The sequence below is a fragment of the Pandoraea anhela genome (assembly GCF_902459655.1).
Classification (GTDB): Bacteria; Pseudomonadota; Gammaproteobacteria; order Burkholderiales; family Burkholderiaceae; genus Pandoraea; species Pandoraea anhela.
In genome coordinates, this window is record NZ_CABPSB010000009.1 from 1 (window position 1) to 57671 (window position 57671).

Sequence of the window (57671 nt, forward strand, 5' to 3'; positions counted from 1 at the left end):
GGCTGCCACGCCCACCGTCTAGATATTCACGAACTGCACGGCGCTTGAACGCCTCGTCGTACTTCGTCATGCAAAAAACCCCAAGGGTTGGATTTATGTCCAACTCTTGGGGGTCAGTTCATTCATGTGCGGCCTTTCGAAAATCGCTTAGCGAAAGGGCTGGGGGGCGCGGCGGATTGACGGTACGACGCCGCACGTATGCAGGCAGGAGCGGATTGGGGATTGTCATCGTCTCAGGGGGCAGGGGCAGGGGCAGGCGCTGACGACTCGCCGAGGCAAGACGCTGATGTCGCCAGGGCGCGCGCCCTCGACGCGCGGGTCAACTGGTGGGCGATAGCAGTGCCCGCCGGATCGCACTCGCCGCGCGGCCGGTTTCGGGAATCGGCGCCGTCGGGACATCGGGCAGGGTCGGCAGCAAGGCGTCGTATGCGGCGGCGACGACCTCGGTTCGAGTCGCCGCTCGTGCGCCCTGCGAGGTCGACGGCTGACTGAGCGCAGCGCGCAGCAATGCGCCCTGACGCCTCGCGGCGTCCTCCCTTGCCTGCCGTTCCCTCTCGGCGCTTCTGGATGCATCCAGCGCGTTCGACGCCCGCGCTTCCGCTTCACGTTGCGCGCGCTCCCGGCTCTCCTGAAGCGAGCGTTGCATGGCCGATTCCCGGGCGACGCGAGCCAACGACTCGTTGAACTCCTGAAGCTTCAGCTTGGCGGTGAGGAGCGCCTGATTGGCCGCTTCCCTGGCTTTGGACGCGGTGGCCTGCGCGTGCTGCGTCGAACGCTCCACGGCATGTTTCGCGACGGCCTGTACGGCTACCGACGCCGTGGCCGCCGTCGCACTTTGCTGTGCAATGCGCGCCGCCGCACTGGTGGACGCCAGCTCGCGACTCGACGTCGCCGCCGCCTGCGCCGCCGATGAGGTCTTGTCGCCGTGCGCGGCAATCAATGTGCGGTAAGCGCTTATCGCCGATTGCTTTGCGCGACTGCGGGCGTCGAGCCGCTCGGTCGTGGAGGCATCCGGGTGTGTCTGAAGGTACGTCGTGTACGCGTCAACGGCTTCGGCGACGATTCGGTCTCTGGCCGGCTTGCGTGCCTGCGCCACGCGATGTCCGAGCTTCGGCCCTTCGCTGGCAATGACCGACGTCGTGAGACTGGAGGGGAGCGTGTCTTTCGGCAAGGTTTTGCACCACTCGGTCTCCACGGCCGAGCGCATCATTTCACGCAATCCATGCTGCTCGTTCAGCGGCAGCGTTGGCATCTGCGTGCGCAGTTCCTCGGCCAGGGTGAACGCTTCGATGCGCTCGAACGCGTCATGGCTGAGGTCCGCGTGCAACGCATCGAGAACTTTGTTCGCGGGCTCGGGACTGTCCGTTTGATTTTGGCGTTGTTCGCGCGCCTCGGGGTTGAGCACCTGAAATTGACGGGCATGGATGGCGTCGAGATTTTTTCGGCTGATTCTGATGGCAGCGGATACGCCCACGTAGCCCTTGTTGACGAGTTCGTCGCGGATCGCCATGGCTTCGGCCGCGCCCACCGTATTGGCCTTCGACGCGGCGAAAATCGTGCGATAGAAGCCCTCGCATTTCGCGGCTTTGCCGGCGATCAGCACGCTGGTGATGCGCGACAGGTAAAGGGCCTGTGCGAAGAATTGATCCAGCAGTCGAACGAAGGCACGGGCAGGGCGCGCCTCCACATGCGCGCGCTCGCCGAGCCGACTGGTGAAGCGTTGCCCGGGGATTGTCTTCAACGTATTCCAGACGGCCCGCGGCGCCAGCACGCCGTCGGCCATCAGCGAGGTCAGCAATTTGAGGTATCCCACGATCGCCTTGGTGTAGAGATCGGCGGTGACGGCGGGGTCGCCCGATGCGTGTTTCAGGCCGTGCGAGAGATTGGCGACGACACTCTTTTCCAGTAATCGCAATGCCGATAGCCGCATCGCGTATTCATGTCCGACGATCCAGTGATCACGCAGATCGTTGACGACTTGGGCCAACGCCTGAAGGCCTTTGATCGATGTGAGGTGACTATTGGCCCGGCGCACGCCCGCGTCCCGGAGATACAGGTAGTCGATCGCATGGTGTGTGATCCCGCGCAGCGACGCCAGCATGTCGGCACTCGACGTTTCGACGTCGGCCAGACGGTTGACCAGAACCCGCGTGACAATCGCCGTATGCACTCGATCGAGCTTCATGGCCTCGGCGATGGCCTGCTCCGCGCGCATCGGCGCCGACGCAATTGTCGGCGATGCGCCTCGATAACTGGCGAATGCCGAGTGCCGGGCGAGGTGAGCGGTCGCATGCTGGAGGCGGCACCGGGCGTCGACGAGGGTCAGCCGCTCGCCGCAGAGCTTGTCCGCGCCGTTCATGAGCCACTGTATCGGGAGAATGGGGGCGGTGCTCGCGTGGGGATCGATGTCCTGAGCGAAGTAGACGAACGTCGTCGACGCGGTGCCGAACATCACAAACATGAGATTGCCGATTCTCGTCCGGCGTTGCATCTCGATCACGCCGGAGGCCGTCGCGATATTCCATTTCCCGTCGGTCTGGAAGACGGCGGTGTGCCCCAGTATCTGCCGATAGACCTTCGGAATGATTTCACGTGCTGCCGGGTCGGTGCTCGGCGCATCGGCCGGCGGGTGCGCCGGCGGCTGAATATCGAATGCCTCCAACCCGAGGTCGCTCATGTCGACCGCCACCGTCTCCACGGGGCGAAGATCGACGGCGGCCAGATCCAGCGCCTTGCGGCTGGTCAGTATCACGGGATACTGCGCGGGCGGCATGCGCTTCGCCGCGATGTCGCACGGATGGGCGTAGAGGTCGGGGGGCAAGGTGTCCTCCCCCGTGAGCACGTGTGCACCAATGCCGCCGATGCGACCGGCATGCAGGAAACGCTGAATGTCGGGTTCGAGCCTGAGCATCTCGGTAAAACTCACGCCGTCGATGCGCTGTCGCCGCAAGTCGGACACATCGTGCAAATCGAGCAAATCGAGCAAATCGAGCGAATCGTGCGAATCGTCACGAACGGGCTCGGCGCTCGGCGGTGCAACGGAGCATCCGGTACGCTCGGCGTCGTCTGGCTCGTAATGCAACGTGAGCGTTTCGTACGCCGGCCAGGAACTCAGTCGACCGATGCGCCTGACCCCGCCGGCGTCGACGACGACCGCAGGGGAGGCCGTCGGGACGACGAGGGGTACATCACTCCCCGAGCCCGCATGCCGGCTCGGGAGTACCAGATCGTCCAGTGAGGGAGAACGTACGCGCATCGTCATGGCCAGTAGGCGATGGGGGACGCACGCGGATGCATGTTCCGACAGAAACTCCGTACTCCTGTGAATCCTGGCCCACGTGCGCTTCGGATTCGGGTAGATGCTGACGTTTCGGACCGGGGGCGGTGTGACGGACTTGAGCGTCGGGCTTGTCATCATGATGAGGGATACGGCGTACCCACCTGTGAGCCGAACGTCATTCCGAACGTCATTCATATGCAGGCCAAAGCAGGGACGGCACGTCGAAAAGAGTGAATGTGACGCGAGTTTTGCGGCCGCTGCCGGTGCGGCCTTTCGTGAATCGCTCAGCGCGGGCGAGTCGCGCGCACGCCTTCGACGCAGGGGCTCGCAACGCCCGGAAGGTGGCTGCCGTTTAGGGAATGTCATGACCGCATGCCAGGGCCCCCAGGAGGGGGCACGTCGTGCCGCTCGCAAGACGCCGACACGATGCAGCCCGACCCCGGCACAAATCTTGGCGGTTAACTTCGCGACGCCTTGTGGGCTTTCACCGGACTGTCGCGATGCTCGGGAATCGGCGAGCCGGACGATGCCGGTGAGGCGTATCCGCCGCCGGGATTCGAGTGCGGGATCTTCGGCACGGTGAGCCAGCTTCGCATGAAGTCTCTCACTTCGGCCTCACCGCCGGCGTAGGCGGCGACCGACTGGCGCGATGGGGCGCGTTGCGGCGGTTCGTCGCGGTACACGCTTGTCGGCGACGCCTCGGCGTTGACCGCACTCGCCGCGCCTGCTTCTACCTGTTGTGCGCCCTGTCGTGGTGATTGATGTACGACCGGTGTCGACGCTCTCATCGATTTCGTCACTTTTGTCGCGGCCGCCGCCTGGTCGGCCACCTCCGCCAGCCATTCGAGGCGGGATTGCGCGACCGCCCGCGCATTCGCCCTAGCGGTCTGCTCGGCCTGTCGCATCAGACGATCTTGCCGCGCCTGCTCGGCGATGGCGCGTTTCTCGGCGTCGAGCGCGGCGCCGGCAGACCCGGCCGCAGCGCTCGGGGTGGTCGCGCGACGCGCTTTCAACGTGGCGGCGTTGACGCAGGCCGCTTGTCCGCAGAGGGCAAGCGCTGTCTCGGGCGAGGGGCAAGGCGGGGCACCCACGCCCTCGATCAGCGCCCTGTACTGGGCTCGCGTCGTTTCCAGATGTCCCGTGTATATGTCGAGCACACGGCGCGCAGACGCATCGGGATGCTGCGTGAGGAATGTTTCGTAGGCGTCCAGCGCCGTTTCCCGGATGCGGTCGGTTGCGGCTTTACGCGCGTTCGCCAACGCCAACCCATACTCCGGTCCAACGTCCTTGATGACCGCCTCGACATACCGGCGCGGCGCGCATTCGTCCGGCAGTTCCTTGCGCCAGCCGTTGTCCACGGTGTCTTTCACTGCGGCCCGGAAAGCGTGTTGCTCATCGATGGTGATGGTCGGGGAATTGACCCGGATGTTCTGTTCCAGGATGGCTCTCGATATCTGGGCGATGGCCGCAGGACTGAGGGCCCGGCAGAGCCGGTCGAGCGTCTTGTGGACGGCGGGGCACTGCGTTTCGCGCCGCACCCCTTGCAGTCTCGAGCCGGAGTTCAGTCGCCGGAAGCCGCGACTGTAGATTTGTTCGATACAGGCCGGCGATCGTCCCAGCGTGGTTCTTGCGGCAAAGCGCCTGATTTCCAGCGCCTGAACGAATTGCTTCACGCGCGGTGTGAGGGTTTGCCAGTGCGCACTGAGTTCTTTCAGAAAGCTCTTGTGTTCCAACCGCTTCGGACGCACGAGAAGGCTCGCGATGCTGGTGCGCAGCACGCGCGCCTCGACGAAGGCGTCCAGCAGCCCGAAGATCGCGGCATCCAGGTCAGGCGTGATGCGCGCCCGAAAACCCAGCATGGCGAGCAAATGCGCGCCTTCGGTCGTCTTCAGCATCGTCCAGACGGATTCCGGCGACAGCACGTTATCGTCGATAAACCGGGCGAGCAACTCCAGATAGCGGATCGCGCATTGCATCGATAGCGCAGCCATCGCTTTCGAATCGCTGTCGGCGAATTGCAGACCCTTGGCGATGGAGGTGACGATCGCCTTGTCGAGCAGCGCCAATGCCTCCTGCATGATCACGACGGCATTGCCGACGATTCTCAGGTCACGTAATCGATTCGCGAGAACGGCTAGACGCTGATATTCCCTGACGGTCGGGACGTTGCTGTTGACCTGCCGCACGGCGGTGTCGCGCAGGAATACGTAATGGATGGAGCGGCGGGCCAACGCGCGCAAGGGCCAAAACATGGCGACGCTCGCACTCTCGAGCTCGACCAGGCGGCTCACGTGCAGTCGACTGCGCACGGGAATCTCGCGCGCGTCGAAACGCATTGCCTCGGCGATCGCGGCGTCGGCAGGCGTGATGCGCGCCGGCGCGTTGGGGCAGGAATCCGACGCGCGTGCAAACGCCGATGAGGCCGCAGGCGCGCGGAGGGCGCGTTGCTCGCGGCGCCTGGCGTCGATGATCGTGATGGGGCCGTCCACGATGGCGTCAAGTCCCCCCATGCGCCGTTGAATGGCCAGAATCGGCGCGGCAGCGGTATGCGCGTCGATATCCTGCGCAAAGTAGATGGCGAGTCCGTGATGTGTGCGAAACACCACGAACGTGAGGTTGGCGATGCCGACCTTCGCTTGCAGGTCGCGGACCCCCGACGGGCTGGCGATATTCCACCGGTCTTCCTGCCGATAGACGGCGTCGCACCCCAGAAGTCCCTGATAAATGCGTGCGATGGCGTCGTGTGTTTCGGGGTCGAAAGCGTCCCGGCTTGCGAGTATCGGCCGATAAATCTGCGCAGGATGCCGCTCGTTCGTCGGATCGCTCAGGTCTGGTCGTGTCGCCAGTAATTGCCGCAGCGTGGCGTCGGCGGTCGATGTGTCGAGGGGTGGGGGCGCTTCAGATGATATGGGGGGCACGGGGGGCACGGGTGGCACGGGTGGCATCGGTGCGCGAGAGCACGCCGAACCACGATCGATCAGCGCGTCGATGGCGGGAGCAAGGTCGTGCATGCCCGAGGGATGCCGCTCGGCAGGGGACGCCCACGAATGAGGCCGTTGCGCACGCGGCGCTTGCATCGTGCGACATCGCAGGGCGGCATCGGGCGTCGGCGGGTCGGCGGGGACGCGATGAACCGGGCGAAGGAGATCGTCGAGCAACGGTGAGTGCTCGCTGAGTTGCAGCGTCGGCAGCGATCGTCGCACCTCGGACTGTCGTGACGCCGCCATCAGGTCTTCGCGGTGGCTTGCTTCCCATCGACTCTTCAATCGAATCGGCGCGCCGGCCGCTTTGGCCGATTCGTCCGACGAAGGGGAGGGCGGCGGCGTGCCGGCGCGAGGCGAGATGGCAGGCATCATGATGGACTGAGGCGCGTCAGTGCCCGTTGGCTTTGGCAAGCCGAAACGAGTGCGGCGCGCGGGCAGGAGTCGATGTGGCGGGAGTGTTGCCGGCGCCCGAAGGCGATCCTTTCGGGAATCGCTCATCGGGTGCGCGGCGTCGAACCCGACCTGTCGCGACATAGATCGGTGTGTGCGCCGTCATCGCGCTTTGGGCCTTGTCAGCTTCGTCAATCTCGTCAGTCTCGTCAGCTTCGTCAGCCGTGAGTCATTCGTTCCGCAACCGTGGCTGCAACGGTGTCGATCGATCGCGACCTTCCCGCGATCTGAGCGCGCGCAGTCTCACTTCGATCTCGTCCGGCGAGGGCGATTTCGCCGGGACCCGCGGCCACGCGATATGCTCCAAGCCGGTCGATGCCTCGCCGGCCGGTTGGTCCGATGCCTGGCTGGCCGGGGCGCTCGGCTCGGCCTGCGGCGCAGGCGCATGTGCAGGCGCATGTGCATGAGAGGCCTGCTTCACACGGTCCGCCACCGCTACCCGGGCTTGCGTCGTGGCCTCTTGCTTCGCTGTCTTGCAGGCATCGGCGTGCGCCTGTAACGCCGCCGTTTTCGACACGGCCTGCGCCTTCTGTCGAGCAAGTGTCTGCGCCTCGTGCGTCGCGGCAGTGTGCGCCGCGCTGCCGACCGACACGAGCGCGTGTGCGGCGGCGATCTTCTGCGCCTCGATCCTGGCGGAACTGGCCGTCGCTTCGGCTTGCTGACGTACCGTTTCCTTCCGTGCGTTTTCCGACGCCTGCGCCGCCGCCTCACTGGCGTCTTGTCTGGCGGATCTCACGGCGCGCTTGCTGCGCTCACGCATTTTCTCTTTGCTGACGGCATGCTTCGCGCCGGTGGCCGATTGCAAGGCCGTGGCCGACACAATGGACGATGCAACGCACGATTGGGCATCGTCGGCAATCGTGGCCATATAGGTCGCCCTGGCCGAGCGCAAACAGGCCTCGAACTGGGCTTCGAGCACTTCCTGACTCGCACCGGGGTGGCGTCTCTGGAACTCGGCATAGGCGGCGACTTCCTGTTCGATGATCGCCTCTCTGGCGGCTTTGCGGGCGCTCGATAGCGCTGCACCGTAATCCGGGCCGTATTGCTCGATGATGTCCTTCGCGATGTAGGACGGCGCGGTGCTCTCCGGCAGCACGTCTTTCCATGCGGCTTGCACCTGTTGCTCGACCATTTCGCGGAACGCCCGCTGTTCGGCGATCCTGATGGTCGGCATGGACTCGCGCATTCGTTGCGCCAGACGCGCGTTGTCCGCCGTGTCGAGCGCGGTGAGCGACAGCGACTCGCGTGCTTCCCGAAGCAAAGCGTCGAGCGTGACGTGCTCGAAGCTGAGCGCTGAAACCGAATCGGCTTGCAGCAGCAGGCGCAGGCTCAACTTGCACGTGCGCATCAAACTCACGTAGGCCGGCAGCTCTCGCGGCCTGGGCACCAGTCCTGCGGATTTCAGCCATGCGAGGAGCGCGTTGCGCGCGTCGCCCGGTGCATGAGGCGCACGCAGAAGTTCGACGTAAAAGCATCGGCCGCTGCCGTCGGGCTTGCTCAGCAACACGCGGAGGAGCGCCGCACGCTGCGCCCCGGCGGCTTTGAGTTCGTGCAGCAGGCTTGCCCATGCGCGCGCGAGCAGCGGATGCGTTGCAACGCGCGTGGCAAGCAGCGACACATAAGCCCGTCCTTGCGCAGACAGCAGCATGTCGACGACGGCGGTCGTCTCGATCACTTCGTTACGGGCGAGGACACCGAGCAGGCGCAAGTAGCAGGCGTTGCTGATGAGGCCGAGATAGGCCGCGTCCGTGAAGCTGCCGTCGAAGCGAAGCAGGGCGTTCGAGAGCGAGGCGACGAGAGGGGGGACTGGCAGCTTGCGTGCCACCGCGACCATCTCCGCAACGTTCCCGGTCATGCGCCCGGCGTGAAGGTCGTTGATCGCCTTGGCGACTTGCTGAATGGCAAGAATGGTGCGATCCCGGCTATTGGCCGTGGTCACGCCGTAATCGCGATGGTAGATGACGCTCACCGGGCGTTGCGTTTGCGTCTGTAGCAACGCCAGCGTGCTGGCGCAGGAGTCGCAGGTATCGAGCAGGGTGTTGAAGTGGATGCCGCCGATCAGCGGGACGGTGCGTGCGTCGCGGGCGACGACCGTCGCGATAATCTGCTCGGCGTCGTTGACATGGTCGACGTTCGACGAACACGCCGGATCGAGCACGGGCAGATTCACTTGCAACGCCGTCTTGCTGGGGGAGTCCGGAGACTCGTGCCTGAAGCGCGCCAGGCGGCGCTTGGCGTCGATGAAGGCCACGGGCCCGATCGTGACCTCTTCGGCCTCGCCCATCTTGTCGTGGATAGCGAGCGAGAGGCCTGCGGCGCGCGCACCGCCCGACAGGGAAAAATACACTTTTCGGCCGTACGGTGTGAGCACGCTGGCAAATGCGAAATTGCATTCCCGCAGTCGCGACTTGAGATCCGCAACGCCGGCGGTATTGCCGATATTCCATTCGCCGTCCGTCTCGAACACCATGTCGGGGCCGAGCAGCGTTCGGTAGACCGCCAGGTCGAATTCGTCGCGCTTCGCATCGAAGCGCGACCGGCTCGCCATGCTCGCTTTGTTCGCCGCGACAAAGGCGCGTTGCGCCTTCTCCGACGTGAAGATCTTCATGGCCTCGTCGGCCGTCCACGATGCGGGGCGAGGCCGACGTGTCGGGGGCTGGCTGGCGTCGAGCTGTCTCTCGACGTTGCGGAAGTTCGCGGTGCGCCGGAGTTGCGGGCTATGGGTCTTGAGGTGCTGCTTGAGTTCGAGGAAGCGATCGATCAACAGCTTGTCGTCCGGAACGTCGGGGTCGAGCCTGTCGAACGCGTGCGTGCCCGACCGTTGCGCGAAGCCTCGCGAGGCGTAGAACCAGTGCTTCTCCAGTTGCACGACGACGGTCGAGGGCTGCTCGGGCATACGTACGCCGAAAAGCGATTTGGTAAATCCGATGTCGGGCACCAGATGACTCAGCCGCAGCGGCACCAGCCACGCGGCGTCGCCCTGAGACAGTAACGGCGTTTCGGGCGCGGATGTCGGTGGTTGCGCGGCGGGCGAGAGTAATTCCTGCGCAATGTCGCCCCGGATCCTCTGGTGAAGACGGGGCGTTGGCGGGAGGCCGAGCTGTTGCGCTTCGTGCGGGGGGAAGACGCTGAGTCGGTTGCCGGTGTTGTTGACCCGGATGTACTTGCCGCCGTGGACGAAAAGACCTAACGGCACATCGCGCCTCGATTCCCGGGCGGCGTCGGCGGCGGGTACAGACACAGGCGTAGACACAGGCAACGGCGCCAGCGTGGGCGCCGCAGGTTGAACGCGAACGCGAGACAGTAACGCGCGCCTTTCCGACCCTGCCTGATCGCTGTCGGGCCGGCCCTCGGTGGCCGGGCAGGCGGATGGTTTCAGAAATTTCTGCGCGGGCGCAAAGTCGCTGTACTTGCGCGGCGATTTATCGGTAGCAAGCGTCGGCCATTGGGTGGCGCAGGACCGGGGTGGGGCGAGACTGCCGGCCCTGACGAATTCCCATGGCTGGCGATGGGTGGGCGACAATCGGATGTTCTGTCCCGTCGCTGAACTGGACGGTACGGGCGCGGCGGGCGATGCCGGCGACGCGTGCGCCGCGCGTGAGGGGGGCGACGGCGCATGGCGCTGAATCGAAGGAATCATGGCTGGGCGTCCGATCGCAGACGGCGAGCGTCGGGACATGCCTGACGCCGTCAACTCGCCGTAAGCGCTCGCAGAACGAAGTCAACGTGCTGCGAAGTCTTGCGTCTGCCCAGTCTGCGTACTTTCAGAATTCGCTCTGCGCCCGCCGTGGGGGGGCAATTACCCGGCCGCGCGCGCCGCGTCGATCAGCCCTTCGAGCTTGACGGCATCGGCGGCAAACGCGCGAATGCCCTCGGCGAGTTTCTCGGTGGCCATCGCGTCGTCGTTGAGCGCGAAGCGGAACGACGGTTCGTCTGTCTTCACGCGTTCGATGTCGGCGTTGCGTGCCTCTTTTACATCGAGCTGACGCTTGACTTCGCCTTCGGTCGTGCGCAGTTGCTCCAGCAGTGCAGGGCTGATCGTCAGCAGGTCGCAGCCGGCGAGGGCCAGAATCTGGCCGGTCGAGCGGAAGCTCGCGCCCATGACTTCGGTGTCGTGACCGAAGTGCTTGTAATAACGGTAGATGCTTGCCACCGAACGGACGCCCGGGTCGTTCTCGCCGGCATTGGCCGCCTCGTCCCAGTTCGCGCCCGCCGACTTCTTGTACCAGTCGTAGATACGGCCAACGAACGGCGAAATCAGTCGCGCCCCCGCTTCGGCGCAGGCGGCCGCCTGAACCAGCGAAAACAGCAGCGTCATATTGCAGCGGATGTTGTCGCGCTCGAGAATCTCGGCGGCGCGAATGCCTTCCCACGTCGACGCGATTTTGATCAGCACGCGCTTGCGCTCGATGCCCTCGGCTTCGTACATCGCGATGAGCTTGCGGGCGCGGGCCACCGTGCCGGCCGTGTCGAACGACAGGCGCGCATCGACTTCCGTCGACACGCGGCCCGGCACAATATCGAGAATCTCGCGGCCGAAGGCGATCAGCAGACGATCGATGATGTCGTCCGTCGATGCCGCGCGATGTTCGCCGACCACGCGTGTGAGGATCGGACGATAGGCGTCCTTCTGGACGGCGCCGAGAATCAGCGAGGGGTTGGTGGTGGCGTCTTGCGGCTGGTAGGCGTCCATTGCCTGGAAGTCGCCGGTGTCGGCGACCACGATGGTGTGGCGCTTGAGCTGATCGAGCAGATTCATGAGAGCGGCCTTGCGAGAAATGCACTGCGTGACATGATGCCTGCCGCGTCCTGGAGTCGCGGACGTGACCGGCGCGAGACACCCCGCCAGCGCGGGGAGGGCAGGACGGGCGGTGCAGGGGGCGTGCTTGCCGTGCGAGGCCCGTTTGCCGCATTGCGAGCGGGCGGGGCGACGAAAAACGGCGCGCCACGCCCGACTCCGGTAAACTTCCGACTTTACCAAACTTTGCCGGAAATCCCCATGACCCAGGACGAACTCAAACGCTTGGTTGGCCAGGCAGCGGCCGACTATGTGAACCAGCACGTGCCCGAGGGCAGCGTGATCGGCGTGGGCACCGGGTCCACCGCCAACTGCTTCATCGACGCGCTCGCCGCCCACAAGGGCCGTTATCGCGGCGCCGTCTCCAGTTCGGAAGCGAGCACCGAGCGTCTGCGCAAGCATGGCATCGAAGTGTTCGACCTCAATCAGATCGACAGCCTGCCCGTCTACGTGGACGGCGCCGACGAGATCAACTCGCTCGGCCATATGGTCAAGGGCGGCGGTGGCGCGCTCACGCGTGAGAAGATCGTCGCGTCGGTGGCCCGTGAGTTCGTGTGCGTGGTCGACGCATCCAAGGAAGTCGCGGTGTTGGGGGTCTTCCCGCTGCCCGTCGAAGTCATTCCGATGGCGCAGGCAAGCGTTGCGCGTGCGCTTGAAGCCCTCGGCGGCAAGCCGCAAGCCCGTGTGCGCGCCGACGGCAGCCCGTATGTGACCGATAACGGCTGTGCGATTCTCGATGTGCATGGTTTGCAGATCATCGACCCGGTTGCGTTCGAGACGAAGGTCAACCAGATTCCCGGTGTCGTGACGGTCGGCCTCTTTGCACAACGCGGCGCAGACATTACCCTCATGGGTACGCCGTCGGGTGTTCGGACCATCAACTACCAAGACTGATCTCAGGAGGGCAGGATGGCTGGATCGCGTCGTCTTCCCGAAACCTGGTTCCGCCGTGGCCTCTGGCTGATCGCCGTGTTGTTCGCGGCGTTTCTCATTGGCCTTGGTGGACTTGTCGTCGATAAATTACCGGGCGTGGCGCCCGCGCCGACGCTCGATTCCTTCGTCGACAAGGCGCAGGCGCAACGTGCCGACGCCGCGATCAAACAGGCGCAGACACAACTGGAAGACATCGAGAGCCAGTTGGAGACGGCGCGCCTGCAACTCAAAGCGCGCAGTACCGCCTACCGCAATGCCCGCGAGTCGTTCAACGACTGGGTGGCGACACGTACGGCCACGGCGCAGGCCAGTCAGGACGCCGAACTCGTCTCCCGCACCCGTGCCCTCGATACGCTCAAAGCCGCCGAGCGCGACGCGCAGACGCAGGTGGACGGCCTCGAATCGAAACATCTGGCGGCGCAGCGCGCCGTGCAATCGACGCAGGCCGAGCGCTTTGCGCTGAACGAGGCGGCAAGCGAACAACTCGCGGCGATCCAGCGCTCGCAGGAACTCAGGGTCTTCGGTATTCGGCTGGCGCTGACGCTGCCATTGCTCGCCATTGCGGGCTGGCTGTTCGTGCGTCAACGCAAGAGCACGTGGTGGCCGTTCGTGTGGGGCTTCATCTTCTTCGCGCTGTTTGCGTTCTTCGTGGAACTGGTGCCGTACCTGCCGGACTATGGCGGCTACGTCCGGTACCTCGTCGGCATCGTGTTGACGGTGCTGATCGGGCGATACGCCATCGTGTCGTTACAGCGTTACCTCGCGCGGCAGAAGGCGGAAGAGCAGTTGCCCGACGAGGAGCGCCGCAAGACGTTGTCCTACGATCTGGCTCAGGCGCGTCTGGCGAAATCGGTGTGTCCGGGGTGCGAGCGGCCGGTGAAACTCGACGACCCGGCGCGCGACTTCTGCGTGCATTGCGGTATTTGCCTGTTCGACCATTGCGGCACATGCAAGACGCGCAAGAATGCGTTCGCGCATTTCTGCCATCACTGCGGCGCACGCTCGACCGGCTCGAACGCGACTGCCGACGCGACTGCCGATCCGCCATCCCATGCAGCGCCCGCGACCTGACGTATTGCGAGGCGCGGGTGTGAAGCTCCCCGTATCAAGGCCCCCTCACAAAGATCCTTCATAAAGCGTCTTCACAAAGCTGCGGCACCCAAAGAAAAAGGCACACGATATGCGAAATCGTGTGCCTTTTTTTCTGTGCGGCGAGCCGTGTTACTCGGCGGCAGCCGGCGGCGGCACGTAGCCTTGTGCGACATCTGCGCCGTCGCCGAAGAAATACTTTTCGGTTTGCTTGACGAGATACTGGCGCGCGCGCGGATCGGCCATGTTCAGGCGGTTCTCGTTAATGAGCATCGTCTGCTGCTTGAGCCAGCCGGCCCAGGCTTCTTTCGAGACGCTTTCCCAGAGGCGTTTGCCGAGCTCACCGGGCATCGGGGGGAAATCGAGACCTTCGGCTTCTTTGCCGAGCTTGATGCATTGAACCATGCGGGCCATGAGGGAACTCCTTCGTGATCGTGGTATGTCGCGTGAATGGGTGGCTCGCGCGTCGTCACCGGATTGCCGTCGTGGCAAGGGTGGCCGGTGAGTCGAAGCGATGGCCGATATCCGGATATGGGGGCAGGGGCGCGGGATGCAAGGCTGGCTGGCGAATCGGTGCCAAAGCCTTGCTGCGCCGGGCTCGCCCCGTCCTGCGTTACAGCTTCTTGATCAGCACCAGCGAGCGGCGCTGCCAGTTGTACAGCCGTCGGCGGTCGGCAGGCAGGTCGTCCACCCCGGCTTTGACGAAACCGCGCTTGAGGAACCAGTGCTCCGTGCGCGTCGTCAGCACGAACAGGCGCTCCAGACCGCGAGCGCGTGCGCGTTGCTCGATGTGCTTGAGCAGGCGTTCGCCGTCGCCCGAACCCTGGGCTTCCGGATCGACGGTGAGGCATGCCATTTCGCCGATGCGCTCGGTCGTATACGGATAGAGCGCAGCGCAACCGAACAGGCGTCCGTCGTGCTCGATGACCGAGAAGTGATCGATGTCGCGTTCGAGCTGGTGGCGCCCGCGTCGCACCAGCGTGCCGTCGGCCTCCAGCGGCTCGATGAGTTGCAGGATACCGCCGACGTCGTCGATCGTGGCTTCGCGCAGGCTTTCCAGATTCTCGTACGAGATCATCGTGCCTACGCCATCGTGCGAGAAGAGTTCGAGCAGCATGCTGCCGTCGAGCGAGAACGGCACGATGTGTGCACGGCCCACGCCCGCGCGGCAGGCGCGCGTCGCGTATTTCAGATAGAACGCCGAGTCGCGGTCGATCGTGCCCTGCGACTGCATGCGCTGGGCGTCTTCGAGCGTCAGTTCGCGCTGCAATTCGTTGTATTCGTTGAGAACGCCGGGCGTCTCGGTGATGAAGATCAGCTTGTCGGCCCGCAACGCGATCGCTGCCGACGACGCCACGTCTTCCATCGTCAGATTGAAGGACTGACCCGTTGGCGAGAAGCCCAGGGGCGAGAGCAGCACGATCTTGCCGTTCGCGAGCGACAGGCGGATCGATTCCGCGTCGACCTTGCGGACTACGCCCGTATGCTGAAAGTCCACGCCGTCGACGATGCCCACCGGACGTCCGGTCACGAAGTTGCCTGACACCACACTGATACGTGCGTTGCCCATCGGCGTGTTCGGCAGGCCCTGACTGATCGACGCTTCGATATCCAGACGCAATTCGCCCGCCGCTTCCTTCACGGCTTCGAGTGCGGCGGCGTCCGTAATGCGCAACTGCTGCGCGAAGTGCGATTCGATATGTCGCAGACGCATCTGCTCTTCGACCTGCGGTCGCGAGCCGTGCACCAGCACGATGTGCATGCCCATGGCGCAAAGCAATGCGACGTCCTGAATCAGGGAGTCGAGCCCGCCTGCCGCGACCAACTCGCCGCCGAAGGCGACGACGAAGGTTTTGTCACGGAATGCATGAATGTAAGGGGCGACCGAACGCAGCCAGTCCACGAACTGGGCTTGATGGGCGGTCTCTTCGTCTTGAAGGGCGGGGTCGGGTTCGGTCAGCATGGGTGTACGTGCGCAAACATGCGCAGATTATATAATGCGCGCCCATGGCAAGTGATGAACGAAATCGACAATCGAAGCCCCCGAAGCCGAAAGTGACGGCGCCGGGGCATACGCATGCCCAAACCGCGGGCACAACGCAACCCCCCAATCCCCGGCATCCCGCGCAGCAAAAGCGCGCGCGCCCGGCCGGCGGGCAGGAGGCGGGCGCACGCCGGGCGTCGCCCGCCGAGCGCGAAGCCGAACGCGTCAGGCGCGACGCCGAGCGCCTTGCGGCCCGGCAGGCCGCCGCCAACCGCGTGCCCGAGATCGCTTTCCCCGAAGCGTTGCCGGTATCCGGCCGGCGCGAGGAGATCGCGCGCGCAATCGCCGGCCATCAGGTCGTGATCGTGAGCGGGGAGACCGGCTCGGGCAAGACGACGCAGTTGCCCAAGATCTGCCTGGCCCTCGGGCGCGGCCTCGGCGCGGGCGGCACGGGCCTCATCGGCCACACGCAGCCGCGCCGGATCGCCGCTTCGGCCACGGCGCGCCGCATCGCCGACGAACTGAATACCCCCCTGGGCGATATCGTCGGCTTCAAGGTGCGCTTCAACGACACGCTCTCGGGCGGTGCGTCCGTCAAATTGATGACGGACGGGATTTTGCTCGCCGAGACGCAGACCGATCCGCTGTTGCGTGCGTACGACACCATCATCATCGACGAGGCGCACGAGCGCAGTCTGAACATCGACTTTCTGCTCGGCTACCTCAAGCAGTTGCTGCCGCGCCGTCCCGATCTGAAGGTCATCATCACCTCGGCGACCATCGACGCCGATCGCTTCGCCCGCCATTTCGGCACGGGCGAAGGTGACGACTTGCGCCCCGCACCGGTCATCGAAGTGAGTGGTCGACTGTATCCCGTCGAGGTGCGCTATCGGCCGATTCAGGACGACGCCCGCATCGCCGGCGCCGAGGGGCGCGAAGGCAGCCGCGCCAGCGCGCGCGACCGCGAGCGCGATCTGATGGACGGCATTGTCGACGCCGTCGACGAACTCTGCCGCGAAGGCTCGGGCGACGTGCTGGTCTTCCTGCCCGGCGAGCGTGAAATCCGCGAGGCGGCCGAGGCGCTGCGCAAGCACCATCCGCCGCACACCGAAATTCTGCCGCTGTTCGCGCGGTTGTCCGCGACCGATCAGGAGCGCGTGTTCAAGCCATCGAACGCGCGACGCATCGTGCTCGCGACCAACGTCGCGGAAACCTCGCTGACGGTGCCGGGCATCCGCTATGTCGTCGATGCGGGCACCGCCCGTGTGAAGCGCTACTCCTACCGCAACAAGGTCGAGCAGTTGCAGATCGAATCGATCTCGCAGGCGGCGGCCAACCAGCGGGCAGGGCGTTGCGGCCGTGTGGCCGACGGCGTGTGTATCCGTCTCTACGACGAGGCCGACTTCCAGTCGCGGGCGCGCTTCACCGATCCGGAAATCCTGCGCTCGTCGCTGGCGGCCGTCATTTTGCGGATGCAGTCGCTGCGACTCGCGAAGGTCGAGGAGTTTCCGTTCATCGAGCCGCCGCCGGGACGCGCCATCGCCGACGGCTACCAGTTGCTGAACGAACTGGGCGCGGTGGACGACACGAACCAGCTCACGCCGCTCGGTCGCGAACTGGCGCGTTTGCCGCTCGACCCGCGCGTGGGACGCATGATCCTCGCCGCGCGCGACCAGCAGTCGCTGCGCGAAGTGCTGATCATCGCGAGCGGTCTGGCCGTGCAGGATCCGCGCGACCGGCCTATCGAGGCGCAGGACGCCGCCGACAACGCGCACAAGAAGTTCGCCGACGAGAAGTCCGAATTCCTCTCGTGGCTCAAGATCTGGAAATGGTTCGAAGACGCCATCGCCCACAAGAAGTCCAACCGCCTGCTGGCGCAAGCGTGTCGCGAGAACTTCCTGTCGCAACTGCGTCTGCGGGAATGGCGCGACGTGCACAGTCAGTTGCTGAGTGTGGTGCGTGAGCAGGGCTGGCGCATCAACGAATCCGAGGCGACCTACGAGCAGGTGCATCTGGCATTGCTCGCGGGCCTGCTCGGCAACATCGGCTGCAAGGCCGACGACGACCCGCATTTCCTCGGCGCGCACGGCATCAAGTTCCATATCTGGCCGGGCTCGTCGCTGGTGAAGAAAGCCGGGCGCTGGGTGATGGCCGGCGAACTCGTCGAGACGAGTCGTCTTTATGCCCGATGCATTGCCCGCATCGAGCCGGAATGGGTCGAGCGCGTGGGCAAGCATCTGGTGAAGACGTCGCTGTCCGACGCGCACTGGGAAAAGAAGGCGGCGCAGGTCACCGCTTACGAGCGCGGTACGCTCTACGGTCTGACGATCTACGCGCGCCGTCGCATGAATTTCGGCCCGCGCGATCCGCGTCGTGCGCGTGAGATTTTCCTGCGCAGCGCCCTCGTCGAAGGCGAATGGGAGACGAAGCTCCCGTTCTATGCCCATAACCGCAAGCTGATCGCGGATATCGAACAGCTCGAACACAAGTCGCGCCGTCAGGACGTGCTTGTCGACGACGAGCTGATCTACGCGTTCTACGACGCTCACGTGCCCGCCGGCTTGTACGACGGCACGAGCTTCGAACACTGGTATCGCGAGACGTCGAAGGGTTCGCCCAAGCTGCTCTACCTCGTGCGCGACGACCTGATGCGCCACGAGGCGGCGGGCGTCACGACCGATCTGTTCCCGAAGAAGACGGCGATCGCCGGCATCGAAATGGCGCTCACGTACCACTTCGAGCCGGGCTCGCCGCGTGACGGGGTGACACTCGCCGTGCCGCTCTACGCCCTCAATCAGGTCGATGCGCGCCGCTGCGAATGGCTGGTGCCCGGCATGCTCAAGGAGAAGGCGCATTTGCTGATGAAGTCGTTGCCGCAGAAGCTGCGCCGCCACTTCGTGCCGCTGCCGGAGTTCGCCGCGGGCTTCGTGGACCGGGCGACGTTCGGGCAGGGGGCATTGCTCGATGCCCTGATGGCCGACGCGCGGGAGCTGACCGGTGTCATGCTCAAGTCGAGCGACTTCAAGCTGGAGATGCTGCCGGCGCACTTGTCGATGAATTTCAAGGTGATCGACGAGCACGGGCGTCAGCTCGGCATGGGCCGCAATCTCGCGCAACTGCGCGCCGAACTGGGGCAGCAGGCGCAGCGAACGTTCCAGCAACTCGCGGCCAGGAGCGGCGCGACGCCAACCGGGGTCGCGTCTGCCGACGCGGTGGCGCCGCAAAGCGCCCGGGACGGCGTGAAGGGCGCTCAGCCCGGCAAAGGCAGTGCCGGGGCGACGCCGGCGGGCGCCACGTCGGGCGCCGCCGTCGAGCCGGGCCGGTACGACAATCTCACAACGTGGAGCTTCGGTGAACTGCCGGAAATGCTGGAGATCCGCCGGGGCGGGCAGACGCTGTTCGGCTACCCGGCGCTGGTCGACCGCAGCGACCATTGCGACCTCGAAGTGTTCGACGATCCGGACGAAGCGCAGCGCCAGCACCGCGCCGGTCTGCGGCGTCTGTTCGCGATCCAGTTGCGCGAACAGGTGAAGTATCTCGAGAAGAACATTCCCGGCTTGCAGCAAATGGCGATGCAGTACATGAGTCTGGGCACGCAGGAGGCGTTGCGTGACCAGATCGTGGATCTGGCGCTGGAGCGAGCCTGTTTGCAGACGCCGTGGCCGAGCGATAACGCGTCGTTCGTGGCGCGCAAGGACGAAGGGCGCGGGCGTTTGACGTTGCTCGCGCAGGAAATCGCGCGACTCGCCGGACAGATCCTGACCGAGTACGCAGCGCTGCAGAAGAAGCTGGCGCAGGCCAGGCCGTTTGCACAGGCTCACGCCGATCTGACGGCGCAATTGCAACGGTTGATCGGCAAGCGCTTCCTGATAGACACGCCGTACGCGCAACTGGCACATTTTCCGCGCTACCTGAAGGCGATGGCCGGGCGGATCGACAAGCTCAAGGCGGATCCGTCGCGCGACGCCCGGGCCATGAGCGAACTCGGACCGTTGCTGCAAAACTGGCAGCGGGCGACATCGCAACGGCGCGATCACGGCGACGCGCGGCTCGACGAGTTCCGCTGGCTGCTCGAGGAGTTGCGCGTCTCGCTCTTCGCGCAGGAACTGCGCACGCCCATGCCCGTGTCGGTCAAGCGCTTGCACAAGGTTTGGGAGGCGTTGCAGCGCTGAGGCGACGACGCCGGGGGGCGGGGCTAGTGAGCGTTTGCGCTGGATCATGAAGTGTCGGGATAGTGTTTCGCCTGATCAAAAAATGTCCGTGGGACGCGCGTGAGCGACGGGTTCCCGGCCTACAATAGCGAGACTTTTCCGAGAGACTTCGTAATGCGCAAACTTCTGATCGCTGCTGCCCTGGCAACTTCCTTCGGTCTTGCGGCGCTGGCCGGTCCTGTCCGGGCGGCGGCGCCGTCGCCGGACAGCGTCGTGGTCGTGCTCAACTCGGCCGACGCCAGCGTCAGCCTGATCGACAAGGCTACCCAGAAGGTGATTCAGACGTTCCCGGTGGGCAAGGAGCCGCATCACCTGATGGCCACGCCTGACAATCAGTCGCTCATCGTCGCCAATTCGGTCGGCAACAACCTTGTCTTCCTTGACCCGAAGACCGGGCAGATCCAGCGCAAGATCGAAAACATCGAAGATCCTTACCAGATCGGCTTCTCGCCCGACAAGAAATGGTTCGTCGCCAACGCCTTGCGTCTGGACCGCGTGGATGTGTACCACTTCGACGGCAAGAACCTGAGCGTGGCGCAGCGTATTCCCATCAAGAAGATGCCGAGCCATCTGGTGTTCACGCAGGACAGCAAGCTCGTTTTCATCTCGTTGCAGGAATCGAACGAGGTCGCGGCCATCGATCTGGCGACACAGAAGGTGATCTGGAAGCTGAAGGTCGGCGACAGTCCGGCCGGCGTGTGGCTCACGCCGAACGACAAGTATCTGCTCGTGGGGATGACCGGTGCGGACCACGCGGTGGTCGTCGACTGGCGTAACCAGAAGATCGTCAAGACGATTCCGACCGGCAAGGGCGCGCACAACTTCCGCTCGCTGGCCGACGGCAAGCACGTGCTGATCTCGAACCGGGTGTCGAGCACCATCAGCATCATCGATCAGGAATCGCTCACGAACGTCGGCAACATCACCGGTCTGCTGCCGGGACCCGACGACATGGAACTGAGCGCCGACAGGAAAACGCTGTGGGTCACGTTCCGCTGGGCGCGCAAGGTCGGCATCATCGATATGGCTTCGCGCAAGCTGATCAATACCATTCCGGTCGGGCGCTCGCCGCACGGGATCTATTTCTACGACCGCGCGCCGGTGCTGTAACATCAAGGCCTTATCCCTAAGGCTCTGCCGGCCGGGCGTCCGTGCGACGCCCGATCCGGTCCGTATCGCACCTGCATGAACGATATTCTTCGCGCGCTTGGCCGCGCGCTCGTGAGTCTGCTGCATCCCCGCATGCTGTGGCTCACCGCAATGCCCTTCATCGTCTCCGGTCTTCTCTGGGGCGCCGTGATCTGGTTCGGATGGGAACCGTTCACCGATTTCCTTCGCGTCTGGCTCGAACAGTGGGAATTCACGCAGTGGATTTACCGCTTCTTCGGCTATTTCGGCGTGGATAGCGTGCGCATGGCGCTCGCGCCGTTCATTCTGGTGGCGCTGCTCGTTCCGCTGATCGTCGTGACCGCGCTGCTGCTGATTGCCGGATGGTCGATGCCGGCGGTGCTGCGGCATCTCTCGCGCCGCCACTTCATTCATCTCGAAGCCCGGCAGGGCGGCTCGTTCTGGGGCAGCCTGGGCCAGTCGCTCGGTGCGACGTTCGTCTTCCTGATCGCCGCGCTCGTGACGCTGCCGCTGTGGCTGGTGCCGCCGTTTTTCGCCATCGTGCCGCCGCTGCTGTGGGGCTGGCTGACGTATCGCGTGATGACGTACGACGCGCTGGCGTATCACGCGAGTGCGGAAGAGCGGCGTCGGCTGGTGCGCGAAAAGCGTCTGCCGCTGCTCGTGATCGGCGTGGCGACCGGCCTGCTCGGTTCGTTGCCGACGCTGTTGTGGGTCTCGTCCGTCGTCATGATCGTGTTGTTCCCGGTCATTGCGCTGCTGGCGATCTGGCTGTATGTGGTGATTTTCGTGTTCTCGGCGCTGTGGTTCGCCCACTATTGCCTGCGGGCGCTGTCTCGCATGCGCGCTGAAGACGCACACCGCGAGCCGACGCTCGCCGCGACGGTGTTGCCCGTGGCCGGCACGCCGGCGTCCGAGAGCGAGGATTTGCCGCCGGGGCCGCCGGGGCCAGCGACTTCGGGACGGTCATCGTTCGCGCCGCCCGAATCCGCTGGATCCCCCGAATTGCCTGACTCGTCTGAATCGTCTGACTCGCCGCGATTGCCGGGACCACGCTCCCCCAACGGTTCGCCGTGAAAGTGGCACAATCGTCAAACTGCGCGCCGCCATACGGCGCCGCGCAATCTTTCAGGCACTGACGACAAGACAAAGGAAGCATCATGGCGGTCGGCATCATCATCATCGGCGACGAAATTCTCTCGGGACGCCGTCACGACAAGCATCTGCCCAAGTTCATCGAATTGCTCGCCGAGCGCGGGATGCAACTCGGCTGGGCCGAGTACGTGGGCGACGATCCGGAACGCATCACGGCCACGCTGCGCCGTACGTTCGCCAGCGACGACATCGTGTTCGTGACGGGAGGGATCGGCGCGACCCCGGACGACCACACGCGTCAGTGCGCGGCGGCGGCGCTCAACGTGCCGCTGGCGCTCACGCCGGAAGCCGAAGCGCTCATCATGGAGCGTATCGCCGACACGAGCCCCGATGGCGTGGCCGACATGACGCAGCCGGACAACCGCCATCGCCTGAAGATGGGCGAGTTCCCGGTGGGCGCGCGCGTGTTGCCGAATCCGTACAACAAGATTCCCGGGTTCTCCGTCGAGCACCATCATTTCATGCCGGGCTTTCCGGTAATGGCGTGGCCGATGATGGCCTGGGCGCTCGATACCTATTACGCGGACCTGCATCACCTGACGAAGCACACCGAGCGCTCGGTGCTCGTGTTCGGACTGGCCGAATCGACGCTCACGCCGCTCATGGAAGCGATCGAAGCCGAGTACGACGGGATCAAGGTGTTCAGTCTGCCGAGCGTGGGCGACGCCGAGCGTGGAGCGATTTACGCGCGTCGTCACATCGACCTCGGCGTGAAGGGCGACCCCACACGGGTCGGCGCGGCGTTCGAGCGTCTGATCGCCGGTGTGAGCGCGCTTGGCGGCGAGATCGTGCATCCGGCCGAGGCGGTCGCGTTGCCTGAGGGGACGACACCGGCGACGAAGTGACGAGGTGATCGTGCGAACGTCGCAGCGCGTTGCCGGTGTCATGTCGCGTGCCCGACGGGGACGAGTGACGGACCGGTCAAATGGCGCTATCACGGTAGCGTGGCGGCACAATGGTCAAACGGCGCTTGCCTGGATGAGGCAAGCGCCGTTTCGTTTTTTGCTGCGTCGCGCGAGCGGCGGCTTGGGTGGCCGCCCGACGCCACGGCGGCGCCGGCGCGGGAAGCGCACGTGTTGACGTGTGCCGATGTGCGTTGATGCGTGGTGACAGGTGTCGCTCAGAACCCGGCGAGAACGAGCTTGCCGATCGTGCGGCCGCCTTCGAGTTGCGCGTGAGCGCGTCGCAGGTTCGCCGAATTGATCGGGCCGAGCACTTCGCCCACGGTCGTGCGCAGCGTGCCGGCATCGACCAGTCGCGCGACTTCGGTCAGCAGCTTGTGCTGCGCGATCATGTCCGGCGTCTCGTACATGGCGCGCGTGAACATGAATTCCCAGACGAACGTGGCGCTCTTGCTCTTGAGCAGGCCGACTTCGAGCGGTCCCGCGTTCTCCACGATCGAGCAGATCTTGCCCTGCGGGGCGACGGCGTCGGCCATTGCGGGGAAATGCGTATCCGTGTCGTTCAGGCAGAGCACGAAATCCACCTGCGGCAGGCCGATGGCCTTCAACTGCGCCGGCATGTCCCGATAGTGATCGATGACGTGTTGCGCGCCGAGCTGTCGGCACCAGTCGGCCGATTCCGGTCGCGAGGCGGTTGCCACGATCGTCAGCTTTGCCAGCCGGCGGGCCAGTTGAATGGCAATGGACCCCACACCGCCCGCGCCGCCGACGATCAGGATCGATTTGCCTTCATCGCTGCCGTCCGGCGCGATGCCGAGACGATCGAACAATGCTTCCCACGCGGTGATCGTCGTGAGCGGCAGCGCGGCGGCATTCACGAAATCGAGCGACGTCGGCATGTGACCCACGATGCGCTCGTCCACCAGATGGAATTCGCTGTTCGCACCGGGGCGCGTGATGCTGCCCGCGTAGTAGACCGGGTCGCCGACCTTGAAGAGCGTGACGTTCGGGCCGACGGCAGCGACGGTGCCTGCGGCGTCCCAACCCAGCACGCGTGGGGCGGATTCGATCTTGTCCTTCGGGGCACGCACCTTCGTGTCGACCGGATTCACGGAAATGGCTTCGACCTTGATCAGCAGGTCGCGACCGGTCGGCGTCGGCGTGGGCAGTTCAATGTCTTCGAGCGACTTGGGGTCGTCGATGGGCAGGTAACGGGTCAATCCGATGGCTTTCATCTGCTTTCTCCTGAAGGGGTGGCGCACCGCCCGCCCTGGGGCGATTTGGCGACGTGCCGGATTCGATAGCGAGAGATTACGGCTAGTCGATTGCTTTGATAATCCGGATAATACGGAAAAGATTTTTTGGAAAATCCGTCAAATGTCATTGGACCTCGATACTGTGGCGTTGTTCGTTCGGGTGGCCGCCCTGGGAAACGTCTCGGCAGCGGGGCGTGAGCGCGGGTTGTCGCCGGCCACGGCCAGTACACGGCTCGCGCAACTGGAGGCGACGCTCGGCGCGCGGTTGCTGCACCGGACAACGCGTCGTGTGGTGCTCACGCAAGAAGGCGAGGTGTTTCTGGTGCAGGCGCAGGCGTTGCTCGCCGCACAGGCGCAGGCGCTGGCGAGCGTGGGGCAGGGGCTGGCCGCGCCGCAGGGGCGTTTGCGAGTGTCGTGCTCGTCGTCGTTCGGGCGTCAGCATGTCTCGCCTGCCTTGCCAGCGTTTCTCGAACGCTATCCCGGCATTTCGCTGGATTTTCGGCTCACGGACCGCATTGTCGATCTGCTGGAAGAGGGCGTCGATCTCGCCATTCGTGTCGGGGCGCTAAGGGATTCGACGCTCGTCGCCCGGAAGCTCGCCGCCAATACGCGGACATTGTGTGCGTCTGCGGCGTATCTCGCGGCGCATGGTACACCGAAGCACCCCGGCGATCTTGCGGGTCACGAGTGCCTGATTCTCGGGGATCAGCGCGATTGGCGCTTCGTGACCCCGGGCGGCACGCTGAACGTGCGGGTGAGTGGGCGCCTGGCCTCGGACAACGGGGAGGTGCTGCGCGATGCGGTGCTCGCCGGCGTCGGCATCGCCCTCAAGTCGACATGGGATGTCGGGGCGCACTTGCAGCGCGGCGACCTGGTGCCGGTGCTGCCGGCGTATCCGCTGGCGGAGGAGGTCGCGATTTGGGCCGTTTACCCGAGCCGGACCTTCGTGCCGCCGAAAACCCACGCACTCATCGAGTTTCTACAGGCGCGTTTCGGTCCGGTGCCGTATTGGGATGTGGCGGCAGCCGTGGCGCGCTGAGTGGCGGGCTGAGGGGGGCTGAGGGGGGCTGAGGGGGACTGAGTGGTGAGCAGAAGCGCCCGGACAAGACCGTCAGTGCAGGCGGTGCGTGCGCGGCAACTGCGCGCCGGTGTCCTCGTGACCGATCGCCGGACTGGCGTGATGCAGCACCAGACGCCAGCCGTCCGCTTCTTTCAGGTAGACGTTGGTCGCCAGCACGAACGCGTAGCGCGCCTCCGGGTGGGTCTCGACCTGAATCTGCTCAAGCACGTTATGCACGGCGCACAACGGGTTGTGGGCGACCTGAAGATGGCTCACTGTCACTTGCAGCCCGCCTTTGGCGAGAATCTGCCGCCAACTGGCGCGTACGGCCGCCGGGCCGACCTGACGCGGCCCTGAAGGATGGATGCAGACGACTTCCTCGTCTTCCGACCAGACATCCATCAGCGTATCCGTGTCGCCGGCGCGCAACGCTTCGTAGAACGCGTGCTCGGCGTCTTCCGGGCTTAGAAATATGGTTGCGGGCATAACGACGGCCTCCGTCGGGGTCCAACGCTCGAAACACCGCGCGGCGGGTGTGCCGTGCGGCGAACGCGCCGATTATGGAGGGTTTGTCCGGGCTTGTCGAACAGACCCATGGGCGGTTTCCCCGTCATGCGCGACGTTTGATCTGGCGCAAGGCGTTGGCCGGGCGGCGCCGGTAGTTTATCGGTAACGGGGAAGTGTCTGACACGTGCGGCTTTCGGTCGTGGCCGACCGGCATGCATGCGCGGGAATCGATGGAAATGCGGGACGTGCAGGAAGTGCAGGAAACGCGGGGAAGCGAGAGGCCCGGTGAGGGGGGCGCAGGAGCGGGGGCGCTCGTGCGCCCCCGCAAGCCGGATCAGCAGTGTTGCACGCCGGCGAGTTCACGCAGGGCCACGCCGTCGACGATCTTGACGTGGCGCTGGCGGATCTCGATCATGCCGTTCTGCGCAAAACGCGAGAACAGGCGGCTGACCGTTTCGAGCTTGAGGCCGAGGAAACTGCCGATTTCTTCGCGGCTCATGCGCAAAACGAACTCATTGGCAGCGTAGCCCCGTGCGGACAGCCGCTCCGACAGGTTCAGCAGGAAGACGGCCAGACGTTCCTCCGCCCGCATCGTCCCGAGCGCGAGCAATTGCTGGTGTTCGTTGCGGATTTCCTGGCTCATCAGGCGATGCAACTGACGTTGCAGCGACGGCACCTGACGCGAAAGCGTCTCCAGCTCATTGAAGCGTGCGATGCACAGCTCGCTGTCTTCGAGCGCGATGGCGGTGCTCGGGTGATGGTTGTCGGCCACGGCGTCCAGGCCGATCAGTTCGCCCTGAAGGTGAAAGCCGACGACCTGCTCACGGCCGTCGGGGGCCGTGACACAGCTCTTGAGTGACCCGAAACGAATGCCGTAGACGGCGCTCAGATCATCGTTGGCGTGATAGAGCACTTCGCCTTTTTTGAGGCGGCGGCGCTCGCTTACGAGTGCGTCCAGTCGTTCCAGCTCCGGCTCAGGGATGCCGACGGGCAGGCAGAACTGCCCCAGTGAGCAGGTGGAACAACGAGGCTGGGCAACCGGAATGGGGTTGCCGGGAATGCGACCGATCTCGGTGGTCATGGAGGCCCCTGAAGTTATTTTGAGAGTTTACCATGAGGCGTCGACCCGCCGTTTCGGCAGGCGGGACCTCAGGGTTTCGACGATGCTTTACGGGCGTCGGTGTTTCAGTAATAATTGCGCACATACCGGACGTCCGTCTCGCCGCACTATCGGCCTGGGCGTTTTCCCGGCAGGTCGTTTCGAAGCACTCTGGTCGCGCCGCCGTCACTACGACCGAACACAAAAGGGCGCGCGCTTATGCGAAGCGGTTGTTTTTTCCATCGACGACCGTTTCTCGTGTTCCAAGCATCCATTTATTCCTGATACCGGGTTGCCAAGCCCCCGGTCTGCTTAGTCGCACATGAATACCCAAGAGGCGAAACTCGTCCTCGAGACCGCGTTGATTTGCGCGCAGGAGCCGCTCAAGGTCGGCGATCTGCGCAAGCTTTTCAATGACGCCGTGTCTGGCGACACGGTGCGCGCGCTGCTCGAGGAAATCCGCGTGCAATGGGATGGCCGAGGTGTGGAATTGGTGGCGTTGGCCACCGGCTGGCGTTTCCAGAGCCGTCCGCGCATGCGTGAATACCTTGACCGCCTCAATCCGGAGAAGCCGCCGAAGTACTCGCGCGCCGTGATGGAGACGCTGGCGATCATCGCGTATCGCCAACCGGTCACGCGTGGCGATATCGAAGAGATTCGCGGCGTGACGGTCAACACGCAGATCATCAAGCAGCTCGAAGATCGTGGCTGGATCGAGGTGATCGGTCATCGCGACGTGCCGGGACGCCCCGGCCTGTACGCTACGACCAAGGACTTTCTCGACGATCTGGGCTTGCGTGCGCTCGACGCGCTGCCGCCGCTTGAAGATCCGGCAGCGCAGGCGCAGATCGATTTGCTCGCGCAGCAGAATATCGAATTCGGCGAGCGCGCCGAGGGTGAGGAGGGCGAGGCGGCGGTGTCCGACGATGTCCCGGTCGCCGATGCCGAAGCGCTCGCCCGTCTCGCACAGTCGCGCGCCGACGATTTGCCGCTCGCGCAAGGGTTGCCGGAAGATCAGCGGCCACAGCCGTTGGCCGACGCAGCGGCTGAATCCGGCGACGTGCTCACGGAAGCGGTGCTGCTCGATGCCGTGATGGCCGAAGCCGAAGCGTCGGCGCATAGCGTGTCGGAGGCGGCGGCAAACGTCGTGACAGATGTGGCTGCCGAGGCGCCGAACGAAGTGGCGACCGACCCGTCTGCCGAAATTTCGACGGCCGCCGAGGAACTCGACGGCGTGACGCACGTCAGTGAGCAGGACGGCACCGCGCATGGCGACGCGGCGGATGTGCTGGTCGCGGACGAAGTCAGCGAAGCGGATGGCGACTCGCATGGCGATGTGCCGGCGAGGTTCGACATCGAATCGTCGGATGGCGAGGGCGGGACGCAATACAAGGAATTTTCCGAAGTGTCGGGCGCTGCGGTTCCTGCGGGCGAAGATTCGCCGCAAGATATGCGGGACAGCGAGCAGGGCGTCGGGCATGACATCGGGCAAGACGTCGGGGCCGAAGACGACGCGGCGCATGCGGCAGATCCCGCAGCGTCGTTGGCGCAGGAGGTTCCTCCCCACGCTGTCGACTCGGCAGCGAACGAAGCCGCCGCCGGGCAGCCCACGCCCGGTGCGATGGACGACGACGAGAACGACGGGGACGACAAGAATCTCGTCACCGGTACCTGAGGTCGCGGCGCCTGGCGCCGCACTCACCCGAAGGACCGTTTGCGATAAGAACGAAGTCGCGGCACGTATTTGCCGCGCATTCATGGTGCGAACACGGATCAGGGCAGCGACTTATGCCTGCCCGCGACGATCCCGTTTTCCAATGAGGTTGTGTTGAAACAAAACGAAGAATCCCAGGACCTGCACGCACGCGATGCCGGTGCCGAAGCACGTTCGCCGGAAGGTGAGGGCGGCGATGAAAAGGCGTCGCGCCGAGGCTTGCGCCGCGGTCCGCGCAGTTTGATCGCCCGCCGTCGTGCGGCTCAGCAAGCCAAGCGCGAAGGCGACGACAACGGCGAGGCTGCCGCGTCGGACGCCGCGCAAGGGGCATTGTCCTTCGACGCGCCGCAGGCGCAGGCGTCGGGCGCCGAAGGCGCACCGGCGGCGGCCCAGGGGCGCGCTCGCGCAAATTCTCGCAAGCCGCGTGGCGGCAAGCGCGACGATGCGCAGCAATCGTCGCAGGCCGCCGGCGCGAATGGCGCAACATCGGGCGGCCGCGCGCAACGAGGCGCGCAGGGCGGACAAAACGCGCAGGGCGGACACGCCGCTCAGGGTGGTCAGGGCGCGCCGGGCAAGACGCAGGGGCGTGGTCGCAAGGGGCCGGCCGGCGGTGGGCGCGGCAAGGGCAATGCCGGCAATGCCGGTGATGGCGATCTGTTCGCGTTTGTGACGTCGGGCGGATTCGACGGTGACGATGCCGAAGGCGATAGCGCTGCTGCGAAGCGCGGTCGCCGCCCGGCGGACCGTCGTGTCTTGTCGCCGGACGACGAAGCGCCGAAGCTCCACAAGGTGCTGGCCGAAGCCGGCATGGGTTCGCGCCGCGAAATGGAGGAGTTGATTCTTGCCGGTCGCGTGTCCGTGAATTCGGAGCCGGCCCACATCGGGCAGCGCATTCTGCCGACCGATCAGGTTCGTATCAACGGCAAGCTCGTCAAGCGTCGCATTACCAGCAAGCCGCCGCGCGTGCTGCTGTATCACAAGCCGGCAGGCGAAATCGTCAGCCACTCCGATCCGGAAGGCCGCACCTCGGTGTTCGATCGTCTGCCGCCGATGAAGACGGCGAAGTGGCTCGCCGTCGGTCGTCTCGACTTCAACACGGAAGGTTTGCTGATTCTGACGACTTCGGGCGATCTGGCGAACCGGTTCATGCACCCCCGCTACGAGATCGAGCGCGAATACGCGGTCCGGACCGTGGGTCAACTGAGCGAAGCGTCGCGTCAGCAACTGCTGCACGGCATCAAGCTCGAAGACGGTGAGGCCAACTTCCTGCGTTTGAAGGATGGTGGCGGCGAAGGCTCGAATCACTGGTATCACGTGGCGCTGGCCGAAGGCCGGAACCGCGAGGTGCGTCGTATGTTCGACGCGGCCGGGCTGATGGTGAGCCGTCTGATCCGTACGCGTTACGGTCCGCTGACACTGCCGCGTGGGCTCAAGCGCGGCCGTTACGAGGAAATGGACGAAGCGCAGGTGCGCTCGCTGTTCGCCGCCGTCGGCATGAAGATGCCGGGCGCTGCGTCGGACGAGAAGGGCGCGCGCAACGGGGGGCGTGGCGCTAAGGCCGGTGCGCCGAAGGAGCCGCGTCGTCAGCCGGATCCGATGCAGACGGCGCTCGGCGTGTTCGCTCGCGAGCCTGGCCAGTCGCGCCGTCCGCGTGCCAACCCGCTCACCGCCTTTGTGGGGCCGAGTGGTGGCTACCCCGGGCAGACGCCTTCGCCGCGCGGCGAGGGTCGCCGTTTTGGCGGCGGTAATGCGGGGGGGAATGCGGGCGGTGGTTTCGGTGGCCAGTCGCGAGGCGGTAGCGGTGGAAATGGTGGTGGCAATAGCAATGGCAATCGCAGTCGCGGCGGAAATCGCGCGGGTGGCGGTGGCGGAAATCAGGGCAACCGCGGTAATCGCGGCGGCAACCGGTCCCGCTGAGTCGTTGCCCCGATTTTGCGGTGCAGCAAGGTAGCAACGATGCCCTGTCGAGAGGCTTTTGCGGTGCCAAGCGTTGCAAATCGGGTCAAAACCATATAAAATCAATGAATAAGCTGGTTTGCGTGTCGGGCGTTCTGCTGCGACGCGCACCTCATGCGCAATGAGGCTGTAAGAAATGGGCGTTTCGCCCATTTTTTTTTGCCGCGAGCGTTTTACGCGGCCGATGCCGCCGCGTCGGGGAGTGGGTGTGCCGACTCAGGTACACCGGCCCGGGCGGTCGAGGCGGGCATCGTGCGACGTCCCATGCGGGGCGCGCAGACATGTCGGGCGCTGCTGATGCGCGCGAGTTTTTCTAGGGTGAGCAAAGTTGCAATTGCCAGAACTGATCGAGACCACGGTCGAAGGCCTGGGTTACGAGCTGGTCGATCTTGAGCGCGCGGGCGGCGGACTGCTGCGCGTGTATATCGACAAGCCGGAGGGCATTACGATCGATGACTGCGAGACGGTGAGCCGTCAGCTCTCGCATGTCCTGATGGTCGAGAACGTCAATTACGACCGACTTGAAGTGTCGTCGCCGGGGCTCGACCGTCCGCTGCGCAAGCTGCGGGACTTCGAGCGTTTCGCCGGTGTCGAAGTGAGTCTCACGTTGCGTGTGCCGCTCGAAGGCCGCAAGCAGTTCCGCGGCATTTTGCAGGCGCCGCAAGGCGAAAACTTGAGCCTTGAATTCGAAGGCAAGGGCGGCCCGGCGCTGCTCGAATTCACCCTCGCGGATATTGACCGTGCGCGCCTTGTGCCGCAGATTGATTTTAGGAGTCGCAAACGATGAGTCGCGAAGTATTGCTGTTGGTCGATGCGCTCGCGCGCGAAAAGAACGTCGACAAAGATGTCGTGTTCGGCGCGCTTGAAGCAGCATTGGCTTCGGCCACCAAGAAGCGCTACACCGAAGACGTCGACATTCGCGTGCACATCGACCGTGAGTCGGGCGAGCACGAGAGCTTCCGTCGCTGGCTGGTAGTGCCGGACGAAGCGGGTCTGCAAGAGCCGGACAAGCAGATTCTGTCGTTCGAAGCCAAGGAAGACAATCCGTCGATCGAAATCGGCGAGTTCATCGAAGAGCCGGTGGAGTCGGTCGAATTCGGCCGTATCGGCGCGCAAGCCGCCAAGCAAGTGATTTTGCAGCGTATTCGCGATGCCGAGCGCGAGCAGATCCTGTCGGATTTCCTCGAGCGCGGCGAAAAGATCATGACCGGTACGGTCAAGCGTCTCGATAAGGGCAACCTGATCGTCGAGTCGGGCCGTGTCGAAGCGCTGTTGCGTCGCGATCAGCTCATCCCGAAGGAAAACCTGCGTATCGGCGACCGCGTTCGCGCGTACATCGTGAAGGTCGACCGCACGGCTCGCGGCCCGCAGATCGAACTCTCGCGTACGGCGCCGGAATTCCTCATCGAGTTGTTCGGCATGGAAGTGCCGGAAATCGAACAGGGCCTGCTGGAGATCAAGTCGGCTGCCCGTGATCCGGGCGTGCGCGCCAAGATCGCCGTCGTGGCATACGACAAGCGTATCGATCCGATCGGCACTTGCGTGGGCATTCGTGGCACACGTGTGCAGGCGGTGCGTAACGAACTCGGTGGTGAGAACGTCGATATCGTGCTGTGGTCGGAAGACCCCGCGCAATTCGTGATCGGCGCGCTCGCGCCTGCGGCGGTGCAGTCGATCGTCGTGGACGAAGAGAAGCACAGCATGGACGTGGTCGTCGACGAGAACGAACTGGCGGTCGCGATCGGTCGCAGCGGTCAGAACGTGCGCCTCGCGTCGGAGCTGACCGGCTGGCAGATCAACATCATGACGCCGGACGAATCGGCCGAGAAGCAGAACGAAGAGCGCGGCACGCTGCGTACCTTGTTCATGCAGCGTCTCGATGTGGATGAGGAAGTGGCGGACATCCTGATCGAGGAAGGTTTCTCGAGCCTGGAAGAAATTGCCTACGTGCCTCTGAACGAAATGCTCGAAATCGAAGCATTCGACGAGGACACGGTGCACGAACTGCGCAATCGTGCGCGCGATGCACTGCTCACGCAGGCGATTGCCACCGAGGAGAAGGTCGAAGGTGTTGCGCTCGACCTCAAGAGCCTCGACGGCATGACGCCCGAGTTGCTGGCCAAGCTGGCCGAGCATGAAATTCAGACGCGCGATGATCTGGCCGAACTGGCTGTCGACGAACTGACCGAAATGACGGGCGTCGACGAGGAAGCCGCCAAGGCCCTGATCATGAAAGCGCGAGAGCACTGGTTCCAATGATGACCTGCCCCGGCATGCATATGGAACAGTGAACTTTGAAGTTAACCGCAAGGCGCCTGGCCTTGCTTGAAGAGGTTTGAATGGCGAGCATCAACGTAGCCCAATTTGCTGAAGAACTGAAAATGCCGGCCGGCGTGTTGCTGGAGCAACTCAAAGCCGCCGGCGTGGACAAACTCAGCGCCGACGATTCGGTGACGGAAGCCGACAAGGCCCGTCTGCTGGAGCACCTGCGCCGATCGCACGGCGCTGGCGACGGCGACAAAAAGAAGATTACTCTGACGCGTCGCCAGACCTCGGAAATCAAGCAGGCCGACGCGACCGGTAAGGCGCGGACGATTCAGGTCGAAGTGCGCAAGAAGCGCACGTTCGTCAAGCGTGACGACGTGGCGGAAGGCGCCGAGAACGCCGCCGCTGCGGCCGAGGACGAAGCGCTGCGTCTGCGTGAGGAAGACGCACGCCGCGAAGCGGAGCGTCTGGCGGCGGAAGCGGCCGAGCTCAAGCGTCGCCAGGAACAACTGGAGCGCGAAGAAGCCGAGCGTCGCGAGCGCGAAGAGAAGGAAGCTGCCGAGCGCCGTGCGCGTGAGGAAGCGGAGCGCGTTGCCGCAGCGGCCAGGGCGGCCGAAGAGCAAAAGGCGAAGGCCGAAGCCAAGGCTGCTGACGCCGAAGCCGAAAAGCTGGCGCAAGCGGAAGCCGACAAGGCGGCGAAGGCCGAAGCCGAAAAGGCAGCGCAAGCCGAGAAGGCGGCCGCTGCCAAGGCCGACGCCGAGCGTGAGCAGGCCCGCAAGGCCAGCGAAGAAGCCCGTGCGGCCGCCGAGAAGGCGAGCGCTGCGGCTGACAAGGCGCGCGCCGAAGAAGAAGCGATTCGCAAGCGTCGCGCGGCGGCGGAAGCCGAAGCCCGTGCGATTCGCGAGATGATGAACGCGCCGCGTCGCGTGCTGAAGGCGCCGGAGCCGGCGCCGGCTGCCGCTGCCCCGGCGAAGCCGGACGCCGCAAAGGGCACGCTGCACAAGCCGGCCAAGCCGGAAGGTGCTGCCGCCAAGCCGGCGGACAAGAAGCCGGTCGCGGCACCGGCCTCGACGACGGCGGGCGCTGCCGACAAGAAGGACAAGAAGCCGGGCGCGTGGCAGAAGGACACCGACAATCGCAACAAGCGCGGCGGCATGAAGACGCGCGGCGATACGAGCGGTGGCTCGGATGGCTGGCGTGGCGGTGGCCGTGGCGGCCGTCGCGGCGACCGTCATGCGCAGGACGACCGTCAGGCATTCCAGGCGCCGACCGAACCGGTCGTGCGTGACGTGCATGTGCCGGAAACGATCAGCGTTGCCGATCTCGCGCACAAGATGTCGGTCAAGGCCGCCGAAGTCATCAAGCTGATGATGAAGATGGGCCAGATGGTGACCATCAACCAGGTGCTGGATCAGGAAACGGCGATGATCGTGGTCGAGGAACTCGGCCACCGCGCGATCGCTGCGAAGCTGGACGATCCGGAAACGCTGCTGGACCTCGGCAACGAGGCGTCGGTGGCAGAAGCGCTGCCGCGCCCGCCGGTGGTGACGGTGATGGGTCACGTCGACCACGGCAAGACCTCGCTGCTGGACTACATTCGTCGCGCCAAGGTGGCGGCGGGTGAAGCCGGCGGTATTACGCAGCACATCGGTGCGTATCACGTCGACACGCCGCGCGGTACGGTGACGTTCCTCGACACGCCGGGTCACGAGGCCTTCACGGCCATGCGTGCCCGCGGTGCGCAGGCAACGGACATCGTGATTCTCGTGGTCGCGGCGGACGACGGCGTGATGCCGCAGACGAAGGAAGCGATCGCTCACGCGAAGTCGGCCGGTGTGCCGATCGTGGTGGCGATCAACAAGATCGACAAGCCGGAAGCCAACCCGGACCGCGTGAAGCAGGAACTCGTGGCCGAGGGTGTGGTGCCGGAAGAATACGGTGGCGACTCGCCGTTCGTGCCGGTGTCGGCGAAGACGGGTACGGGTATCGACGATCTGCTCGAGAACGTGCTGCTGCAAGCCGAAGTGCTGGAATTGAAGGCGCCGGTCGACGCACCGGCCAAGGGCATCGTGATCGAAGCGAAGCTGGACAAGGGCAAGGGTCCGGTCGCGACGATTCTGGTGCAGTCGGGCACGCTCAACCGTGGCGACATGGTACTGGCTGGGCAGGCATATGGCCGTGTTCGCGCCATGCTGGACGAAACCGGCAAGAACGCGAAGGAAGCCGGCCCGTCGATCCCGGTGGAAATCCAGGGGCTGTCCGAAGTGCCGGGCGCCGGTGAGGAAGTGCTGGTGGTGCAGGACGAACGGAAGGCACGTGAAATCGCGCTGTTCCGTCAGGGCAAGTTCCGCGACGTGAAGCTGGCCAAGCAGCAAGCTGCGAAGCTGGAGAACATGTTCGAGCAGATGGCCGAAGGTGAAGTCAAGACGCTGCCCCTCATCATCAAGGCAGACGTTCAGGGTTCGCAGGAAGCGCTGGCCCAGTCGCTCAACAAGCTCTCGACGCCGGAAGTGCGCGTGCAGATCGTGCATGCGGCGGTCGGTGGCATCAGCGAAAGCGACGTCAACCTGGCAACGGCATCGAAGGCGGTCATCATTGGCTTCAACACGCGTGCCGATGCACTGGCGCGCAAGCTGGCCGAGTCGAACGGTATCGACATTCGCTACTACAACATCATCTATGACGCAGTGGATGAGGTGAAGGCGGCCATGTCGGGCATGCTGGCGCCGGAGAAGAAGGAAGAGATCACTGGCCTGATCGAAGTGCGTCAGACGTTCAAGGTGCCGAAGGTCGGTACAGTGGCGGGCTGTATGGTGCTCGACGGCTTCGTCAAGCGTTCGTCGCACGTGCGTGTGTTGCGCGACAACGTGGTCATCTTCACGGGCGAACTGGATTCGCTCAAGCGCTTCAAGGATGACGTCAAGGAAGTCAAGTCAGGCTTCGAGTGCGGTCTGTCGGTGAAGAACTTCAACGACATTACGGAAGGCGACCAACTGGAAGCGTTTGAAATCACGGAAGTTGCGCGCTCGCTGTAACGCGATTTGCACAACGGAAGTGGAATGGCCCACCGAGCCGGGAAACCGGCGGCGTGGGCCATTGCATTACTAGCGAGTTTGTTATGGCAAAAAAACGTGGCGTTCCCGGTCGGAATCTTCGCATCAACGATCAGATCCAGCGTGATCTCTCGGAGTTGATTCAGCGCGAAGTGAAGGACCCGCGCATTGGGCTGGTCACGCTGCAAAGCGTGGAAGTGACGCCCGACTATGCGCACGCGAAGGTGTTTTACACGACGCTCACCGGCGATCCGAAAGCGACCGGTGAGGCGCTCAATGAAGCGGCAGGCTACCTGCGTAATCTGCTGTTCAAGCGGTTGCACATTCATACGGTGCCGACGCTGCATTTCCACTTCGACCAGTCGATCGAACGTGCGATCGAGATGTCTCGTCTGATCGATACGGCCAACGCCACGCGGGCGAAGGACGATGCGCAAGCCGACGGCGATGCCGACGACCTTGACGGTAGCGACAAGGAAGGCGACGGCAAGTAACCGTCGATTGAAAACGTAGCCTGCCGGGCTGGCGCACAGCGAGTCCGGCAGCGTTGCGACGCCCGGGCGCCGTCGATGCGTGCCGAGGTGTCACCCCATTCGAATTTCTCGAGTCATCCCCACCCATGACGGACCCGCGTTCGCAGGCACCCCGCCAAAAACTCCCTCGTTTCCCGCTCGACGGTGTGTTGTTGCTCGACAAGCCGCTCGGTCTGTCGTCCAACGATGCCTTGATCAAGGCCAAGCGTTTGCTTCAGGCGTTGAAGGCCGGTCACACCGGCACGCTCGATCCGTTGGCGACAGGGTTGCTGCCGCTGTGTTTCGGCGAAGCAACGAAGTTCTCGCAAGACCTGCTGGAAGCCGACAAGACGTATGAAGCGCGTGTGCGTCTGGGCGAGACGACCACAACGGGCGATGCGGAAGGAGAGGTGTTGCTCACGCGCGCCGTGCAGGTGGACGAGGCGGCGATTCGCGCGGTGCTGCCGCGCTTTACCGGCCAGATTGCGCAGGTCCCGCCGATGTACTCGGCGCTCAAGCGCGACGGCAAACCGCTGTATGAGTATGCTCGCGCCGGGCAGACGGTCGAGCGCGAAGCGCGTGCGGTGACGATTCATCTGTTGGAAATGACCGAGTGCGCGTTGCCGGTGGCGAACGAGTTCACGTTTCGCGTGACGTGCAGCAAGGGCACGTACGTGCGCACGCTGGCGGAGGATATCGGTGAGGCGTTGGGGTGCGGTGCGCATCTGCGGTCGTTGCGCCGCACGGCGGTCGGCCCGCTCACCCTCGACGGCGCCGTGACGCTTGACGACCTGAACGCCCTCGATCATGCGCAGCGTGTGGCGAAGCTCGCACCGGTGGATGCGTTGCTCAAGACGCTACCGGCGGTGTGGCTCGACGACACGCTCGCGAAGCGATTCAGCCACGGGCAACGTTTGCGTCTGGACGACGTTCGTTGTCCGGCGCCTTTGCGCGCCTGCGCCGCCGCGCACGACGGCATCGAAGTCAAGGTGTACGCTGAGGCCGGTGCGGATATGGCGGCACGCTTGCTGGGCGTCGCTCGCCTGGACGGCGAGGCATTGCTCACGCCTCAGCGATTGCTCAAGACGCAGTGACGAAAACGTCTGCCGGGGCGACCGAGCGGATCAGATCGATTTGATGCTTTGGGCCCCGGGTTGCTTAGGTGCATTCGACGTATCGAACTCGACCTTTTGTTGGTCTGCCGCGTGCGCGACGCTAACGCTTTGAATGGCCGAGTAGTGGGCGAAAATATCTTCCGCGTCTGCCGTTGGGGTGCTCTTGCGTTGCGTAAACTGTTCGTTGAGTTCCTTTGTCATGACGACCTCCTGGACGAAATGTCGGGTTAAGGGACGCAGCCTGTCGCATCAGCGAATGACGGGAGCGAGGTGTGCCGCCCGTGGGCCGTCCACAACGGTAGTTAAGTACAGTATCGCGCTGCCCGAAACTGTCAACGTTGTCAGGTAGGGGGGAGCGCCGGGTAAACGCGATCTCACGGGGGCATGTCACCGTGGGCGCATGGCGGCCGGTTGGCGGAGGCCGCCGCATAGATCCATAGATCATTGCGGTCTGACGCGTTGTGCCTGAAGACTGTTTTTGCCTTGCGTCACCTCGTACTCGACCTTTTGTCCTTCGGTCAGCGTTCTTCTGCCGTCGACCTCAATCGAAGTGTGGTGAACGAATACGTCTTCACCACCGTTGTCCGGCGAGATAAAACCGAACCCTTTTTCATCGTTGAACCACTTGACGGTTCCCATTGGCATGACAGCCTCCTTGACGAATAGCGGGTCCGCCGATGCCCTGAAGTCACCGAGCAGGCATTCGCATATCCGTATTCGATCACCGGATCGTGCATCCGGTAACTGTCAACCTTGACAGGCGAGTCGGGCACGCCGGCGTGACGAAATGTCGTATGCGGCGGGGCCAGTGGGCGTCAACGTTACGAGGGATGAGGGGCGGTGGAGGGAGCGGCGCGTGAGGACGACGACAGCGACAACAACGACAACAACGCGTCAGCCCGATGCTTCGCGGACGTTGACCGCGAGCAGGTAGGCGTCGCCCGGGGTGACTTCGTAATCGACGATCTGGCCTTCCCGGAGCGTCGATGCGCCGGGCACGCGGATTTCCGTCTCGTGCACGAAGACGACCTCGCCGCCATGGTGGGGCGTGATGAAGCCGTACCCCTTCTCGGGGAAATAACGCTTGACGGTGCCGCGCGGCATGATGGAGTCACCTTCGAGAAGATGCATCGCGTTCGGCTGTGCGCCGTCCGGACGTTCGTCAGGGGACGTAGCGCGCATCGCGCGCGACGACGCCCCGCTGTCGTGTACAGTCAGTTCGCGACGTTTTCCGGCTTGAGTTCGACAATGGCGTCGAGCGCGGCTTTCACGTCCATGGCGTACTTCGCCAATGCCTTCTGTTCGTCGGTTTTCGGCTCGAACGACGGCACGCCCACGGGGTGATTGCTCTCGTCGACGGCGACGAACACCATCAGGCAGTCGGTCGTCTGGCGCAGCTCGCCCCACTTCGGGTCGCCTGCGTGGACCGACACGTGGATATGCATGCTGGTGCGGCCCGTGGCCACAATGCGCGCACGCAGTTCCACCAGATTGCCGACCAGAATCGGACGACGGAAGCGGATATTGCCGACGCTGACCGTCACGCAATACCGGCCCGACCACGTTGCGGCGCAAGCGTAAGCCACCTCGTCGATCCACTTCATCAGCGACCCGCCATGCACCTTGCCGCCGAAGTTGACGGCGGCCGGCTCGGCCAGAAAGCGGAAAGTGACTTCGGAGCGTTCGATCGGGTTCTGCGGGGTATTCATGATGTTTGTTTTTTGCTGGCGGAGAGTACGTTCCCGGCCCTCCGACGGCGCTTCGATGGCATTTCGCCGCGCAGGCCCCGGGCTGGGGGATGCGCAATGATACTGCGATTGCGTGACGCCTGCCGGCACCCGGCACGAACGCGAGCGAATGGCGTAAATCGTCGCGCAGGCGATGACCTCACCAGCGACACCCACGGCACCCGCAGCACTGACCGTCTCGACCGGGGAGGCCGCCATCGCGGCAAACCGCAAGAACATACAAGACGGCGCGGTGCAACGTCCGCTATGCTGCACATCCGGTAGTTTTCGCAGGAGTGGTTGTGTCTGGAATGTCTTCTTCGGCTGCATCGTCACGGCAGTCCGATGTCAAACTCGAAGTCGCGCGCGGCATGCGCGCCTCGTTGCCGGTCATGCTCGGATTCGTGCCGTTCGCCATGGTGCTCGGCGCGCAAGCGACCCAGAAGGGCATGCCCGCCTGGCTGGTGCCGCTCATGACCGGCATGAATTTCGCCGGCGGATCGGAGTTCACGGCCGTCCATCTCTGGACATCGCCGCCGCATCTGGCATTGATCGTGGCCATGTCTTGCCTCGTCAATTCGCGTCATATCCTGATGGGGGCTGCATTCGCACCGTTGCTTCGCCATGTGCCGTTGCGTCGCGCATTGCCGTCGCTTTTCCTGATGTGCGACGAAGCATGGGCGATGGCGCTGGCCGATACGCAGGCGCGCAACGCGTCTCGCGTCAGTCTGCCGTATTACCTCGGTGTGGCCGTCAATCTCTGGCTCGCATGGATTGTGTTCACCGCACTCGGCGCCGTGCTGGGGCCGGTGCTTGGCGATATCGAACGATATGGTTTCGATATGGCATTCACCGCCGTCTTCCTCGTCTTGCTGCGGGGGATGTGGCGTGGCATGCGCAAGAGCCTGCCGTGGCTGGCGAGCCTCATCGCGGCGGCGCTCACGTATCTTTACGTGCCGGGCTCGTGGTATGTGGCCGCCGGCGCCGTGGCCGGTCTGCTGGCTGCCGTGCTGATGGAGCCGCGCAATGCTTGATGTCCTGAACGTCGCTTCGCTTCTGCCGCTCGCCACGGTCGCCCTCATGGCGGCCACGACCTACGCCACGCGTATCGTCGGTTTTCTGCTTCTGCGTGATCGCGTGCTCAGCCCGCGCATGCGCGCCGTGATGGAAAGCCTGCCGGGGTGCGTACTCATTTCGGTGATCGCACCGTCGTTCGTCGCCGACCGTCCCGCGGATCTGCTCGCGCTGGCCGTGACATTGTTCGTCGCGTTACGCTTTTCGCTGCTGCCGACCGTCGTCATCAGCATCGTGGCGACGGCCGCGTTGCGCTACCTCGTAGGCTGACGGCGCGGCCGGGCCGGTCGAACGGCCCATGCGCCGTCCGCCGGCGCGCATGGGCCGCGCCGCATATGCCGGCATCGACTCACCGAACGCCGTCACGGACCTCATTACGGACCTCATTACGGACCTCGTCACGGACCTCGTCACGGACCTCGTTACGCCCGCAGTTCCCGCCGGTACGCCAGCGTCGATTGCCACGCCTGCTCATTGGCGGTCCGAAGCAGTTGCGTGGTCTCCGGATCGTGTGCGAAGCGGTTGAAGAAGGCGGCGTAGTTCGAGGCCGGCACGCGCGCGGGCGCGAGCGGTTGACGCACCGGGTCGGGCAGCTTGTCGGCCGTTTGGTCCAGCACCCTCAGCACCTCGTACAGCGAATGCCCACCGTCGTGCATCACCATCGTGGCCAGGCCCAGCACCATGTGGTTCATGTCCATGCGTTTGACGGCATCTGCGGTTTGCCGGTCTTGCACGGCATCGGCCAGAAAATGCAGGATAAAGTTGGTCGTGCCGGAGGAGCCCCAGATGCTCGGACGCCCGGTTTCCAGCGCGGCGTCAATCTGCGGCGTGCGCGCGTCGAAGTCCGTCACGCTGGACAACACGCCTCGCACATCTTCCTCGTCGTCGTAGTTCACGAAGTTGGGGGAAATCTGATGCCGCATCAGCATGCCGACATTCGGCCCTGTCTGGTAGCCGTCTTCCGGAAATTTTTCTTCGCCGCGCTCGTCGAGCAGAGCTTCATAGTTCTTGTCGGACGCTGCTTTCCACGTGGCGACGTTCGGCGCGTCGTCCTGCATGGCGGCCAGCAATCGGCACGCCACCAGATAAGTGGCCATGCAGGACGGCCCGTCGGTGGCCGGCGTATTCAAAAAGGCGCGCAGTGCGGCGGGGGTGGCCTCTTCCAGGAGTCGCGTGCTCGCCATGTCGTCGTTCAGCCAACTGCCGGGATACGCACTCTCGATGCGATTGACGGTCCCCAGCGCCACCGCCGTCTGCTGCTCGGGCGTGCACCTCGCGAGTACCGTCGATAGCAGTCGGCGCATGTCGGTGGCTGAGCGAAGCATGCCCCGCGACGGGTTCGTCGCCAGCGTCTCGGCAAACGCGCTCTCCCATTTCCGGCCGTTGACGTTATCGTTCAGGCGCGTTGCCGGCGGCCCCTCCGGACCGTGGGACCGGAGTCCGCCGATCTTGCGATCGAGCGCCTGTGCGGTGCGCTGGACCAACGGGTCCTGAATCGTCTGGAGGTGGCGATTGAGCCCCGTCAGGAAATTGATGGTGGAAGCGGTATCGAGTCTGTCGGTAAGCCAATGCTGCCTGGCTTGCTGGCCCACCAGGGTGAACAACTGTTTGTGCGCAGGCCCGGTCGACGGGGCACGCACACCCTGATCCGCGAGATCGATCAGCCACGCGATCGCTTCGGTCGACGTGGGGGGCGGGGGGGGCGGCATCGGGCGTGTTGCCCGGCCGGGAAATGCGGTGATCCTCCGAGAGCACGGTAATGTTTTGCAGCAGATCGATGGCGTTTTGGGCCGTGAGCGGGGTGCCGACGAAGTCCCGTTTGAGATCGATTCGCTGTTGCTGCGGCAACGACGTGCCCGTGGCGCCCAGCGCGGCCCACGCATCGTCGAAGCATTGCATCAGCGCATGCTGGGCAAGCTTCTCTCCCTGGCCTGGCGTACGTTTGAGGCGGCTGGTCAGGACGATTTCGTCATTGCTCACCCGATGAGCGCTGAGGTAGCTGCCCGGTGCGATTTTGTTCAGAAACGGCAGCAGATCGCCCCGGTTCGACGCCGAGACCGGCAGGCGCAGCTTCACCGTGGGAGGCGAAGCATATTGCGCCAGCCGGTCCTCGATTTTTCCGGCAAGCGTCATGACGTCGCGGGCGTCGAGCGGGCCGTTGTCGGCGTTAAATCTCGCCTGATGCTGTTCGGGAAACAGAATGTCGGGGGCATTCCGGTCGGTCTCCGGCAACGCGCGAATCGCCTGATTGACGACCTGCCTGACGATTTCCTTCGCTTCTTTTGCGCCTGCGACGGGGGGCGCGACGGACGGGGCGTACACGTCCATGCTGTCGTGCGCCGGGGGAATCCACGTCAGATGCGGACCGGCGGGGGGTGGGACGGCCACAAGGCAGTGCAATGGCGAGGGCGGCGCGTCGAGTTGGCCCAGTTGCCCAATCAGATGACGCCAGCCCCCATCGCTGACGGCGGGCGAGGGCTCGGCGCCGGCAGCCGAGCCTTGAGCGGCGGGGGTAGGCCGAAGGTCGCCCGGCAACGGTTGTCGCAAGGTGCGCGCCTGGGGCGAAGGGGTCGGGGCACCGGTGCGCGGCGCGGCGCCGGCCGGCATGCCGAGCGGGCGGGTGACGGTGCGCGTCGGTTCCCTGTGTTGTCGCGAGGATGTGCCGGGCGAGATCGGATTCGAGAGGTCGCGCGCGCGGTACGCGTCGCCGGCGGGTCGGGAGGGAACTTTGGGCATTGGGCGAGTGAAGGGACGATGATCGTGTGTAAGGAAGCCGAATGCCCCTTATCGTCCAACGCCCGGACGTTCGCGTGGCGCGATAACGCGAAGATCTGCTTTGATAGACGAAGTGCGCAGGTCGGTTCGCGTGTTGCCGGGTCACTGACTAACGCGTACCACCGCCCCGCCGTCCCCTGCCGACTCGCGCGTCCCCATAAAAAAACCCCGCTAACCTCAGCGGGGTTCAAGCAGTGCCCGGTAGGACAGCACAAGGCCGGGCACTCGGGGGGAAGCCTGTTGCGTCAGTGGGCGCCGGCGGCGGCGTCGGCACCGCTGCCGCCACCACGGATCGGACGCGTGATCCACACCATCGCGATCATCAGCACGAACAACACGGCCGAGATCCAGAAGATGTCGTTCGCGCCGAGCATGGCGGATTGCTGCGTCACCAACCGGTCGATGTAGCCGTGTGCCTGCGGTGTGGACATGCCCAACTGATTGAGCGACTGCACGGAGCCGTTGAACGTTGCATCGTACGGTGTCAGGTTCTCCGTGAGCTGCGCATGGTGCAGCGAGATCCGGTTGTCCCAAACGGTCGTGGCGATCGACGTCCCTACTGCACCGCAGGTGATCCGCACGAAATTCGACAGCCCCGCCGCCGCCGGAATGCGGTGTCCCGGCAACCCCGACAGGATGATGGCCGTGAGCGGGATGAAGAACATCGACATCGGCACGCCTTGCAGGAAGGTCGGGATCATCAGCGTGCGGGTGTCGACCAGCGTGTTGAAGTGCGAGCGCATCAGGAACACGAGGGCGAACAGCAGGAACGAGACGGTCACGACCCAGCGGGCATCGAGCTTGGGCAGGAACTTGCCGATGATCGGCGACAAAATGATGGCGAACAGTCCCACGGGCGCCATCACCAGACCGGCTTCCGTCGCCGTATAGCCGAGATAGATCTGAAGCCACTGCGGCAGGATCACCAGGTTGCCGAAGAACAACCCGTAGCCCACGGAAATCGCGATGACGCCGCCGGTGAAATTGATCCGCTTGAACAGTGTGAGATCGACCACCGGATGTTTCTCGGTAATTTCCCACACCACGAAGAAGCAGAACGACACCAGCGCCACGAGCGCAAGCACGACGATGGTCGACGAGTTGAACCAGTCGAGTTCCTTGCCCTTGTCGAGCATCACCTGTAATGAACCGACCCACAGCACCAGCAAGGCCAGTCCGACGGTGTCGATCGGCTTGCGGTGTGTCGGTGTCTCACGCTTGGCATAAATGAGCCAGGTTACGTAAGCCGCGCCGATGCCGACGGGAATGTTGATGTAGAAGATCCACGGCCAGTGATAATTGTCCGAGATCCATCCACCGAGAATCGGCCCCATCACTGGCGCCACGAGCGTTGTCATGCCCCATAAGGCGAGGGCCATCGAACTCTTGGCGGGCGGATAGCTCGAGAGCAGCAACGATTGCGATAGCGGGATCATCGGCCCGGCCACGGCGCCTTGCAGCACGCGTGCCGCGAGCAGGATTTCGAGCGTCGGCGCCATGCCGCACAGCCACGATGCCAGCACGAACAGCAGGATGGACGAGATGAACAGTCGCACTGCGCCGAAGCGCTCCGTCAGCCAGCCGGTCAGGGGCACCGAAATGGCGTTGGCGACGGCGAACGACGTAATCACCCACGTGCCCTGGCTCGACGAGACACCGAGGTCGCCGGAGATGGCGGGAATGGATACGTTGGCAATCGATGTGTCGAGCACGTTCATGAACGTGGCGAGCGACAACGCGATGGTGCCGAGTACCAGCTGCCCTCCCGAGAGCGGGGCAGGAGCGTTTTGAGTTGCCATGAGATGTCAAAGGGGGTGGGGGCACCCCCCTCCGATTTACAGGGGACGCGCGCGGGCCGGCTGATTGCGCGTGTCGTTGGCGCCGCCGGTGTTTGCGCCCGTATTGGCGCTCGCTCCGGCGTTCTCGGTAATGATTTTCGCGACGATGTCGTCGGCGTCGTGACCGACCTTGTCGTACACGTCGGTCGAATACACCGGCAGGGCGGGCGCTTCGCCCAGTTCCTTGCCGTCGGTGTTACGCACGTTGACCTTGACCTGCATCGACAGACCGACGCGCAGCGGATGTTGCTCCAACTGCTTCGCATCGAGCGCGATACGTACCGGCAAACGTTGCACCACCTTGATCCAGTTGCCCGTGGCGTTCTGCGCCGGGAGCAGCGAGAACGCGCTGCCCGTGCCTGCGGAGAAGCCGGCGACCGTGCCCTTGTATTCCACCGACGAGCCATAGACGTCTGCCGTGAGCGTCACCGGCTGACCGACACGCATGTGCGCGATCTGCACTTCCTTGAAGTTGGCGTCGACCCAGACTTCGTTGAGCGGCACCAGCGCCATGAGCGGCGCACCCGTCGCCACACGCTGGCCGACCTGTACCGAACGTTTGGCCACATAGCCGTCCACCGGGGCGGGGATCGACGTACGCGCGTAGTCGAGATAGGCGGCGCGCACCTTGGCCGCCGCTTGCTGCACGTTCGGATGGGTGGTGACCGAGGTCTTGTCCGTGAGCGCCTTGTTCGACACCAACTGCGCGCGCGCCTGTTCGAGGGCGGCTTGCGCGGACTTCACGGCGTCCTGCGCGTGGGCGAGTTCTTCGCGCGACACGGCGCCGGTGGCGATCGCCATCTCGCGACGCTTCACGTCGGCCTGCGCCTTTGTCAGTTCCGATTCGCGCATGGCGACGGTCGCGGCATAGGCATCGTTGTTCACGAAGTACGTGCGCACCTGACGCACCGTCTGCGCGAGATTCGCCTCGGCTTGCAGCAGGGCGACGCGGGCGTCGGTCTGATCCAGCGTGACCAGCGGCTGGCCGGCCTTGACCATCTGCGTGTCGTCGGCCTTCACGCCGGTCACGGTGCCTGCCACTTGCGGCGTGATCTGGACCACGTTGCCGGCGACGTATGCGTCGTCGGTGTCTTCGTAATAACGCGCATACAGCGCGTAGTAAGCGCCGTAGCCGATGGCCGCGATGGCGATCACAGCCGTCAGCGTCAGCATCATGCGACGTCGTTTGTTATTGTTCTGCGCCGGCTGGGCGGGCGCTTGCTGTTGGTTCTCGCTCATCATTTGCTCCGTACTTATCTCTCAATGTGCTTTTTGACGTTTGTCTTGTTTTGCGTGGCGCTCAGTGCATGCGTGCATTAATGCGATTGCGCGTTGACGGATTCGCCGTCCGTCGTCGAGGGGCGTTCCTGTCCGACGACGAGGCCCGCGGCCTGTGCGTCGAAACCGCCGCCGAGGGCCTTGATCAGGCCGATCTGCTGGTCGCGCCGCGCGAAGTCGATGTTCACGCGCGCCTGTTGCTGCGCGAGCAGCGACGACTCGGCGGTGAGCACGGTCAGCTGCGGCGTGAGGCCTGCTTTGTAGCGATCGATCGCCAGGTCGTAGGCGCGCTGTGCGGCGTCCTGCGCCACGCGCTGCGACACCATCTGCTTGTCGGCCGAACGGATCGACGACATGCGGTCGGCGATGTCGCCGAGCGCCTTGTTGAGCGTGGCGTCGTAGTTCGCCACCGCGCTTTCATACGCGGCGTACTGGCCCTTCAGGTTGGCGCGCAGACGACCACCGTCGAAGATCGGTAGCGAGATCACCGGACCGGCCTGAATGTTCTGGCTGGTCGGATCGAGCAGCTTGCCGAGCCCGAACGTGGAGAAGCCGAAGGCGGCGTTCAGGTTCACGTCCGGATAGAAACGCGCCTTGGCGACATCGACGCCCTGCAGTTGCGATTCCACCCCCCAGCGTGCCGAGACGATGTCCGGGCGACGCCCGAGCAGGGCGAGCGGCAGGTTGTCGGGCAACGCGGGTGTGGGCAACTGGGCGAGCTTCGGCGGCGCGATGTCCAGACCGCGATCCGGGCCCTTGCCGAGCAGGACGCCGAGTTGGTGGCGCGTGAGCAGGATCTGGCCGTCGAGCTGGGCGATCTGCGTCTGAATGTCGGCGCTATTGCTGTCGGCCTGTTGCTGCTCGACTTGCGTGTCGAGACCGGCGCGCACGCGGTCGGACGTGAGCTTGCCGAGGGTCTGGCGCTGCTTGCCGATGCGCGCCAGCACATCGTGCAATGCGTATTGCTGCGCGAGCTGGTTATACGAACGGGCAACGGCCGTCGACAGGGCGAGACGCACTTCCTGATCTTCGGCGTCTTCGGCACGCTCGGCCGACGTGGCCTGTGCGCGTGCCGAACGGTTTTTGCCCCAGAGATCGAGTTCCCACGACAGCGAGGCGTTCAGATCGCCTTGCGTGAACCATGTGCCGCCGTAGCCCGGCGGATAGATCGTGTTTTCGGTGAATTTTTCGCGATAGACGTCGCCCGAAAAGCCGACCGACGGCAGCAACGCGGCGGCGGCGCCTTCGGTCTGAGCCCGCGCGGCCTTCAGACGGGCCGCAGCCATAGCCAGATCGGGGTTGCCCGCGAGCGCTTCGTCGATCAGGGACACGAGCTGCGGATCGCCGAAGCGCTGTGCCCAGTCGGTGCCCGGCCACTGGCCGCCCTCGGCGGGCAGGCTGCGCTGCGTCTGATACTGGTCGGGCGTGCTGATCTGCTTGTCGCTGTGAATGCCGGCGAAGTTCGCACAACCGGCAAAGCCCAACGTGACAGCCGCCAGACAAATGGCGGAAATCGCTGAGCGAGCCCGCAAGCGCGGGAGGAATGGTGAAACCGCTTTCATCGCAAAACCTTTACGAGTGAAGTCTTGTACTGGCATGTATCGGGTGCTGGCGCTGACGAGGGCACGAAATAGTGGACTCAGTGGACTCGGCAGGCTTTTCCGAACGGAAATCGACGTGTTTCGGACACGATCGGGAGGTCGGGGGGCGGGTGGTCGCCGTCATCCGACGTCGCCGTTGGCGATCACGCGTCGCAGCAGGCTCTTCAGAAACCCCACTTCCTCCACGCTGAATCCGCGCATCAGATGGTCGGCGGCGCGCGTAAAAATGTCCGGCATCCGGTCGGCCATGGCATAGCCGGCTTCGGTCGCCCTCAGGTTCACGGTGCGCCGGTCCGTCTTGCTGCGCTCGCGAACGAGCAGTCCGTGGGCTTCGAGCCGGTCGAGCAGGCGGGTCACTGCGCTCGCGTCGATACAGTAGTCACGCGCCAGATCGGCCGCCGTCTTGCTTTTGCCCGTCGCCACCTTGTAGAGCATGGTCGCCTGCGTGCTGGTGAGCCCGTACTGCGACGTCTCCTTCGTCAGTTCCGCGAGGATCAGCTGACGCACACGCGCCACCAGATACCCGAGCGAATCGTCGATGTTGTAGCCGTTGCGTGGCGGATCGGCTTGCGGCGCTTCCGGCTGGGAGGTCGGTGCGGTCGCGGCGGAGGTCACGGGAGATTCGGACATTTTCGTGCAGCTGCAATAGTTGACTTGGCATGATTATAGTGGGTACTTAATTAATTTCAAGTCGATGCAATAGTTGTCTAGGCAAATATTGCGCAAATGTCTAGACGAAATGCTCTAATTGACGGGCGCCGCGAGGAAGTTGAGGGGGGGCGAAACCGAAACGGGGTGGCGAAAATTTTGTGACGCTGGCGAGTCAAAGTCGCCCGGCGTTGCTGCAATGCAGAAAGGCCATGACGTGGGACATACGCAAGTGGTAGAATCGCGGATTCTCCAAAGGCTTTTTCGAGCACCTCTTTCATGACCCGCGCTCTCCGTAATATCGCCATCATCGCGCACGTCGACCACGGCAAAACCACGCTCGTCGACCAGTTGCTGCGCCAGTCGGGCACCTTCCGCGAAAACCAGCAAGTCGCTGAACGCGTGATGGACTCGAACGACATTGAAAAAGAGCGCGGCATCACGATCCTCGCCAAAAACTGCGCCGTCGAGTACGAGGGCACGCACATCAACATCGTCGACACGCCGGGACACGCGGACTTCGGCGGTGAAGTGGAGCGTGTGCTGTCGATGGTCGACAGCGTGTTGCTGGTCGTCGACGCCGTCGAAGGCCCGATGCCGCAAACGCGCTTCGTGACCCGCAAGGCGTTGGGCCTCGGTCTGAAGCCGATCGTCGTGGTCAACAAGATCGACCGTCCGGGCGCACGTCCGGACTGGGTCATCGACCAGACCTTCGACCTGATGGACAAGCTCGGCGCGACCAACGAGCAGCTCGACTTCCCGGTCGTGTACGCGTCGGCCCTGAACGGTTTCGCCAGCCTCGATTCGAACGTTCGCGAAGGCACGATGAAGCCGCTGTTCGATGCGATTCTCGAACACGTGCCGGTGCGCGACGCCGATCCGGATGCGCCGCTGCAATTGCAGATCAGCTCGCTCGACTACTCGACGTTCGTCGGCCGTATCGGTATCGGCCGTATTACGCGCGGCCGCATCAAGCCGGGCCAGCAAGTCGTCATGCGTTCGGGTCCGGACGGTGAAATTCTCAAGCGCAAGATCAACCAGGTCCTGACGTTCAAGGGGCTGGAGCGTGTGATGTCGGAAGACGGCGCGCAAGCCGGCGACATCGTGCTGATCAACGGTATCGAAGACGTGGGTATTGGCGCGACGATCTGCGACGTGGAAACGCCCGAGGCGCTGCCGTTGCTGACCGTCGATGAGCCGACGCTCACGATGAACTTCTGCGTGAACACGTCGCCGCTGGCCGGCCGTGAAGGCAAGTTCGTGACGAGCCGTCAGATCCGCGACCGTCTGGACAAGGAACTGAATCACAACGTGGCGCTGCGCGTGAAGGACACCGACGAGGATTCCGTCTTCGAAGTGTCGGGCCGTGGCGAACTTCACCTGACGATTCTGATCGAGAACATGCGTCGCGAAGGCTATGAACTGGCCGTGTCGCGTCCGCGCGTGGTGCTCAAGGAAATCGACGGCGTGAAGCACGAGCCGTACGAAATGCTGACCATCGACCTGGAAGACGAACATCAGGGCGCGGTCATGGAAGAAATCGGCCGCCGCAAGGGCGAAATGCTGGACATGGTGTCGGACGGCCGTGGCCGCACGCGCCTCGAGTACCGCATTCCGGCACGTGGTCTGATCGGTTTCCAAGGCGATTTCCTGTCGATGACCCGTGGTACGGGCCTGATGAGCCACATCTTCGATGCGTACGCACCGCTCAAGGACGGTTCGCTGGGTGAGCGTCGCAACGGCGTGCTGATCTCGCAGGACGACGGCGCTGCCGTGGCTTATGCCCTGTGGAAGCTGCAAGATCGCGGCCGCATGTTCGTCTCGCCGGGCGACGCGCTGTACGAAGGCATGATCATCGGTATCCACAGCCGCGACAACGACCTCGTGGTCAACCCGATCAAGGGCAAGCAGCTCACGAACGTACGTGCGTCGGGTACCGACGAAGCCGTGCGTCTGGTGCCGCCGATCGCGCTGAACCTGGAATACGCCGTGGAATTCATCGACGACGATGAGCTGGTCGAAGTCACGCCGCTGACGATCCGCCTGCGCAAGCGTCACCTGAAGGAACACGAGCGCAAGCGCGCCTCGCGCGAAGAGAAGTAAGGCCGGCGATGGTGCGGCGGCGCGGCGGACGATGGTCTGCATGCGCCGAGGCGCCAGTTTGTTGGAAGAGAAGCCGGTGCATTGCGCCGGCTTTTTTGTTTGTCGTCCCGAGGATGTCTTTGCTTATCCCGCGTGCGCCGGCAGTCCATTGCCCGCAAGGATCGTGAGCTGCCTGTGCAGGATAGGCGGGCGCTATCGCATCCGTGTCGTTGACGCTTTTGAATCTCCGCCAGACATGACCGAATTTGTTCGAACCGAAATCCGTGGCCGCATCGGCGTTATCACGCTGACGCGTCCGAAAGCCCTCAACGCGCTGTCGCACGACATGATTCGTGCGATAGCATCGACGCTTGCCGAGTGGCGTGACGATCCGACGGTGCTCGGTGTGGTGTTGCAGGGTGAGGGGGAGAAGGGGTTATGCGCGGGCGGCGACATTCGCTATTTCCATGAGGCCATCAGTGCAGGGCGTACGGACATCATGGATTTCTTCACCGACGAGTACGTGCTGAACTACACCATCGCTTCGTACCCGAAGCCTTACATCGCACTGATGGATGGCGTTGTGATGGGTGGGGGAATGGGGATTTCGCAAGGCGCTGCGCTGCGCATCGTGACGGAAGCGACGCGCATGGCGATGCCCGAGACGGCCATCGGTCTGTTCCCGGATGTCGGCGGTGGCTTCTTTCTCGCGAATCTGGCTGGGCATCTTGGCGAGTACCTGGGGACGACAGGTATTGTGTTCGGGGCGGTCGATGCCTGTGAAATCGGTCTGGCCGATGCGGTGCTGCCACGTGCCTCGTTGCCGGCACTGTGCGAGCATCTCGCCAATCACGACTGGCCGGACAGCGAAGCCGTGCTCGACGCTGCGCGCACGTTCTGCCGCGAAAGTCTCCCGCCGGCCGGACTCGCACCGGGTAAGCTGGCGCCGTTGCGCGACGTGATCGACGAGCACTTCGGGCTGGCGGACATGCCGGCGATCCTGCATGCGCTAAAACTTGAAGCGCGTTGCGAGTACTCCGGTTGGGCGGAGGAGACGGAAGACCTGCTGCGCACGAAGCGCTCGCCGCTCATGGTGTGTGTGGCGCTGGAACAGGTGCGCCGCGCTCGCAAGTTGTCATTGGCGGACGAATTGCGCGAGGAATGGCTGATGATGCGCAGCGTCTTCAACCTCGACGGTCGCATCGGCGCAGAGGGCGTGGAGGGCATTCGCGCGATGGTGGTCGACAAGGACCACAAACCGCGCTGGCAGCACGCGAGCATCGAAGCGGTCAGACGGGAAGATATCGAGCGATTCTTCGACGGCAAGCGTCATGACGCCGACAACCCGCTGCGCGATCTTGGCAAGACGTCGGAGTCCGTCGGATCAAGCCCGGCTAGGCACGACTAAGCTCGATTGAGGTCGATCAGGCAGCAACTAAGCACCAACTAAGCACCAACTGAGCGGGACCGCGCCACCGATGCGCAGCGAGCGACGCATCGGTCTCGTGCAACGGTTTGCATTACACCGCTGCCTGACAGAATTGTTCGCCGACCGCCTGATCGAGTTTGCGGCAGATGTCCGCGAACGTGCCGACCATCACGATGTGCGACCGGTCGCGGTACACGCGGACATCCAGAGTTTCCTGCGTGGCCGGGGCGTCACGCCGCGCTTGCTGCTCGCGCACATTGCGCGATGCGTTGACGGCTTTTCCGGCAGGGCAGGCGCGCCGCGTGGCTGTCGCCATGGCGGCGGCGATCGTACGCGGCAGGGTCGTGGTTCGGGTTCGGGCCGGTATCGTGTACGAGCGCGCGATGGCGGGGGCCGAAGCGAACGGGCCGGACAATGCCGACAGTCCATACACCGCCGAGAGGCGCGTTTGTGACGATACGCGCACGCGCGATTGACCAAGAGACGTACGCAGCAAACCAAAGAGTCGAGCCATGATGCGATCCTTCTTCCAATGCGGGTCGGAGGGACGTGCCTCGCTGCGGTGCGAAGGGTTGAGATGTGCGTCGCAAAACGTCATCACAAATCGCAGGCACAGCAGGGCCCGGGCGCCGGACCCAGCCCGGCGCAGTCGGAAATGCAAAACTTCAGGGAATGGGGCGTAGCGTGACGCGATTACGACATGACTGCTGCGTTTTTGCGGCCCCGGAATTCGCGCGGAACGACGGTCAGAGATCGTTGTTGCGGATCAGACCGACCGCAATCCCTTCCAACGCAAAATCACCGCTGCCTTCGTCGACATTGATGTTTTCGAAGTCGGGATTTTCGGCGATCAGCTCGACGCCGCCCTTCACACGGTGAAAGCGTTTGACGGTCACGTCGTCGCCAATGCGCGCCACGACGATCTGGCCTTCGCGTGCGTCGGCGGCTTTCTGCACAGCCAGCAGATCGCCGTCGAGAATGCCCGCATCGCGCATCGACATCCCGCGCACCTTCAGCAGGTAGTCGGGTTGGCGCGCGAACAGGTTCGGGTCGCACTGGAAGTTACGTTCGATATGTTCCTGCGCCAGAATCGGGCTACCCGCAGCGACGCGACCGACCAGCGGCAGCGACAGTTGCATCAGGCCCATATGCGGCAGCGTGAACTGATGGGCGCCGCCGGCTTCGTCCAGACGTTTGAGGCGGATACCGCGCGACTGACCGGCGGCGAGCTCGATCACCCCTTTGCGCGCCAGCGCCCGCAGGTGCTCCTCCGCAGCGTTGGCGGAAGAAAAGCCCAGTTCGGCGGCAATCTCCGCACGCGTCGGCGGAAAGCCGGTGCGCTCGATCGCTTGCTGAACCAGTTCGTAGACCTGCTGTTGACGGGCGGTAAGTTTGATCATGGCATCACTGTATGGAAGCACAGGTGGCTGTATTTTTGTACAGTGTTTGCAAAAAGGCAAGGGAAAACTTCATGTAGTGCATGAAGTTCCCGTCAGACGCCCCCGGCCCGGAGGACGTTGCGTTGCCATGGCATGCCCGGGCGACGGGCCTGCCGTGTTGGGAGACCCGTCGCCCGGGGCGCTCGTCGCTTACTTGTCCATGCGTACGATGGTCAATGTGCCGTCCACGTTTTCCACGCGCACCCGCACTTTCTCGCCGGCATGAACGCCCTTGGCCATCGCCGCGTCCTTCGCCTTGTACGCCATCGTCATGGCCGGCATGCTGATGTTGGCCATCGCGCCGTGCTGGAGCATCACCATGCCCGTCGATGCGTCGACGCTTTTGACCGTCGCATCGGTCAGCGCCGTGCTGGCGTTCGCCGCTGCGGCGGCCTGTGCCGCCTGTGCGGCCTGTGCCGCCTGTGCGGCCTGTGCCGCCTGTGCGGCCTGTGCCGCCTGTGCGGGCTTGGCCGGCATGGCCATATTGCCCATGTCGCCGGCGGCAAACACCGATGCGCTGAGCGATGCCAGCAGAACACCCGAGACGATAAGAACTTGCTTCATTGCTTTTCTCCAGAGAGAGTGGACGGCACGTTGGTGCCTGAGGGGACAACTGCGGAAACCACGGAAGGAACCGCTTCGGACACGGTTCCATGCGCCGTGTCGGAGGACTCGGGCGCATGCCGCGCGAGACGCTTCAGACGCCGGCGCTGCAACAGCAGCCACGCGGCGGGAATGACGAACATGGAAAGCAGCGGGGCGGTGATCATGCCGCCGACCATCGGCGCGGCGATGCGTTGCATGACTTCCGAGCCTGCGCCGTGGCCGATCATGATCGGAATGAGGCCCGCGAGAATCACGGCGACCGTCATGGCCTTGGGGCGCACCCGCAGTACCGCCCCCTCGCGAATGGCATCGATAAGCAACGCGTCGTCGAGCGTCTCTGCGTTGGCTACGCGCCGCGCCAGCGCTCCTTTCAGGTACAGCAACATCACCACGCCGAATTCCGCCGCCACCCCGGCCAGCGCAATGAATCCGACAGACGTGGCGACGGACACGGCATGCCCGAGACCCCAGATCAGCCAGAACCCGCCGACGAGCGCGAACGGGATCGTCGACATGAGCATCAAGGCATCGACGGCGGAGTTGAACGTCAGGAAGAGCAGCACGAAGATCACGGCGAGGGTGATGGGAATCACGGTGCGCAGCTTCGCCGCCGCCCGTTCGAGATACTCGAACTGCCCCGACCATGCGATGGAGTAGCCCGGGGGCACAGCGACTTTCTCGGCGACGAGCTTCTGCATGCCGGCGACCGCCGTTTGCAGATCGGTGTTCCGGATATCGATGTAGACGTACCCGGACAGGCGCGCGTTTTCGCTACGAATCATCGGCGGTCCGTCTTCGATGCGAATCGCGGCCACATCGCCCAGCCGAATCTGCGCACCGCGATCCGTCACGATCGGCAGATCGCGCAGCGTCTGCACCGAGTCGCGGAATTCGCGCGGATAGCGAAGATTGATCGGAAAGCGTTCGCGGCCCGCCACGACTTCGCCGACGTTATCGCCGCCGACGGCCGACGCCACCACCGCCTGAATATCGGCGATCGCCAATCCGTAGCGCGCCGCCGCAAGCCTGTCGATGTCGACGTCGACGTAACGTCCTCCGTTGAGTCGCTCCGCGAGCGCGGACGTGACCCCCGGCGCCTGCCTGACGGTCTCCTCGATCTGCGCTGCAATCTTGTCGATCTGTGCGAGATCGGGGCCCGAGATCTTCACGCCCACGGGCGTCTTGATGCCGGTCGACAACATGTCGAGACGGTTGCGGATCGGTGGCACCCACACGTTCGACAGGCCAGGCACTTTGACCCGACTGTCGAGTTCGTCGATCAGCTTTTGCGGCGTCATGCCCGGCCGCCATTGGTCGCGTGGCTTGAACCGGATGGTGGTCTCGAACATCTCCAGCGGCGCGGGGTCGGTGGCCGAGTCGGCGCGTCCCGACTTGCCGAACACCGTCTCGACTTCTGGCACGGTCTTGATGAGCCGGTCGGTCTGCTGCAACAGCTCCGATGCCTTCGACGCCGAGATACCCGGCAACGCCGTGGGCATGTACAGCAGATCGCCTTCGTCGAGCGGCGGCATGAATTCGCCGCCCAGCCGCGAGATCGGGATCGCCGTGAGGGCGAGGGCGACGAGCGCCGCGCCGATGGCGACCCACGGACGCCGCAACGTCGCTTCGAGCAACGGCCGGTACAACGCCATCAGCACGCGGTTGATCGGGTTCGACGCTTCGTGCGGAATTCGCCCGCGAATGAGATATCCCATCAGCACCGGCACCAGCGTCACCGACAAGCCTGCCGCCGCCGCGATCGTGTACGTCTTCGTGAACGCGAGTGGCGAGAAGAGCTTCCCCTCCTGTCCTTCGAGCGAAAACACCGGAATGAACGACAGTGTGATGATCAGCAGCGAGAAGAACAGGGCGGGGCCGACTTCGGCGGCCGACTCGGCGATGAGCGTCCATCGTCGTGCGGGGCTTAGCCGTTCGCCGGGATGTTCGTGCTCGAACGCTTCGAGATGCTTGTGGGCGTTCTCGATCATCACGATGGCGGCGTCGATCATGGCGCCGATGGCGATCGCAATGCCGCCAAGGGACATCAGGTTGGCGTTCACGCCCTGATAGCGCATGACGATGAACGCCGTGAGCACGCCCAGCGGCAACGACAGAATCGCGACGAGCGCACTGCGCAGATGGAACAGGAAGACCGCGCAAACGATCCCGACGATGACGAACTCTTCGATGAGCTTGTCCTTCAGGTTGTCGACGGCGCGCTCGATCAGTTGCGAGCGGTCGTACGTCGTGACCAGTTCCACACCGGAGGGCAGCGAACGCTTCAGGTCGGCGAGCTTCGCCTTGACGGCCTCGATGGTCGTGAGTGCGTTCTTGCCCGAGCGCATCACGACGACACCTCCCGCGACTTCCCCCTGACCGTTGAGTTCGGCCACGCCCCGGCGCATTTCCGGCCCGACCTGGATGCGTGCGACGTCGCCGAGCAGTACCGGCGTGCCGCCGGCATCCGTGCGAAGCACGACATGGCGGAAGTCGTCGAGCGAGCGCAGATACGCGGTCGAGCGCACCATGTACTCCGACTCCGCCATCTCGACGACCGAGCCGCCGGACGCCTGATTGGCCTTCGACAGCGCCTCGGCGACCGTCGCCTGCGAGATGCCGAACGCACGCAGCTTGTCGGGGTCGAGCACGACCTGATACTGGCGCACCATGCCGCCGATGGAGGCGACTTCGGAGACGTCCGGCACGGCCTTGAGTTCGAACTTCAGGAACCAGTCGTTCAGCGCCCGCAGTTGCCCCAGATCGTGACGCCCGGTGCGGTCGACGAGTGCGTACTCGTAGACCCAGCCCACCCCGGTCGCGTCGGGGCCGAGCGACACCTTCGCCCCCGGCGGCAGACGACTTTGCACCTGATTCAGATACTCCAGCACGCGCGAGCGCGCCCAATACTGATCCGTCTTGTCGTCGAACAGCACGTAGACGAAGGCGTCGCCGAACGACGAATACGCGCGAATCGTCTTCGCGCCGGGCACGCCGAGCAGTGTGGTGGTGAGCGGGTACGTCACCTGATCTTCGATGACCTGCGGTGCTTTGCCCGGATACGAGGCTTTGATGATGACCTGCGTATCCGAGAGGTCGGGCAGGGCGTCCAGCGGCGTTTGCGTGACCGAGTAGACGCCCCACGCGGCGATCAGCAGCGACGCGAGCAGTACCAGCAGCCGGTTGTGAATCGACCAGCGAATGAGACGCGCAATCATTGACGGTCTCCTTCCGAGGAGGCGGCGCCCGACGCCGCCATGCCCGGCATGTCCTGCATGGCTCCCGTTGCCGCCGTTGCCGCCGTTGCCCCCGTTGCCGCCGTGGCTGCGGAGGCCGGCACGGCGGCCGCATCGGACAGCTTCGGCAACACCGACTTCAGGCTGGCTTCGGAGTCGATCAGGAACTGGCCGGAGGCGACTACTTCCTGACCTTCCGCGAGTCCCTGAAGAATCGCCGTCTCCGCGCCGATGTCGCTGCCCGTCGTGACGCTGACGGGTTGCAGGCGCCCATCGCCGTTGCGCACGATCACGACGGCGCGCTTGCCCGTGGTGATGATCGCCTCGGACGGCACGAGCAGTTGCGAAACGGGCTTCGCATCGCTCAGATGCGCGCGCACGAGCATGCCCGGCGTGAGGCGCTCGCCGGCGTTGTCCAGTTCGAGGCGCGCTTGCAGCGTGCGGCTGCCAGGGTTGATGCCGGGGAGGATTTCGCGAACGCGTCCGGTAAGGT

40 protein-coding genes and 1 pseudogene (1 of these 41 running past the window's edge) are annotated in these 57671 nt (G+C 64.3%); 18 read left to right on the forward strand and 23 right to left on the reverse strand.

What is annotated here, in order from left to right:
* Positions 1–319 precede the first annotated feature (319 nt).
* The 4 genes from PAN31108_RS13800 to tal form a co-directional block, all read right to left on the reverse strand.
* The gene (locus tag PAN31108_RS13800) at positions 320–3256 is read right to left on the reverse strand and encodes a hypothetical protein (RefSeq protein ID WP_150669403.1); all 2937 of its coding nucleotides are present in this window, start codon (positions 3254–3256) and stop codon (positions 320–322) included.
* A 482-nt stretch (positions 3257–3738) separates the two neighbouring features.
* Positions 3739–6636, reverse strand: coding sequence for a hypothetical protein (locus PAN31108_RS13805; protein WP_150669404.1), 2898 nt, complete (start codon positions 6634–6636; stop codon positions 3739–3741).
* Positions 6637–6883: 247 nt separating this feature from the next.
* Entirely contained in the window at positions 6884–9910 is a 3027-nt protein-coding gene (locus PAN31108_RS13810; protein ID WP_150669405.1) for a hypothetical protein, read from the reverse strand.
* A 603-nt stretch (positions 9911–10513) separates the two neighbouring features.
* On the reverse strand, positions 10514–11473 hold the full coding sequence (gene tal, locus PAN31108_RS13815; RefSeq protein ID WP_150669406.1) for a transaldolase: 960 nt from the start codon (positions 11471–11473) through the stop codon (positions 10514–10516).
* A gap of 240 nt (positions 11474–11713) precedes the next feature.
* On the opposite strand from tal, the gene rpiA reads away from it, so the two are divergent.
* Together rpiA and PAN31108_RS13825 are read left to right on the forward strand one after the other, a co-directional pair.
* Complete coding sequence (gene rpiA, locus PAN31108_RS13820) at positions 11714–12406, forward strand: ribose-5-phosphate isomerase RpiA (protein WP_150669407.1); 693 nt, start codon at positions 11714–11716, stop codon at positions 12404–12406.
* Positions 12407–12421: 15 nt separating this feature from the next.
* Positions 12422–13516 carry a serine endopeptidase gene (locus PAN31108_RS13825; protein ID WP_150669408.1) on the forward strand — a complete coding sequence of 365 codons (1095 nt, stop codon included), beginning with the start codon at positions 12422–12424 and terminating at the stop codon, positions 13514–13516.
* A gap of 150 nt (positions 13517–13666) precedes the next feature.
* On the opposite strand, the gene PAN31108_RS13830 is transcribed toward PAN31108_RS13825, so the two are convergent.
* Complete coding sequence (locus PAN31108_RS13830) at positions 13667–13948, reverse strand: oxidative damage protection protein (RefSeq protein ID WP_069344656.1); 282 nt, start codon at positions 13946–13948, stop codon at positions 13667–13669.
* Positions 13949–14147: 199 nt separating this feature from the next.
* The gene (gene argA / locus PAN31108_RS13835; protein ID WP_150669409.1) at positions 14148–15497 is read right to left on the reverse strand and encodes an amino-acid N-acetyltransferase; all 1350 of its coding nucleotides are present in this window, start codon (positions 15495–15497) and stop codon (positions 14148–14150) included.
* Between the two features lie 44 nt (positions 15498–15541).
* Between argA and hrpA the strand changes: the two genes are divergently transcribed.
* The 4 genes and pseudogenes from hrpA (at position 15542) to PAN31108_RS13855 (ending at position 22854) form a co-directional block, all read left to right on the forward strand.
* Positions 15542–19690: an ATP-dependent RNA helicase HrpA gene (gene hrpA, locus PAN31108_RS13840; RefSeq protein ID WP_150669410.1), complete on the forward strand. Its 4149-nt coding sequence runs from the start codon at positions 15542–15544 to the stop codon at positions 19688–19690.
* Positions 19691–19843: 153 nt separating this feature from the next.
* The gene (locus PAN31108_RS13845; protein ID WP_150669411.1) at positions 19844–20839 is read left to right on the forward strand and encodes a YVTN family beta-propeller repeat protein; all 996 of its coding nucleotides are present in this window, start codon (positions 19844–19846) and stop codon (positions 20837–20839) included.
* A 75-nt stretch (positions 20840–20914) separates the two neighbouring features.
* Positions 20915–21712: pseudogene (locus tag PAN31108_RS13850) on the forward strand (EI24 domain-containing protein); the annotation flags it as partial.
* Between the two features lie 302 nt (positions 21713–22014).
* The gene (locus PAN31108_RS13855; protein WP_150669413.1) at positions 22015–22854 is read left to right on the forward strand and encodes a competence/damage-inducible protein A; all 840 of its coding nucleotides are present in this window, start codon (positions 22015–22017) and stop codon (positions 22852–22854) included.
* A gap of 275 nt (positions 22855–23129) precedes the next feature.
* Here the strand turns inward: PAN31108_RS13855 and PAN31108_RS13860 are convergent, their stop codons facing one another.
* A complete protein-coding gene (locus PAN31108_RS13860; protein WP_150669414.1) occupies positions 23130–24146 on the reverse strand; it encodes a zinc-binding alcohol dehydrogenase family protein in 1017 nt (338 codons plus the stop codon).
* Positions 24147–24288: 142 nt separating this feature from the next.
* Here PAN31108_RS13860 and PAN31108_RS13865 point away from each other — a divergent pair, with 142 nt between their 5' ends.
* On the forward strand, positions 24289–25206 hold the full coding sequence (locus PAN31108_RS13865) for a LysR family transcriptional regulator (protein ID WP_150669415.1): 918 nt from the start codon (positions 24289–24291) through the stop codon (positions 25204–25206).
* A 72-nt stretch (positions 25207–25278) separates the two neighbouring features.
* Here PAN31108_RS13865 and PAN31108_RS13870 read toward each other — a convergent pair whose 3' ends face one another.
* Together PAN31108_RS13870 and fnr are read right to left on the reverse strand one after the other, a co-directional pair.
* Entirely contained in the window at positions 25279–25701 is a 423-nt protein-coding gene (locus PAN31108_RS13870) for a YybH family protein (RefSeq protein WP_174994989.1), read from the reverse strand.
* Positions 25702–26068: 367 nt separating this feature from the next.
* Positions 26069–26815 carry a fumarate/nitrate reduction transcriptional regulator Fnr gene (gene fnr / locus PAN31108_RS13875; protein ID WP_150669417.1) on the reverse strand — a complete coding sequence of 249 codons (747 nt, stop codon included), beginning with the start codon at positions 26813–26815 and terminating at the stop codon, positions 26069–26071.
* Positions 26816–27155: 340 nt separating this feature from the next.
* Between fnr and scpB the strand changes: the two genes are divergently transcribed.
* The 7 genes from scpB (at position 27156) to truB (ending at position 37427) form a co-directional block, all read left to right on the forward strand.
* On the forward strand, positions 27156–28508 hold the full coding sequence (gene scpB, locus PAN31108_RS13880; RefSeq protein WP_150669418.1) for an SMC-Scp complex subunit ScpB: 1353 nt from the start codon (positions 27156–27158) through the stop codon (positions 28506–28508).
* A 153-nt stretch (positions 28509–28661) separates the two neighbouring features.
* On the forward strand, positions 28662–30464 hold the full coding sequence (locus tag PAN31108_RS13885; RefSeq protein ID WP_442417679.1) for a pseudouridine synthase: 1803 nt from the start codon (positions 28662–28664) through the stop codon (positions 30462–30464).
* A 367-nt stretch (positions 30465–30831) separates the two neighbouring features.
* Positions 30832–31290, forward strand: coding sequence for a ribosome maturation factor RimP (gene rimP / locus PAN31108_RS13890; protein WP_044455501.1), 459 nt, complete (start codon positions 30832–30834; stop codon positions 31288–31290).
* Positions 31287–32762: a transcription termination factor NusA gene (gene nusA, locus PAN31108_RS13895; RefSeq protein ID WP_044455502.1), complete on the forward strand. Its 1476-nt coding sequence runs from the start codon at positions 31287–31289 to the stop codon at positions 32760–32762. Before rimP ends, nusA begins: the two co-directional genes overlap by 4 nt.
* 80 nt (positions 32763–32842) lie before the next feature.
* The gene (infB, locus tag PAN31108_RS13900) at positions 32843–35803 is read left to right on the forward strand and encodes a translation initiation factor IF-2 (protein WP_150669420.1); all 2961 of its coding nucleotides are present in this window, start codon (positions 32843–32845) and stop codon (positions 35801–35803) included.
* 83 nt (positions 35804–35886) lie between these two features.
* Positions 35887–36315 (forward strand): 30S ribosome-binding factor RbfA, encoded by a 429-nt coding sequence (rbfA, locus tag PAN31108_RS13905; protein WP_150669421.1) that lies wholly within the window; start codon positions 35887–35889, stop codon positions 36313–36315.
* Positions 36316–36440: 125 nt separating this feature from the next.
* A complete protein-coding gene (gene truB, locus PAN31108_RS13910; protein ID WP_150669422.1) occupies positions 36441–37427 on the forward strand; it encodes a tRNA pseudouridine(55) synthase TruB in 987 nt (328 codons plus the stop codon).
* A 30-nt stretch (positions 37428–37457) separates the two neighbouring features.
* On the opposite strand, the gene PAN31108_RS13915 is transcribed toward truB, so the two are convergent.
* The 4 genes from PAN31108_RS13915 to PAN31108_RS13930 form a co-directional block, all read right to left on the reverse strand.
* Positions 37458–37649 carry a cold shock domain-containing protein gene (locus PAN31108_RS13915; RefSeq protein WP_150669423.1) on the reverse strand — a complete coding sequence of 64 codons (192 nt, stop codon included), beginning with the start codon at positions 37647–37649 and terminating at the stop codon, positions 37458–37460.
* A gap of 240 nt (positions 37650–37889) precedes the next feature.
* Positions 37890–38093, reverse strand: a complete 204-nt coding sequence (locus PAN31108_RS13920; RefSeq protein ID WP_150669424.1) for a cold-shock protein — start codon at positions 38091–38093, stop codon at positions 37890–37892.
* A 249-nt stretch (positions 38094–38342) separates the two neighbouring features.
* Entirely contained in the window at positions 38343–38552 is a 210-nt protein-coding gene (locus PAN31108_RS13925; protein ID WP_150669425.1) for a cold-shock protein, read from the reverse strand.
* Between the two features lie 110 nt (positions 38553–38662).
* On the reverse strand, positions 38663–39157 hold the full coding sequence (locus PAN31108_RS13930) for an acyl-CoA thioesterase (protein ID WP_150659189.1): 495 nt from the start codon (positions 39155–39157) through the stop codon (positions 38663–38665).
* Between the two features lie 329 nt (positions 39158–39486).
* On the opposite strand from PAN31108_RS13930, the gene PAN31108_RS13935 reads away from it, so the two are divergent.
* Both PAN31108_RS13935 and PAN31108_RS13940 read left to right on the forward strand, forming a co-directional pair.
* A complete protein-coding gene (locus tag PAN31108_RS13935) occupies positions 39487–40209 on the forward strand; it encodes an AzlC family ABC transporter permease (RefSeq protein ID WP_150669426.1) in 723 nt (240 codons plus the stop codon).
* Positions 40202–40519 carry an AzlD family protein gene (locus PAN31108_RS13940; RefSeq protein ID WP_150669427.1) on the forward strand — a complete coding sequence of 106 codons (318 nt, stop codon included), beginning with the start codon at positions 40202–40204 and terminating at the stop codon, positions 40517–40519. The genes PAN31108_RS13935 and PAN31108_RS13940 overlap by 8 nt, the downstream gene beginning before the upstream one ends.
* Before the next feature lie 152 nt (positions 40520–40671).
* Here the strand turns inward: PAN31108_RS13940 and PAN31108_RS13945 are convergent, their stop codons facing one another.
* From PAN31108_RS13945 to PAN31108_RS13970, 5 genes are all read right to left on the reverse strand, one after another.
* Positions 40672–41853 carry a hypothetical protein gene (locus tag PAN31108_RS13945; RefSeq protein WP_174994982.1) on the reverse strand — a complete coding sequence of 394 codons (1182 nt, stop codon included), beginning with the start codon at positions 41851–41853 and terminating at the stop codon, positions 40672–40674.
* Positions 41854–43269: 1416 nt separating this feature from the next.
* Positions 43270–44823 carry a DHA2 family efflux MFS transporter permease subunit gene (locus PAN31108_RS13955; protein ID WP_150669430.1) on the reverse strand — a complete coding sequence of 518 codons (1554 nt, stop codon included), beginning with the start codon at positions 44821–44823 and terminating at the stop codon, positions 43270–43272.
* 36 nt (positions 44824–44859) lie between these two features.
* On the reverse strand, positions 44860–46101 hold the full coding sequence (locus PAN31108_RS13960; RefSeq protein WP_150669431.1) for an HlyD family secretion protein: 1242 nt from the start codon (positions 46099–46101) through the stop codon (positions 44860–44862).
* A gap of 77 nt (positions 46102–46178) precedes the next feature.
* Positions 46179–47702, reverse strand: coding sequence for an efflux transporter outer membrane subunit (locus PAN31108_RS13965; RefSeq protein WP_150669432.1), 1524 nt, complete (start codon positions 47700–47702; stop codon positions 46179–46181).
* 159 nt (positions 47703–47861) lie between these two features.
* Positions 47862–48371 carry a MarR family winged helix-turn-helix transcriptional regulator gene (locus PAN31108_RS13970; protein ID WP_150669433.1) on the reverse strand — a complete coding sequence of 170 codons (510 nt, stop codon included), beginning with the start codon at positions 48369–48371 and terminating at the stop codon, positions 47862–47864.
* A 297-nt stretch (positions 48372–48668) separates the two neighbouring features.
* Between PAN31108_RS13970 and typA the strand changes: the two genes are divergently transcribed.
* Together typA and PAN31108_RS13980 are read left to right on the forward strand one after the other, a co-directional pair.
* Complete coding sequence (typA, locus tag PAN31108_RS13975) at positions 48669–50492, forward strand: translational GTPase TypA (RefSeq protein ID WP_150669434.1); 1824 nt, start codon at positions 48669–48671, stop codon at positions 50490–50492.
* A 235-nt stretch (positions 50493–50727) separates the two neighbouring features.
* Positions 50728–51879, forward strand: coding sequence for an enoyl-CoA hydratase/isomerase family protein (locus PAN31108_RS13980; RefSeq protein ID WP_150669435.1), 1152 nt, complete (start codon positions 50728–50730; stop codon positions 51877–51879).
* Between the two features lie 112 nt (positions 51880–51991).
* On the opposite strand, the gene PAN31108_RS13985 is transcribed toward PAN31108_RS13980, so the two are convergent.
* From PAN31108_RS13985 to PAN31108_RS14005, 5 genes are all read right to left on the reverse strand, one after another.
* Positions 51992–52414 carry a hypothetical protein gene (locus tag PAN31108_RS13985; RefSeq protein ID WP_150669436.1) on the reverse strand — a complete coding sequence of 141 codons (423 nt, stop codon included), beginning with the start codon at positions 52412–52414 and terminating at the stop codon, positions 51992–51994.
* Between the two features lie 232 nt (positions 52415–52646).
* On the reverse strand, positions 52647–53300 hold the full coding sequence (gene lexA, locus PAN31108_RS13990) for a transcriptional repressor LexA (protein ID WP_150669437.1): 654 nt from the start codon (positions 53298–53300) through the stop codon (positions 52647–52649).
* 189 nt (positions 53301–53489) lie between these two features.
* Positions 53490–53903 carry a copper-binding protein gene (locus PAN31108_RS13995; RefSeq protein ID WP_150669438.1) on the reverse strand — a complete coding sequence of 138 codons (414 nt, stop codon included), beginning with the start codon at positions 53901–53903 and terminating at the stop codon, positions 53490–53492.
* On the reverse strand, positions 53900–57160 hold the full coding sequence (locus tag PAN31108_RS14000) for an efflux RND transporter permease subunit (RefSeq protein ID WP_150669439.1): 3261 nt from the start codon (positions 57158–57160) through the stop codon (positions 53900–53902). Before PAN31108_RS14000 ends, PAN31108_RS13995 begins: the two co-directional genes overlap by 4 nt.
* Positions 57157–57671 carry the final stretch of an efflux RND transporter periplasmic adaptor subunit gene (locus tag PAN31108_RS14005; protein ID WP_150669440.1) on the reverse strand. The gene runs 880 nt beyond the window's last position, so 515 of the gene's 1395 nt are visible here — the last part of the coding sequence; its start codon lies beyond the right edge, outside the window — the gene reads right to left on this strand; it ends in the stop codon at positions 57157–57159. Before PAN31108_RS14005 ends, PAN31108_RS14000 begins: the two co-directional genes overlap by 4 nt.

Coding starts and splice junctions, on each gene's coding strand:
- tal (WP_150669406.1), bottom strand. CDS start 11,473: ATGAATCTGCTCGATCAGCTCAAGCGCCACACCATCGTGGTCGCCGAC.
- PAN31108_RS13995 (WP_150669438.1), bottom strand. CDS start 53,903: ATGAAGCAAGTTCTTATCGTCTCGGGTGTTCTGCTGGCATCGCTCAGC.
- PAN31108_RS13980 (WP_150669435.1), top strand. CDS start 50,728: ATGACCGAATTTGTTCGAACCGAAATCCGTGGCCGCATCGGCGTTATC.
- rpiA (WP_150669407.1), top strand. CDS start 11,714: ATGACCCAGGACGAACTCAAACGCTTGGTTGGCCAGGCAGCGGCCGAC.
- PAN31108_RS13845 (WP_150669411.1), top strand. CDS start 19,844: ATGCGCAAACTTCTGATCGCTGCTGCCCTGGCAACTTCCTTCGGTCTT.
- argA (WP_150669409.1), bottom strand. CDS start 15,497: ATGCTGACCGAACCCGACCCCGCCCTTCAAGACGAAGAGACCGCCCAT.
- PAN31108_RS13830 (WP_069344656.1), bottom strand. CDS start 13,948: ATGGCCCGCATGGTTCAATGCATCAAGCTCGGCAAAGAAGCCGAAGGT.
- truB (WP_150669422.1), top strand. CDS start 36,441: ATGACGGACCCGCGTTCGCAGGCACCCCGCCAAAAACTCCCTCGTTTC.
- PAN31108_RS13985 (WP_150669436.1), bottom strand. CDS start 52,414: ATGGCTCGACTCTTTGGTTTGCTGCGTACGTCTCTTGGTCAATCGCGC.
- PAN31108_RS13930 (WP_150659189.1), bottom strand. CDS start 39,157: ATGAATACCCCGCAGAACCCGATCGAACGCTCCGAAGTCACTTTCCGC.
- PAN31108_RS13855 (WP_150669413.1), top strand. CDS start 22,015: ATGGCGGTCGGCATCATCATCATCGGCGACGAAATTCTCTCGGGACGC.
- PAN31108_RS13970 (WP_150669433.1), bottom strand. CDS start 48,371: ATGTCCGAATCTCCCGTGACCTCCGCCGCGACCGCACCGACCTCCCAG.
- PAN31108_RS13960 (WP_150669431.1), bottom strand. CDS start 46,101: ATGAGCGAGAACCAACAGCAAGCGCCCGCCCAGCCGGCGCAGAACAAT.
- hrpA (WP_150669410.1), top strand. CDS start 15,542: ATGGCAAGTGATGAACGAAATCGACAATCGAAGCCCCCGAAGCCGAAA.
- scpB (WP_150669418.1), top strand. CDS start 27,156: ATGAATACCCAAGAGGCGAAACTCGTCCTCGAGACCGCGTTGATTTGC.
- PAN31108_RS13955 (WP_150669430.1), bottom strand. CDS start 44,823: ATGGCAACTCAAAACGCTCCTGCCCCGCTCTCGGGAGGGCAGCTGGTA.
- PAN31108_RS13920 (WP_150669424.1), bottom strand. CDS start 38,093: ATGCCAATGGGAACCGTCAAGTGGTTCAACGATGAAAAAGGGTTCGGT.
- lexA (WP_150669437.1), bottom strand. CDS start 53,300: ATGATCAAACTTACCGCCCGTCAACAGCAGGTCTACGAACTGGTTCAG.
- PAN31108_RS13935 (WP_150669426.1), top strand. CDS start 39,487: ATGTCTTCTTCGGCTGCATCGTCACGGCAGTCCGATGTCAAACTCGAA.
- infB (WP_150669420.1), top strand. CDS start 32,843: ATGGCGAGCATCAACGTAGCCCAATTTGCTGAAGAACTGAAAATGCCG.
- nusA (WP_044455502.1), top strand. CDS start 31,287: ATGAGTCGCGAAGTATTGCTGTTGGTCGATGCGCTCGCGCGCGAAAAG.
- PAN31108_RS13865 (WP_150669415.1), top strand. CDS start 24,289: ATGTCATTGGACCTCGATACTGTGGCGTTGTTCGTTCGGGTGGCCGCC.
- PAN31108_RS13915 (WP_150669423.1), bottom strand. CDS start 37,649: ATGACAAAGGAACTCAACGAACAGTTTACGCAACGCAAGAGCACCCCA.
- PAN31108_RS13825 (WP_150669408.1), top strand. CDS start 12,422: ATGGCTGGATCGCGTCGTCTTCCCGAAACCTGGTTCCGCCGTGGCCTC.
- PAN31108_RS13860 (WP_150669414.1), bottom strand. CDS start 24,146: ATGAAAGCCATCGGATTGACCCGTTACCTGCCCATCGACGACCCCAAG.
- typA (WP_150669434.1), top strand. CDS start 48,669: ATGACCCGCGCTCTCCGTAATATCGCCATCATCGCGCACGTCGACCAC.
- PAN31108_RS13925 (WP_150669425.1), bottom strand. CDS start 38,552: ATGCCGCGCGGCACCGTCAAGCGTTATTTCCCCGAGAAGGGGTACGGC.
- PAN31108_RS13940 (WP_150669427.1), top strand. CDS start 40,202: ATGCTTGATGTCCTGAACGTCGCTTCGCTTCTGCCGCTCGCCACGGTC.
- PAN31108_RS13805 (WP_150669404.1), bottom strand. CDS start 6,636: ATGATGCCTGCCATCTCGCCTCGCGCCGGCACGCCGCCGCCCTCCCCT.
- PAN31108_RS13965 (WP_150669432.1), bottom strand. CDS start 47,702: ATGAAAGCGGTTTCACCATTCCTCCCGCGCTTGCGGGCTCGCTCAGCG.
- fnr (WP_150669417.1), bottom strand. CDS start 26,815: ATGACCACCGAGATCGGTCGCATTCCCGGCAACCCCATTCCGGTTGCC.
- rbfA (WP_150669421.1), top strand. CDS start 35,887: ATGGCAAAAAAACGTGGCGTTCCCGGTCGGAATCTTCGCATCAACGAT.
- PAN31108_RS14000 (WP_150669439.1), bottom strand. CDS start 57,160: ATGATTGCGCGTCTCATTCGCTGGTCGATTCACAACCGGCTGCTGGTA.
- PAN31108_RS13800 (WP_150669403.1), bottom strand. CDS start 3,256: ATGCGCGTACGTTCTCCCTCACTGGACGATCTGGTACTCCCGAGCCGG.